Raw genomic sequence first — 57,671 nt, 5'->3', positions numbered from 1 at the left:
ACCGGGCAATACGGTGGCATATTTTTTCATCAGGGCTTTGTGTGTCCTTTGCAGTTCTTCGATATTTTCCAGGAGCCCGGGAATGAGTGCATAGCGTTCCGGATGGGCTTCAATGGCATCCTTCAGTAATTCCGGGGTAAGCTGGTGTTTGCTTATGAACTCCCGGAGTCCGGGTGTGGCCCGGTCAAAATACATCGTTTGTAAAACTTCCAGGGTATCATTGGCAGATTGAAGGGCGTGGTAGGCCTCCGTGAAATGTTCCAGGTCGGTATAGTGGAGTTCCGCCAGGTCCGGGTCGGTGGGGTAGGAAGGCTGAGCATAGGTTGCGGTAAAAAAGAGAAGGAAAAAAACACAGGTCAGTGGGGCCGACTGCAAACGGTATACTCGTGACTTCATAGTGTAACTGGATTGATGGTTGTATATGATTGAAGACGAGTGAATTGGTGTTTTGTTACAGTAGTAAAGACCAGGCTGAGGTTCGGGGTTGTTCAGGGAATAACCCCGAACCGATACCCCTGTCTGGTGGTTCACTTGCCTGCCTGTATGTCCTTTTGCATGTAGATTTGGCAGCATTTTTTCCGGATGACTTTATTTTACCTTGATTATCCGATAAGCAAGTACTTCTTTGTTATGGCTGTAAATGGAGAGCGCCTTTGGGGAAATGACAGATTCCATGTTACACCAAGGTTTCATCAAGTTCCGGGCTAATCCAGCTTTAATTTTTTCGCATCCTCCATTTTTAGCGTTTTATCCCATATAATATCAATCCCCGTGCTGTCTTTAGCTATTGCCAGATATTTCTCCATGTTGGGCAGACCTACAGAATCTCTTCTATGAGGTAATTGTTCGGGGTTGGAGATGGGCCAGATATAATTTTTTTTGTCTGTTCCCTGAAAGGTCTGGGAGCCAAACAATTGTGCTTCTCCCTGGTACATCAGGCGTCTGTCTAACATAATAGCATAATCATCCTTATCCAATAATCCCAGCTCCGATTTTTTTCGGACCTCTTCAATATAGGTGTTCATGAATTCCAGGTCTGCGTGCTGGATGATCATGAAAATGGCGTTATGTGCTTGCCGACTTAAATTATCTTGCCAGCCACAAGAGGTGAATAATTTTTCGAGATATTCCTGGTTGTCGGAATCGATGCGTTCCATCCTGTTGGCTAATTTTAATAGTTTGAAGGCACCCTTACCGCTTTTCTGATATTCCATGGCTACCGGAATCAGCTCATTCCTGATTTCCTGATCTTTGTTATAGCGGGTAAGCAGCTCATTTTCCATTACTGAAAGTTCGCAGTCAAAACGTTGTGAATGACATGATAACAAGCTGATTAATCCGATGCATCCTGTTAAAATTCCTTTTAAGGTTTTTGTTTTCATGATTTTACTTTTTATTATATTCTAAAATATCTCCAGGTTGACAATTCAGGATATCACATATGCTTTCCAGGGTTGAAAACCTGATCGCCTTTGCTTTTCCGGTCTTTAATATCGATAAGTTAGCTTCGGTTATTCCTAAGGCTTCGGCAAGGTCTTTTGACCTCATTTTACGCTTGGCCATTATCACGTCAAGGTTAACTACTATTGGCATGGCTTAAATGGTTAATTGATTTTCTTCCCATAAATTATTTCCTTCCTTAAAGACTTCTGCCAGCATGAGTGCTACACAAGCAAAAAGCAGGTATTGAAATTCGAAGGATATTTTAAGGGAGAAGACCTGTTCAACATATTGTGGTTTTACCAGGGTGATAAGAAAACATAGGAAGGTATACACTCCGATTCTTCTGAACTTTATAATCGAATCTGACTTAAACGCAGTTAAGCTTCTTATGGAGTATATGATCTGAATCAGGGCCTCTAACGATAACAGAATTAAGGTGGCCAGGACAGTGCCCTGAACGGCATAATAAACCTGGTTAAATGAACTTTGGAAGATCTCGTTTTCTCCGAAATCTATGGTAAACCAGTGAGGAAGATGATTAAAAACCATTTCCGGGTAGGTCCAGTTAAAATAAGTAGCAAGGAGAAGATAAAGCATTAGAATGACCATCAGCAGGTATCCGAGCTGTAATAAACGGATGACGTAAATGGCTGTTTTTAAAGTCCTGTTATTCATAAGTAATGATATATAATTATTGTAAAAGTATAAATAATTATCGAAAAACAATAATTTTATGATTTTTAAGCGGTACGATCCTGTCTACAGGCATACGGGTAATTTTAAAAGCAAGTTTGCCTCTGTGCTTCTTTACTCTTTCGAAGTTTGGATTTGAAAATTGGAATTTGTTTTAGCAGGATTATAAAATTCGCTTCGCTCTTCCATTATCCCGTGGAGTTGATTTGTGAGGAAGCTGAATAGCTTCGCCTTTCTCGGCGGACCAAGGGTTATAGCTTTACTCTATAAACCGGTTACGCTTTTTTGTTAATTGAAATTCCCGAACTAGTCCTTAAGCTCCAACCTACCGTGCTTCGCACAGGCAGGATTTCCTCCCGTGAGGGATGGCAAGCTCAAACTCAACCTCAAACTCAAACTGATCCCCCCTGGATTGCCTCGCTTTGCTCGGCGCATCCTGAGGAGGGGTCGGGCGGGGCGCTGCCACTCCCAACCCTGATATATCAGTCGCCGACTTTTTTATGTCCCTTATTGGTGCTAAGGTAGATTTTGAGATGTCATGGATTCACAATTCCAATGCTTAAAGTAAAACCATAAAGGTTCAAGAGCAATAAATAAGAAAATAGAAAAAGAAGGGTCTGTTATCCTTGAATCCTGTTGGGAAATCAGCCCAACCTCGATGAAACCTTAGTTGACTGTTTAGCCCTGGTTTTATTCGGCTTTTAAGTAAGAATAAAACCGCCATATAGCACTAAGAGAATAAATGATAAAAATGATTTAAATTGTAATTGAATTCCGGCATTAAAAGGAAAATCACTGGATTTATGGTGTCCTTTTAAAGTTGATCTCCAATTATTACAATATGTATACAAAAAGAAATTATGGGTTCTGGATGACCTTTCTCTGGTCAAAAAAAGCCTTTTTTACCGGATTTATTTATTCCATTTCCGTTTATATTTTACAGTACCTTTTGGATATTAAATTCTCCATACCATGGCAGCCTATAAGTGTGGTTGGTGTTGCGGTGGCCTTTTATCTGGGCTTTAAGAACAACAGTTCTTACGACCGAACATGGGAAGCTCGTAAAATATGGGGTGCGATCGTGAACAGCAGTCGTTCCTTCGGAGCGGGGGTTGTGGCATTTGTAAAGGGAGAGAATGATCATCAGATTAAAAAGGAACTGCTTTACCGGCATATTGGCTGGTTGACAGCCCTCCGACATCAACTCAGGGTGGGAAAACCGTGGGAGCATAGGAATGAACGGGTTAAGAGTAATTCGCTGCCTGTCGCACCGGAACAGGTTGCCGAATCTATTTTGACGGAATTAAAAGGCTATCTGCCCGACGCAGAAATAGAACAGCTGGCTTCTAAGACCAATATAGCGACCCAGATCCTGTTAAATCAGTCTGTGAGACTTCAAATATTAAGAGACCAGGGGTATTTTGAAGACTTTCGGCACATGGAGTTTCATCATCATATTACAAGTTTTTATACCGATCAGGGAAAGTCGGAGAGAATAAAGAACTTTCCACTTCCACGACAATATGCTTCAACTGCCCTGTGGTTAACTTTTGTTTTTTGTGCCATGGTTCCTCTTGGAATGAACGATATTTTTGAATCCTACGAAAATTGGGTACGGTGGCTCGCGCCCCTGCTCTCCGCTTTGCTGATCTGGGTATTTTTCCTGATGGAGAAAATTGGAGATTATTCCGAGAATCCTTTTGAAGGCTCTTATAACGACGTGCCCATCACCACTATTGCCAGAGGTATTGAGATCGATCTTCGGGAAATGATCGACGACTCCGACATTCCCGGACCTGTGGTGGATGAGAATGGGTTTTTAATGTGATCGTGTTACGAATGTAGACGGCGTATTTGAGCTTGCCGAGACGAAATTAAGACTTCAAGAGCATAACTTCTCCTATCTGTACAATAAGAATCAGGGGGAAGGTACCAACGCCATTGGCGTTGACGGAAGGGGTTGCGGGCAGGATGAACTCCTTCACTGCGTTCAGTCGTTGGACCGGAAAGGGGGGCTTTACTCCCAAAATCAGTTATGCTTTTTTGCCAATTGAATTTCCGGACCTAGTACTCAAACTCCAACCTACCGTGCTTCGCACAGGCAGACAAGCTCAAACTCCAACTCCAACTCAAACTGATTCCCCGGCACCCCGCACCTGTCTGTCATATCGCCTGTAAGCAGGGAGGGATGTGGCGAACTGTCTGGGCCAAAAACCGGGTATTGCTTTACGCATAGGCGGCAATCCATATGAAAATCTGAAAGTTAAATTTTACTAATTAACAAGTTTTAACCTTTTTAAAATAGAAAATATTCTACTTTAGGCGCATCAATCTAAACCAATGTTCTGATGAAAAAGTCTATACATTTTGCTTCTATTCTGTTAGCAGCAACTTTGTTTACTTCCTGTTCTAATGATGATGAGAATTATCCCGAGCAACATAAATTACTAAACACCGTAATCGAAAATGATGGGGAAAGTCTGCTTTCTTTCGGTTATAGTAGGGGTCTTAGTGTATTTGCCGATAACAATAGTTTTTATGAATTCATTTATGAGGAAGATAGTTACAATATCATAGGGGCTATTGATACAGAAAGAGGGGTGGAAATAAGTTATAATACCCCTTTTGAGAACGTAACAAGTATGGTTATAAATGATGGACTCAAAGAAATAACGAAAGACTATGACTTTAACCAGTATACTTCTGAAAAGGAAGCCCGCTTAAGGATAATGGAAAACGGGGAGGATAAGGGAGCTATCTTTTATCATTGGTCTGTTGAAGATCAGTTGACAATTCAGTATTTGTTTAATGACGGAACTAGAACCATGTATTATGTAAGACTCGATAATAAAAAAAATCCATTCTGGGCTTTTTGGGATTCCTACAAGATAGATTTCAATGTTGACCTTACATCCTACACCGATATGCCCTTTTTTCTTAAGCATAATCCTGTTTTGATTATAAAGGATGATGTTCTGATCATGCAGGCGAATTACATTTATGATGAAGATGGTTATCCCATTGAGTGTAATTACCGAACCCAAGCGGGAACTGGGACAATAAACTATTTTTATAACTAAACCATTTCTTGTCTAAGCAAAAGAATCTGTTGTAGCTAATGTCGTGGGTCTGATATGGGGGCTTGCTGACTGCGTGGACTGGCTTAGGTCCATACACCCGTATTCCCAATACTGGCGCGGTCTTTATTTACTGCATTTATTTAAGATTTAGAAATGGCTCCTTCTCTGACCAGGGGAAGGTGGCACCGCCATTGGCGTTGACGGAAGGGGTTGCTTGCTGGATTAACTCCCTCGTTTCCCTCGGTCGTTGGACCAGAGTGGAGGTGGCCTTACTCCCAAAACTGGGGCTTGCTGCGCAAGGCCTGGTTTTTTTATGCCCTACCGTTTCGCTCAAGCAGGTAATGATCAGGATAATCAGAATGGGGTTCCTTCCCCTGGTCAGGGGAAGGTGGCAACGCCATTGGCGTTGACGGAAGGGGTTGCTGGCTGGATTAACTCCCTCGTTGCACTCGGTCGTTGGACCTTTGGGGGGAGCTTTACTCCCAAAACCGGGGCTTGCTGCGCACGGCCTGGTTTTTTTATGCCCTGCCGTTTCGCTCAAGCAAGTATTGATCAGGATAATCAGAATGGGTTCCTTCCCCAGGTCAGGGGAAGGTGGCACCGCCATTGGCGTTGACGGAAGGGGTTGCTTGCTGGATTAACTCCCTCGTTTCCCTCGGTCGTTGGACCAAAGTGGGGTGGCTTTACTCCCAAAACCGGGGCTTGCTGCGCAAGACCTGGTTTTTTTATGCCCGCCATCCGGCTGAAACAAGTTTCGCCGTCTTTCGGGCATAAAAAAACCGGTTTCTTTCGAAACCGGTTTTGGTAGTAGCGGGAGCTGGACTCGAACCAGCGACCTTCGGGTTATGAGCCCGACGAGCTACCTACTGCTCTATCCCGCGATCTTGGACTGCAAATATACAACCATTTTTAGAACGTGCAAGTGCTCCTGTAATTTTTTTTTGGGGGGCCTTATTTTCTCTTAAATTGACTATTTTAACCCACCGTAACCCGGTTTTTTACCTCAAAACTTTGAATGAATTATGATCGAATTTCTGGAAGGCCTTACCAGCCAGCTTATTGGAGTTGCCGAATGGCTGATGCTTATTTTTGTAATTGGAGGTGGAATCTTCCTGATGTTCTATTCCCGCTTTACTCCTTACCGGTATTTTAAGCATGCCTTGCAGATTACCGCAGGGAAATATGACCATAAAGGCGATCCGGGAGATGTGAGTCATTACCAGGCCCTGGCTGCTGCTGTGGCTGCCACTGTGGGGTTGGGAAATATCTCCGGGGTGGCTATTGCCATTCACCACGGAGGACCCGGGGTGGTATTCTGGATGTGGATGACGGCTTTGATCGGGATGTGTATTAAATTTTATTCCTGCGGACTTGCGGTCATGTTCCGCTCCACCGATCCCGATGGAGGGGTGTTAGGAGGACCTATGTATTATATGGTCAATGGAATGGGAAAGTATGGAAAGCCACTGGCGGTAGTCTTCTCGGTGGCCGGACTTATCGGAGTGTTACCGGCCTTTACCACCAACCAGCTTACAGAAACCCTGATCGCCGTAGTACAGCCCGACCAGAATATTGCGGCTATAGGAGAATTCGGATGGAGAGCCATCATCGGGGTAACCCTGGTGGTGATCACTTCCCTGGTGATCTTTGGCGGACTAAAAAATATCGCCAAGGCATCAGCATCCCTGGTGCCGTGGATGGTGGCCCTGTACCTTTTGGCGGCCGTGCTCATTATTGTGACTAACTTTGACCAGATCCTCCCGTCGCTTAAACTGATCTTTACCGAGGCCTTTAACCTGAACACCATGGTACAAGGCGGACTCTGGGGGATGATCCTCCTGGGGATTCGTAGAGCCGTGTTTTCCAGTGAGTCCGGGGTGGGTAATGCTCCCATGTATCACGGGCAATCGAAAACCAATGAACCCACACAGGAAGGCCTGGTAGCCATGCTGGGTCCATTTATAGATACCATTATTATCTGTACCATAACGGCCCTGATCATTATTGTAAGCGGGGTATATTTGGAGACGGAAAGCAATGGTATCGCCTTAACCCTGATGGCCTTTGAAAAATCGTTGTTTGGCTGGGGGGCAGAATTCCTTATGGTACTGGTGGTGGTATTCGCCATTTCCACGCTATTTACCTATTCTTATTATGGTACCAAATGTCTTGCCTTTCTGAGTAACAGTAAAAAGATAGGAGGGTACTACAACTATATTTATATAATTAGTATTATTTTTGCTGCAATAGCCTCCCTGGACCTGGTGATCAATATGATCGACCTGGCCTTTGCGGTGATGAGTATTCCGAATATGATCGCCGTTCTTTATCTCGCGCCCCATTTGAATGCCAGTATGAAGGCCTATTTCACAAAAACAACACATGAGCAAGCAGCATAGAGCAGGATTTGTAAACATCATTGGTAATCCAAACGTTGGAAAGTCTACCCTGATGAATGCCTTCGTAGGAGAGAAACTTTCCATCATCACTTCCAAAGCACAAACCACCCGGCACCGGATCTTCGGGATCGTTAACGGGGACGATTTTCAGATGATCATCTCCGATACCCCCGGGGTGATCAAACCGGCCTATGAACTTCAGAAATCCATGATGGAGTTTGTAAGGTCTGCCTTTGATGATGCCGATGTGCTGCTCTATATGGTTGAAGTAGGAGAGAAGGCATTAAAAGATGAATCGTTCTTTAAAAAGCTGGAGTCTACAAAAGTACCGGTGCTTTTGTTGCTGAATAAGATCGATAAATCAGACCAGGAAACCCTGGAGGAACAGGTGGGGTACTGGAAGGAGCAATTGCCCGGAGTGGAGATCTATCCTATTTCGGCCCTGGAGAACTTTAATGTTCAGGAGGTTTTTTCAAGGATACTGGAATTATTACCGGAATCGCCACCGTTCTATCCAAAGGATCAGTTAACGGATAAACCGGAACGGTTTTTTGTGAATGAGACCATTCGCGAAAAGATCCTGATGAATTATAAAAAGGAAATTCCTTATGCGGTGGAAGTGGAGACCGAGGAATTCCTGGAAGACGAAAAGATCATCCGGATCCGGTCGGTCATCATGGTGGAAAGAGACACCCAGAAGGGGATAATCATTGGTCATAAAGGCGCTGCCTTAAAAAAGGTGGGGATTCAGGCCCGGGAAGACCTTGAGAAATTCTTTGGAAAACAGGTTCACCTGGAAATGTATGTCAAGGTAAATAAGAACTGGAGATCAGATCAAAGGCAGTTGCGAAGGTTTGGTTACGACCAGAAATGATAAACCCGGCCGGAGCCGGGAATCATCGCTTTTCTCTTTCATAAATAAATTCCTGAATGCTTTATTGCTCAAAGGGGGTGTATTTAAACTTTTGCCCTCCAACAGAAACGTCGGCCATCAATCCACCTTTGGAATGGGTTACTACGGCAACCCCTTCAGAATAGGCGGGAGAATAGGATTCTCCGTCCTGGATGGCCACCGCCGAGGCGCCGGCATCAAACTTGAATTTCCCCTTTTTAAATTCTTCCAATTCGTTCGGTGTCTCGAAAAAGATGACCTCGATAAGGGCCTGGGCACCTGCCTGCAACCCAATATTCACCTTGGTTAACTGGGCAGACCCTATAGGTTTATTGCCTTCGTAAACCACCCCGTGGCCGGAGGCTCCTCCAACGACCAGGCCGCCTTTCCCGACGTTCGGGAAAATGACATAACCCACAGAATTTTTAAACATATCTTCTATGCCCGGATCTTCGGCAATCAGCGTGTTCTTAGCATCTTCTGCATCCAGCATGATCTTTTTGTCCTTGGTGGTTTGTCCCATTGCGGTGAGGGTAAAAACTCCCATAAAAAGAACCAGCAACATCTTCTTTGAATTGTACATAATGATTTTAATTTTAGATAAGTCGATTTCTTATTGAATCCAAATTTAATAAATCATAAGTAATTGGTAATCAGATTAATACATTATTTTTGATGTGTATTCATAAAATTCGCATTAAAGTCATCTTTTTGGGAAGGGATTGTTTTTGGGTATTTCGTGTAGAATCGGAATGCTTTTTAACAGTAGAAGTATTATTTGTTTCAACTTAAAGTCTTTGTGTGTACCTTTGCCAACCAAATAAATAGATATGAGCGGAATCGTTGCCATAGTAGGACGTCCCAATGTGGGTAAATCCACGCTGTTTAACCGAATGATCAAGCGCAGGGATGCCATTGTGGATGAAATCAGCGGGGTGACCCGGGATCGCCATTATGGACGAAGCGACTGGAATGGAAGGGAGTTTTCCCTGATCGATACAGGAGGATATGTGGTTGGAAGTGATGACATCTTTGAACAGGAGATCGATAAGCAGGTAGAGCTGGCTATAGATGAAGCCGATGTTATAATATTCGTGGTGGATGTAGCCACCGGGGTTACCGGGATGGATGAAGAGGTTGCCCGATTGTTGCGACAGGTGAATAAACCTGTTTTGCTTGCTGTAAATAAGGTAGACAGCGCCTTGAGGGAATCTGATGCTGTGGAATTCTACTCCCTCGGCCTGGGAGAGTACTATACTATCTCCAGTATCAATGGAAGCGGAACCGGCGAGCTCATGGATGCCCTGGTGGAAAAACTACCGGAGGATGTGGAGGAAGTGCAGGATGATCTGCCGAGGTTCGCCGTGGTAGGAAGACCTAATGCGGGTAAATCTTCATTTATCAATGCGCTATTGGGAGAAGACCGCTATATCGTTACCGATATTGCCGGAACCACCCGCGACAGCGTAGACACGAGGTACAAACGATTCGGATTTGAATTTAACCTGGTGGATACTGCCGGGATACGCCGCAAGGCCAAAGTAAAGGAAGATCTCGAGTTCTATACGGTAATGCGATCGGTACGAGCCATTGAGCACAGCGATGTGATTTTGCTGATGGTAGATGCTACGAGAGGTTTTGAAAAACAGGATCTGAATATCTTCTGGCTTGCAGAGCGCAATCGCAAAGGGGTGGTTATTCTCATCAATAAATGGGACCTGGTAGATAAGGAAACCAATACCATGCGCGATTTTGAGAATCATATCCGCAAACAGATAGAGCCTTTTACCGACGTGCCTGTCATCTTTATATCTGCCTTAACCAAGCAACGGATCTTTAAAGCCATAGAAACTGCGGTAGAGGTTTATAACAATAAGACCAAAAGGGTCCCCACATCCAAACTTAACGATGTGATGCTTCCCATCATTGATCACCAGCCACCGCCGGCATACAAAGGGAAATACGTTAAGATCAAATTCTGTACGCAATTGCCTACTCCCACCCCGCAGTTTGCTTTCTTTGCCAATCTGCCGCAGTATGTCCGGGAGCCGTACAGACGATTCCTGGAAAACAAACTTCGCCAGAATTTTGATTTTCACGGGGTTCCTGTACAGGTATACCTTCGAAAGAAATAGGAGAATCTTTATAAAGTATTGCGAATAATTTAACATTACCCAAAGGGGCAGGTGTTTATCTTCGGGGCCTTTATCCGGAGAGGAGAACGAGCGCAGGGGAGATGAATTTTCATTTAGGATGAATTTAACATTTCCCATTTAAACTTCCTTTTGCTCTCCCGGTCTAAACCAAACTAATACCCGACTGATGAACAAACTTTACCTGCTGATCTTTTTGCTGGGACTTCAACCTGTGCTTGCCCAGGACTTTCATATTACCGGAAAGGTAATGGACGCCAATACCCGTGAAGGCCTGGAAGCTTCGACCATTTATGCTGAACGCCTTCAGGATTCTACCATGATATCCTATAGTATTACCGACAAGTCGGGTGCTTTTGACCTGGCTTTTAATACAAAAGAAAAGGAGGTGAATCTTTATGTATCCTATACCGGATACCAGACCCAAAAAAGAACGATTACCCTGGATAAGCGAACTTTGGCCCTGGGCGAGATCCGGTTGGAGGTTCAGGCCGAGGAGCTGGAAGGCGTTGATGTGGTAGCCGACCGTATCCCTGTGCAGATCAAGAAAGATACCCTGGAGTTTAATACCTCCTCCTTTAAGACCAGGCCCGATGCCTCGGTGGAGGATGTCCTTAAAAAGCTTCCCGGCGTAGAGGTGGATCTCAATGGAAATATTACTGTTAATGGTAAGCCCGTAAACCGCGTTTTGGTCAATGGGCAGGTATTTTTTGACAGTGATCCCAAAGTAGCCACCCGTAGTCTCCCGAAGGACGTGGTAGATAAGATCCAGATCACCGATACCAAATCACGAACCGAGGAATTTACAGGAGATCAGGCCGATGGGGAAAATAAGACCATCAACCTTACCATAAGAAAAGACCGTAACAAAGGCGTGTTCGGAAGGCTGGCAGCGGGATACGGTACAGACGACAGGTACCAAGCCAGCGGATTGCTGAATTATTTCAATAATACAGAACGTATCAGCGTGCTGGCGGCGTCAAATAATATCAATAGTCCCGGTTTCTCCACCGATGAGGTTTTTGAGGCCGTTGGCGGAAATGTAAGGAATGTTTCTGTTTCCGGAGGTCGTTCCGGCCGTGGAAATGGAGGTTTCAGTATCAATGGGATCAATTTCGGAGGCAATAACCAGGGGATCACCACTTCTACCAATGCAGGGGGGAGTTACGCCAACGCCAAAAAAGGAGAATACGAACTGGCTGCCAATTATTTTTATGGGAATAGTGAGAGCTTTAATGATCAGCGTACCCTGAGAGAAAATATTTTACCCGATGCGCGCTTCTTCACCGAGAATACATCGTCGTCAAATAACAGTTCCAATTCACATAGGGTGAACGGCAATTTGGAATACGATCTTTCTGAAACCCTGCAGATCTCAGTTCAGCCGGTGGTGAACGTGAACGCTACCAAGGCGTTTGGAGAAAATACCACCCGATCCTTTGATGAATTTGAAAATGTGGTGAATGCGAATGAAAACAGTAATTATACTGAAGGGGAAAGCAGGAATTTTAACAACAGGGTAGACGTATTAAAGCGTCTGGATACCCTTGGGCAATTCGCAAGAATCTCCTTTTCAAACAATAACAGTACTTCGATAAGCCAAAACCGGCAGCGCAGCCGCCGGGAGGTTTTTGGTGCAAATCCCGGGGTGGAAACCCTCGATCAGGAAACAAACGCTGATAATTCCCTGGATCAGTACAGTATCGAGTTAACCTATCGATACCCTGTTCTGAATAATCTGTTGCTGGAATTCGAATATGAATACGAGGCCACGGAGGAGAAAAATGAACGCCGGGTTTTTGATTTTGATCCTGACACCGGAACTTATAGCAATTTTAACACGGTACAAAGCTCCGATTTTGAATTCCGTAATATCAGGCAAAGTCCGAGTCTGGGGCTTTCTTACAGAAACAAGAGAAATTTTGTGAGTGTCGACGGGGTGTTTCAGCAAAATGACCTGCGAAACCTGGATTTCCTTCAGGGGACCTCCTTTTCCAGACGTTACGAAAACTTCCTACTGCAATTCAGAGGGCGGTTGTCCTTAGGAAAGAACGCATCGATCTTTGCCGGGTATTTTCCAAATGTCAATGTGCCTTCAGTAACTCAGTTGCAGCCGGTTCCTAATGTGAGTGATCCGTTGAATATTGTGATCGGTAATCCGAATCTGGATCCTGAAATTGCACACCGGTATGCCATGAGCTTTAGTAATTACGACTGGAAAAGCGGACAAGGCTTCTTTGTTTATGTTAACGGTTCTTACAGTGAAGACCAGGTGGTGGCCAGAACCACCACTGATGAGAATTTTTTAAGAACCACGGAATTTACCAATGTGACCGGATCGTATAATTTTAATGTAGGTGTCGGGTATAATAAGCAATTAAAAAAGAACGATAAGTATACCTTAAGCCTGCGGTTTGACCCAAACTATAACCTTAGCCGAAATATTAACTTTTCCAATGGAGTGCAGCTGGAAACCGAGACCTCTGCTCCCGGGCTAAGGGCTTCGACCACCTTTGTCAGAAACGAGTTGTTTGAGATCGAGCCGCAGTATACCATCAGTTATAATGATATTCGTTACAGTCTTGATAATTTTGAAGATGTCAATTTTATCAGCCAGAGTGCCGGATTAAGAACGACCACGTACTGGCCAGAGAATATCATCTGGGGTAATGATATTACCTATACCTACAACGGAAATGTAAGTGAATCCTTTGATAAGGATGCGCTTTTCTGGAATATGACCCTGGGGGTGGAACTGTTTAAGAAGCAGGCAAGTCTTAAGGTAATGGCCTACGACCTGCTCAACCAGAATATCAATACCCAGAGAACCGCAGGGGTCGACTTCGTGCAGGATTCCCAGGGGACGGTGCTTACGCAGTACTTTATGGTTACACTTACCTGGAAGTTTGATCAGTTTGGCGGAAAGCGTCCGGCTTCGGGAGGCGGCAGAATGCGGTATTACAGAAGGTAATTTGGTAAGCCGGCAGGCCGGTAATCCGTTAAGTGGGTGCGGGCATATTCTGGGGTAAACAGTGCAGGGGTTGCAGCACCTTCGCAACCCTGTCTGGCGAGTAGGGTTTTCGCCCTGCCTGGCGGCAGGTCTGCTTACTTATTTGCCTAATTTCAAGATCCTTATCGCTCCCTGAATAACCAGAACGAACACTACTGCGCCTATGATCAGGTCAGGAGTATTTGTATCCGTGATATGCACCAGGGTACCGGCCAGGATCACACCTAGATTAATGATCACATCATTCGATGTGAAGATCATGCTTGCTTTCATATGAGCCTCTTCCTTGCTTTTGGATTTCTGCAGCAGGTACAGGCAAATGGCGTTGGCGATCAGGGCGAGCACTGAAACAATGATCATGGTTTTAAAATCAGCGATCTTTTCTGTTTCGAAAAATCTTCTCAGCACTTCTGTAAATCCAATTACAGCCAGTGCGATCTGGAAGTACCCTGCCAGTTTTGCAATTTTTTTCTTTTTGATCAGGGATCCCCCGACCGCAAAAAGACTCAGGCCGTAAACGAAAGAATCGGCAAGCATATCAAGGCTGTCTGCCACCAATCCCATGGATCTCGACAGCAGGCCGGAGGTCATCTCAATGATAAAAAAGAGGAAGTTGATCCCGAGAACTGCCCACAACAGTTTCCGTTGATCTGTGGCATCCTTTGATGCAATAGCTCCGGTTTCCTCTGTATTTATCTTATGGCCGCTAAGATTCAATTCCATCACCGATCGCTCGATAAGAGCGGTATTTCCATCGTGAAAAACAGTGAGCATCCGGTTCGGTAAGTCAAATTTAAGCTGGGCTATTTCATCAATTTCTCCCAGTTTTATTCGTATCAGATTTTCCTCTGATGGGCAATCCATCTTTGATATTTTAAAAGTGGATTTCAACATAAATTTCGTCAGATTTTTTGGTGATAGCTCTTATGTCGTAGTTATTCATTGCTCTGTAACAGGGGTGGAGGTATGTCGGTAAATCCCAAAACCGGCAATGGTAAATTGGTAAAACAGGAGGCGAAAGATCATCGATACCGGAATATAGGTGAAATGGAAAGATGAGGGAACACGACTTGGTTTGCACCTACCCGCCCTTGACTGTCTGCAGGTTCGCATTTTCTTCATCTTTATGTGCTGTGCCGTAAGAAGTACAGATCACTAAGCCGATTGTCCTACCAACCCCCGGAAGCACCGCCACCGCCAAAGCCACCCCCTCCGAAGCCACCGCCAAAACCACCTCCGCCAAAGCCTCCGCCTCCGCCGAATCCACCTCCGAATCCTCCGGAACTGCGTCGCCCCATATTGCTGAGGATGATTATGTCCAGCGGACTTAAGCCTCCGCGACGACCACCGGGCCCTTTGCCTCCTCGCCCCCCTTTATTCCGGGATAGTACAATGAGTATCATGAAAATGATAAAGGCCAGGAAAATGAAATTTGAAAAGTCAAATGACGGGCCTTCAGAAGGTCTGCTGCCCTGGTATTCTCCCTGTAAAACCTGGAATATCACATCGGCACCCCTGTCAAGGCCCCCGTAATAATCGCCATTTCGGAACTCCGGAATGATCACGTTCTCTATGATCCGCTTTGAAAGGGCATCGGTTAGCAGGTGCTCTACTCCGTAACCGGTGTTAATAGCGATTCTTCGATCGTCCCTCGCCAGCAGGATAAGTACCCCGTTATCTTCTTTGGCTTGTCCAATACCCCATTCCTGACCCCATTGTGCACCCAGGTAGTTGATGTTTTCCCCTTCGGTGGTGCCGATGATCGCCACCACGATCTGGGTGGAGGTGGTGTCGGAATAGCGAATCAGTTTCTGTTCTAAACTGCTTTTCTGAGCGGAAGAAAGCAGGTTGATATAATCGTAAACACTGGTTTGAAAATCCGGCTTTGGAGGAATCTTGAACTGGGCCCATAGAGCATGTCCTGCAAACAGCAAGAGCAGGAGGGTGATGGTCTTTATTGGTTTTATGAGGGTGCTTAAATTCATCCTTTAGAAACTTCATCGGGGAGTTCGTTAATATCGTCACGCTGCCATGGGAAATATTTCTGCAGCTGTTCCCCTGCACTTAATACTCCGGCAATGATCCCTTGTTTGAACCGGCCCTCTTTAAAGTATCGCTGCATTTCATCCCGGGTAATTTCCCAGAAATCATGGGGTACCTTTTCGTAGATGCCTTTATCGCCGTAGATCACAAATTTATGCGCCACCACGGCGATATAGATCAATACCCCGTTTCGCGCTTCGGTGCGGTCCATGCCCAGGTGGTGGAAAATGTCTGCGGCGTGCTTTAACGGGTCTTCTTCTGTTGCGGGCTCCAGGTGAACCCTGATCTCGCCGGAGGTAAATTTTTCCGCGATACGGATGGCTTCTACGATCTCCTTTTCATCATCGGCAGACAGGAAAGACTCTACTTTAGATCTGGACATAACTAGTTTTGAAAATCAAATTCCACTTCAGGCGCATTTTCCGCTCCCGGATCGGCCTCGAAGGGTGTTCTCTTATCAAATCCAAGCATACCGGCCACCAGGCTGTTCGGGAAGATCCGGATGTGTCGGTTATAAATGTTTACCGATTCGTTATAGCGGTCCCTGGCTACATTGATCCTGTTTTCCGTCCCCTCCAGTTGCGACTGCAATTCCAGGAAGTTCTGGTTGGCCTTGAGTTCCGGGTAGCGCTCTACGGTAACCAGTAACCGGGAAAGGGCAGAGGATACCCCTGTTTGTGCCTGTTGAAATTCTGCGAGTTTCTCCGGGGTAAGGTTGTCCGGGTCTACCTGTACCTGGGTCGCTTTGGAACGGGCCTCGATAACATCGGTTAGGGTTCCCCTTTCAAAGTCGGCAGCTCCCTGAACGGTTTTTACCAGGTTCCCGATAAGGTCGTTTCGCCTTTGATAGGAACTCTCCACGTTTGCCCATGCCTGTTTCACGTTTTCGTCATATTCAACAGCGGTATTGTTAATTCCGGCGATCCAGCTACCTATTGCAAATACCAGAACCCCGATAATGATCAGGGGAATTAGCCATTTTTTCATAAGATGTTTTTTAAAGTTGGTTTTTGATCTTTAAAAGCTCAGCTTTTATAGACTCCAATTTACGAATAATCTCGTAATTGTTGAGGGTTTGCTGGCGGTGTTCGCGGAGGTGGATCTTAGCACCCTCCAGGGTGAAGCCACGCTCTTTGACCAGGTGGTAGATGAGCTGGAGGGTTTCGATGTCTTCTTTGCTGAATCTGCGGTCGCCCTTGGCATTTTTCCTGGGGTTTATTTCCTTAAATTCCTTTTCCCAAAAGCGGATCAGGGAGGTATTTACCTCAAAGGCGGCAGCAACTTCTCCGATGCTGTAGTAGAGTTTGTCAGGAAGGTTAAGGTGCATTAATCCAGCGATTGGTTTTCCTGTGAAGCAGCTTTCAACAAGGCCTCAAACTCGGCAGCAGATAAACTTCCGTAATAGAAATTGATCGGGTTGATTCGTTTCTCGTCCTTCCAAACCTCGTAATGTAGGTGAGGTGCCTGTGAGCGCCCTGTACTGCCAACGTATCCGATAATGTCTCCGCGTTTTACCTGTTGTCCCTTGCGAACCTTGTATTTACTCAGGTGAGCGTAAATGGTGATATAGCCAAATCCATGGTCTATTCTGATGTGTTCTCCGTAACCTGTGGCCCGGTTGTCGGCCCGGATCACTTTCCCGTCTCCGGTGGCGTAGATCGGGGTACCCCTGGGCGCTGTAAAGTCCATTCCGTAATGAAACTTCCTCACCTTGGTAAAAGGGTCTGATCGCCATCCGTAACCCGAGGCCATCCGCTTCAGATCTTTATTTCTTACAGGTTGTATAGCCGGAATAGAAGTGAGCAGTTTTGCCTTTTCTTCGGCCAGCTCGGTGATCTCATCCAGAGACTTGGATTGAATCACTAAGCGTTTTTGAAGTTTTTCAAGCCTTTTGGTAGCCCCGATGATCAGGTCAGAGTTGTTGTAGCCCTCCAGGTCCTTGTATCGGTTTACCCCACCAAAACCTGCAGTTCGTTGCTCATTGGGTATAGGGTCGGCCTCAAAATACAAACGGTAAATATTGTTGTCCCGGTCTTCCACATTGGCCAGTACCTCTTCGATCTGGGCCATTTTCTTATTCAGTAACTGAAACTGGAGCTCGTAATTCTTAAGCTCCCTGGCCTGGGATAATTCCTTAGGAGTATTCACCAGACTGGTGTTGAGTAAAACGATAAGCCCAAGGGTGCCAAAAAGGAAAGAGGCAAACATGAAAAGAAAGACATTCAGTACTTTTTTGCCTTTTTTGGGCTCGATGCGCCTGTAGGATAAAGTGTCTGAATCGTAATAATATTTTACCTTCGCCATTCGCTTAAATGTTCTATTTTTGCCCTTTGAAAAGGAAGCAAAAAGTGTTGCAAAGCAAACAAATATAAAAATTGTTTTGCAGTTGGATGCAATTTGGCAAAAAGTTAAGACTTTATGATGACATCAAAGGAGATACGACAGGAATTTCTGAAGTTTTTTGAAAACCGCAAACACCAGGTGGTCCCATCGGCTCCTATGGTGATTAAGGATGACCCGACCCTGATGTTCACCAATGCCGGGATGAACCAGTTTAAGGAATACTTTCTCGGGAATAAAAAACCGCAGTTTCCAAGGGTGTGTGATACGCAGAAATGTCTCCGTGTAAGCGGAAAGCATAATGACCTGGAGGAAGTAGGGAAAGACACCTATCACCATACCATGTTTGAAATGCTGGGCAACTGGAGTTTTGGGGATTACTTTAAGAAGGAAGCCATCTCCTGGGCCTGGGAATTGCTTACCGAAGTTTATAAGATCGATAAGGATAAACTGTATGTGACCGTTTTTGAGGGAGCAGATTCGGACGGACTGGAAATGGATAAGGAGGCTTTTGACCTCTGGAAGGAGATCGTTCCTGAAGAACGCATCCTGATGGGGAATAAAAAGGATAATTTCTGGGAAATGGGAGACCAGGGTCCCTGTGGTCCGTGTTCTGAGATCCATGTGGATATCCGTTCTGAGTCAGAACGCAAAAAAGTTTCCGGGGCTTCCCTGGTCAACCAGGATCACCCCCAGGTGGTGGAGATCTGGAACCTCGTGTTTATGGAGTTCAACCGTAAGGCAGATGGCAGCCTGGAGAAACTTCCTGCACAGCATGTGGATACCGGAATGGGGTTTGAGCGTCTGTGCATGGTCCTGCAGGGGGTTCAAAGTAACTATGACACCGATGTCTTTACTCCGTTGATCGCACAAATTGAAAAGGCATGTGGGGTGCAGTACGGGAAAAATGAGGAGACCGATATTGCGGTAAGGGTAATTGCCGATCACGTACGCGCCGTGGCTTTTGCTATTGCCGATGGCCAGTTGCCTTCAAATACGGGGGCCGGATATGTGATCAGAAGGATCTTAAGAAGAGCGATCCGTTATGGATTCACCTTTTTGGATAAGAAGGAGCCCTTTATATATGATTTGGTACGTATTCTTAGTGAACAGATGAAGGATTTCTTTCCTGAGATCGGAGCCCAGGCTGAGCTCGTGGGAAAGGTGATTCGCGAAGAGGAAGCCGGATTCCTGAGAACCCTGGAGCAGGGGCTGCAATTACTCGATCAGATCATTGCAAATACCAAAGGCGATACCGTTGAAGGTGCCAAAGCCTTTGAACTATATGATACCTACGGATTTCCGATAGACCTTACCGCCCTGATTCTCGGGGAGCGTCAGATGAAACTTGACGAGGCCGGATTTCACAAGGAATTGAAAAAACAAAAGGACCGCTCCAGAGCGGCAACCAAGATAGAAACCGGAGATTGGACCATGCTTGACGGTATGGCGGGAGAGGAGTTCGTAGGATACGACACCCTGGAAGCAAAAGCCAGGATCACCCGTTACCGCAAAGTGGAACGCAAAAAAGGCGGGGCCATGTACCAGATGGTGCTTGACCGTACTCCTTTCTATCCGGAAGGTGGCGGACAGGTAGGAGACCAGGGATACCTGGAAGATCAGGACGGAAATAAGATCTCCATAACCAATACGAAAAGGGAAAATAACCTTATTATCCATTTTTCAAAGTCACTGCCCAAGAACCCGGAGTCGGAAATGAATGCGGTGGTAAGCCGTGAAAAACGTCTGATGACCCAGTCCAATCACTCAGCCACCCATTTGCTGCACCAGGCCCTAAGGGAAGTTCTGGGAACGCATGTGGAGCAAAAGGGAAGTATGGTGAACAGTGAGGGACTTCGTTTTGATTTCTCTCACTTCAGTAAACTTACAAAAGAGGAATTGCAGGCCGTTGAAGACCGGGTGAATCAACGTATTCTCAAGCAGCTTCCCAAAGTGGAAAAAAGAGCTGTGGCCTATGAACAGGCCATTGCCGATGGTGCCATCGCACTTTTTGGAGAAAAGTATGGCGATGAAGTACGGACCATAACCTTTGGGGAGAGCACCGAACTGTGCGGGGGTACCCACGTTCAGAATACAGGCGATATCTGGTATTTTATCATAACCTCAGAAAGTGCCGTTGCTGCCGGTATAAGGCGAATTGAAGCCATCACCGGTAAAAAGGCCATGGAGTATTTTAAATCCCGTTCCAGTGCCCTGGAACAAGTGCAGCAAACCCTGAAGAATCCTGCCGATACCCTTAAAGCCATCTCAGGCCTGCAGGAGGAAAATGCTGAACTCCGAAAACAACTGGAGGTATTACTAAAGGAAAAGGCGGGCCACCTGAAACAGGATCTCAAGGCACGGGTAACCGAAGTAAATGGGATCAAATTCCTCGCAGAAAAGGTAGATCTCAACCAGGGAGGTATTAAAGATCTTTGTTTTGAGCTTGGTGGAGAATTGGATAACCTCTTTCTTTTATTTGGTTCAGAAGAAAAAGGCAAGGCCATGCTTACCTGCTATATCTCCAAAGATCTCGCTACCGGTCGAAATCTTAATGCCGGGCAGATCGTCAGAGAGCTGGGTAAATATATCCAGGGCGGCGGGGGAGGACAACCCTTCTTTGCAACAGCCGGAGGGAAGAATCCTTCCGGAATACCGGAAGCCCTCGAAAAGGTAAAGACCTATTTACAATCGTAATAAAAGATCCCGCATTCGTGCGGGATTTTTATTTTTAAGGTAAATTAGATGTCATGAAATTCCAGACCCCTGTACCTGTAAACAAGCAATATCCGGAAATAGGGTATGATTCCAGCGTGGTGCTTTTAGGTTCCTGTTTTGTCGAGCATATGGGGGATAAGCTGGGGTACTACAATTTTCGATCCTGTACCAATCCCTTTGGGGTGCTGTTCAACCCGTATGCCATCGCTAATCTTGTGGAAAGAGCGGTTGCTCAAAGGGGGTTTATCCCGGACGATACTTTTTATGCTGATGAACGCTGGAATTCGTTTGAGGTGCATTCGCAATGCAGCAGGGCTCAGCAGGAGGTATTTCTCGATATCCTCAATACAGGCCTTTCTCAATTACACGAAGCGCTTCATGCAGCCAGCCACCTTGTAATTACCCTGGGTACAGCCTGGGTGTACAGGCATGTGGAAACTAATAGGGTAGTGGCCAATTGCCATAAGGTACCCCAGAAGGCGTTTGTAAAGGAATTGCTGGATGTTCAGGAGATTCGCCTGCAACTGGAGCGAATAGAGCACCTGGTGAGAGGTATCAATACGGGTTGCCGGGTAATTGTTACGGTGTCTCCGGTTCGGCATATCAAAGATGGCGTTACAGAAAATCAGCGCAGTAAGGCCCACCTCATAGCAGCCCTGCACGATTTTCTTGAGGATACCTCCGATTGGGTTTACTTTCCCTCTTATGAGATTCTGATGGATGAGTTAAGGGATTACCGTTTTTACGCAGACGACATGCTGCATCCTTCCGAAATGGCGGTAGAGGTGGTCTGGGACAGGTTTGTCGGTTCGTGGATGTCTTCCGAAACCCTGGAGGTTATGAAAAGGGTAGGGGGTATTCGCAAAGGACTGGCACACCGGCCTTTTAATCCGGAAGGTAAGGCGCATCTCGCTTTTCGGGAAAAGCTCCGGCTTGAAATTCAGGATCTTACTTCACGCTATCCTCACATGCAATTTCCGGATTTCCCCTAAATTTTTATATCCCTTTTACTGAGCATTTTCCCGGGTCAGAATCCATTGAATCAGGGTGTTCTTAAGGTTTGATTCTACCACAGGGAGGCTGTCCGGGAGAGGCGATTGCTTTTCGATGACCGCATTGTTCAGCATTTTTTGATAATGCAATCTCGGGGCCTTTTCATCACCTGTGGTCCAATAGATCTCCTTGCTGCCTTTCCCTTTTTCTCCGGGATGAACAATGCTCACACTTAAGTGGCCACTGCCGATATATCCAGGGTATAAGAGCCTTTGGTTGGTGGGATCTGTGATGATCTTTCCGTCTGCAGATACCCCGTCCAGTTCCGGGGTTCGTTTAAACCTTCCTGATGTTTTGTCATACAGGTAAACCACGAGGGTCGGATTTCCGTTGTTATCTGTGCCCTTGGTGAAGCTCAGGTCTGTTGCCCCGTCAAAATTAAGGTCCTCTGTCGGGAAGATCGCTTCGGGATAGAGCAGGTTGCGCAGGGTACTCTTTGAAGGGGTTCCAAACTGGGGTAACCTGAAAATGAGTCGACTGTTGTCTTCGTCCATCAGGTCCTTGTAGTACACCTTTACTCCCACCCTGCTGGTGGGGTTTGAAGCCTTATCATAAGCTATTGTATATCTCCAGAAAGCCTTTCTGCCATTCATTTCGAAGACAGCAGAGGTTATTTCAAAGATGGAATCTGCCAGGGCAGGATATCGCTGGGGGTAATCGTGTAGTGTGCGAACGGTGTCTGAGCTTAATCGGTTAAAGGTGAAAGCCCTGTCGTAGGCAAAGGTGTTTGTTACGGAGTCTTTTTGATATACCACCAGGTGTGGATCATCCAGGACAAGGCTGTCTGTTACCTTGTATTGCTTAAATACAGAGTCGTTAACGAACCGGGAGTGGGTCCAGGTAAGTGCACCTTTACTGTGGGATTTACCACTCAGGGTAATTGCACTGACAGCACTGTCGCCCGATTCGGAAAACAAAATGTTTCGGGTACCCTGATCGGAGCGGATCCAGAAAAGTCTGAAAGGAGAACGAAGGTCTGCTGGCAGTATTTGGTTCGGGTCGTTGTACACTTCAGCTTTTTGGAAAATGGAGTCAATTACACTGTCTTTCGTAACCTGGTGAGCTTTCAGGGTTCTGAAAAACCGGTCTTCCTCCTCGATGTCGAATTTAAAGGTGTTTTGTTTGAGCAGGTTGAAGTAATAGTTGATCTCAGGAGCCATGGGGCGCAGAGATAGCTTTTTCTCAGCGGTATTCAGTGTATAGGCATTTACTTTTCCGGCCGTAGTGTCCAGACTGTATATGTTAAAGAGATCAGGGGCAGGGTTATCCATACGGAAATACCGTCCTTTCATTTCTCCTTCAGCCAGGTTGCCGTCGTAGGTAACCATAGTTTTTGTAAAGGACAGGATCTTACCATTTTGATTGACCTTTCCAAAGAGATTTATGGCGTACATAAGAGAGTCCGGAAGCTGCAGTACCCGAGCATTGTAAAAAACAGAATCGGTAGACTTCATGTTCCTGTTCATCATACGCCGGATGCGCTCTGCGAGCTCTTCTTCGGTTTCCAGTCTTTTCTGGTTCTCCATGGATGCCCGCATCAGGGAATCTACCCTTTGTCTTTGTTTTTCTACAGCTTCAGAATGTACGTCTTTCTTACATCCTGTGAGCAGGGAAAAAAGGGTTAGGAGGAGAATCTTGAAAACAGGCGATACGACAGGAAATGGCCTGTGAGGTGTTTTGTCCATGAGCGCAGGTCTTAAGAATCGACTTCAGATAGTTTTACCAGGGCGATCCCGTCATCGATTAGATGCCCCACTTCAGGTTTTTCCAGCTTAATAGATTCCAGGTGAGCCAGGATCTCTTCTGCAAAATCCTGGTCGCCCTGCTTTACAGCCAGTTCATAGAGCTCTACCGGCAGCAACCAGTCTTTAGGATAATGATCCCGTACTTCGTCAAAAACCTTGTGTCTTGAGATGGTGCGATTGGTGCCTTCCCTGTATTCCCTGATCTGCTGGTAAAGCTGTTCCAGCCTGAGAGTTGCATCCGATCGCTTTTGTTTTATAGTTTCCTCAGATGGGGTGTGGGTGATCAGGTCAAAACTGTTGACATCTGCCGGGCCACTGAATGCTGAAATGACTTCCTTACCTACAGCCATGTCATAGATGCCCCATTCCGGATGGAAAAGCACTTCATCCTGGTAGGTAACAGTGCAGTCTTCAAAGCTTATCAGGATTATTTTACCCTGAAGGTTTCGTTTTCCGGTGATGATCTTGCCTTCCACAGTAATGCCTCCTTCGAATTCCAGTCGGATCGATTCTCCTTCGTAGATGTTATACGCCTTGAGGTCTCTCGGGCTCATATCTTCTATGGCCAGATTTATTCCTTTGAGCTTCCCGACCGGGCTGCCAAAACCATCCGGGTGATTCAGAATGCCGTGGCCTACTAATTCTTTCTCGCGATGCGCAAGGGCTGTTTTGCCCTCGGTCTGGAAGTAAATCGGCTTTCCTTCGTGCTGTATAGCCCTGGTAAAAACTCCGGATACCTGAAGACCGGTACTGAGCTCCAGTGTTCCCAGAGCATTTGAATGGATCAGTTTGTTAAGACCTTCCAGTCCGCCTTTTCTCAGCGCCATTTTATTGGCAAATTCCTCAAGCACCAGGCTCAGGTGAGCAAAGTCTGGTGTAACAAACAATTGAGGCTGTGGCTTGGTAATGTCAAAATCCTGGTAAGCGGCCTCTATGGTATAGGGGAGTTTCTTTACTTTATCGGTCATGCACCAGGCACTTTCCCCGATGGATGATAAGAGTCCGGCTCCGTAGATTCTCGGGTTGTCAAGAGAACCTATAAGTCCGTATTCCACTGTCCACCAATGCAGGTTTCGAATCAGGGCCATTTCACTGGGTTCCCCGGCCTGCTGCTGTAATTCATCCACCCGTTTTTCGGCCGCTTCGATCTCTGCTAAAGGAGTGCCTTCGGCTTCCTTAATAATGCTGAGGTGCCTTATGGCCTCATAGATCTCATAATCATGGGCGCTCGAGATGGCCTTACAACCGATTTCCCCAAACCTCCTGAGGTATTCGGCGTATTCCGGGTTGGCGATAATGGGGGCATGACCTGCGCCTTCATGAATGATATCGGGGGCAGGGGTATATTCTATATTTTCAAGTTGCCGGATGTCTGATGCGATTACCAGTACATTGTAGGCCTGAAATTCCATAAAAGCATTCGGAGGAATAAAACCATCGACAGCCACTGCAGCCCAGCCGATCTCCTTCAGGATGCGGTTCATGCCATACATACTCGGGATGTGGTCGATGGAGATCCCGGTTTTTTTAAGACCGGCACTGTATGATTCATGGGCCATCTTGCTGAGGTAATCAACATTCTTGCGCATCACATACCGCCATACCGCCTGGTTGATTGGTGTGTAATCTTCATAGTTCTGAGGCTTAATGAATTGCTTCAGATGCTCCGGTAAACGTTCAATTAGTGGATTGGTCTCAAACTGTTGTTCCATAACAAGTTTTGGTTTACGCCTAAAATTACAAAACCCTGATGAATTAGTTCTTAAAAAGATGGTAAGAAAGGGAGTTGCGGGGTTACGAGCCTGCCATCCCTCACGGGAGGAAATCCTGCCGCAGGCAGGGGTACGAAGTTATGCGATTACAAAGTGATACGCGTAAGACATCCTTTTTTAATGAAATTATCCCTCCTTACCCGGGAGGGGTTGGTCAAGTTGAAGCTATAAGACGCGGTGGTTCTTTTCTCTTTTTTCTTTCGTCTATCTTCTTTCCTCCAAAAAAAAAGCCCCCTTCCGGAGGCTCTTCTTTATTTTTCTGCAGTCTGTATTTTTTCCGGTGGTGGGAATTCCCCCAGGATCTCATTTACGAAAAGAGCGATACGCTCCTCTTTCTTGGTGATATCTCCATTGGTAATCAGGTCTCCGGTTCCTTTACCCTGCCAAACAAGTTCTTTTCGATCGGTGTCGATCAGGTCAATGTAGAGTGAACCTTCAGTATTGGTGCTTACGCTAGGTCCCCAGGCTCCGGCCCATCCCGGACCCCAACCGGGACCCCAGCCCCAGCCCCAACCCCAGCCCCAGCCGGCGTTGTTGTATACAGTAACCCGGTCACGCTCACTGGTAAAAATGCTGATGAGCATGTCAGGATCGTTGGATTTCTGAAATCCTCTGGAGACCAGTTCATTTTGAATGGATCTGAGGATTCGTTTTTTGTCCAGGTCAGAGATGTTGGCCTGATCGATCCCCGGCTTGTAAAATGCAAAGGTTTTGTATTTATCGAAATCGGCCATGCGGTCGTAATCGGCTGCAACACGAATACTCGTGCAACTGGCGGTAAAGGCGGCCAGTAAGAGCAAAGAGAACGTCAGTTTTAGTGTCTTCATAGTGATGTTTTTAAGTGTTCAGACCCCGGACCCTCTCTTCTGCTCTCGGCAAAACGATCCGCGGTTATCGCTGCTGCTTCAATAACGCTTCATCTACGGTGTTGGGCAGGGTAACCTTTAGCCTTGGCTCGGCCTTCATGGCGCGTTTAATGGCAAAGATGGCCTCCTCATTTCGGGCCCAGCTTCTTCGGGCAATTCCATTGTTTACATCCCAGAACAACATGGATTTAAGGTTCGCATCAGCTTCTTTACTACCATCAAGAACCATACCAAATCCGCCGTTTATCACTTCTCCCCAGCCAACACCACCTCCGTTGTGAATACTCACCCAGGTGGCGCCGCGAAAGCTGTCTCCGATCACATTTTGTATGGCCATGTCGGCCGTAAAACTCGAGCCATCGTAGATGTTAGAGGTTTCCCTGAAAGGAGAATCGGTGCCGCTCACATCGTGATGATCTCTTCCTAAAATTACAAAACCAATTTCATTTTTAGAAATGGCTTTATTAAAGGCTTCGGCAATTTTCATACGGCCCTCGGCATCGGCATAGAGTATCCGGGCCTGGGAACCTACCACGAGCTTGTTCTCCTGTGCGCCTTTGATCCATTGGATGTTATCCGCCATTTGCTGCTGTATTTCCCCGGGTGCAACCTTCATGATTTCCTCGAGTACGTCGCAGGCGATCTGGTCGGTTTTTCTAAGGTCTTCCGGATCCCCGCTGGCACAAACCCACCGGAAGGGTCCGAATCCGTAGTCAAAACACATAGGCCCCATGATATCCTGAACATAGCTGGGGTATCGGAACCTGGATGTAGGATTGCCTTTTTCGTCCCGGGCCATAATATCAGCTCCGGCGCGGGAAGCCTCCAGTAGGAAAGCATTCCCGTAATCAAAAAAGTACGTGCCTTTGGCCGTATGCCGGTTGATGGCTTCCACTTGCCTTCTCAGGGATTTTCTGACATATTATTTAAATTGTTCGGGATCTTCGGCCATCATGGTGTTGGCTTCTTCAAAGGTCAGGCCAACGGGATAATACCCTCCGGCCCATGGATTGTGTAAAGAGGTTTGATCCGACCCCAGGTCGATGTGAATGCCCTCCTGGTCAAATTTTTCCCATACTTCCACCACATTACCGGAGTAGGCGATGGAGACGGTCTCGTTATTCCTTTTTGCTTCCCTGACCCTGTCTGCAAGGACGTCTGCATCTTCAATAACTTCATCTACCCAGTTCTGGGAATGCCGTGTTGTGATGGCCTTGGGATTTACTTCGGCACAAACAGTGATGCAACCGGCAATATTTCCAGCCTTGGGTTGCGCTCCGCTCATCCCTCCCAGTCCGGAGGTTACAAATAAATTGCCTTGTGGCTGCTTTCCGATCTTGCGAAACCCGTTAAGAACGGTGATGGTAGTTCCGTGAACAATGCCTTGCGGTCCGATATACATATAACTACCCGCTGTCATTTGTCCGTATTGTGTAACGCCAAGGGCATTGAATTTTTCCCAGTCATCCGGTTTGGAGTAATTCGGAATCATCATTCCGTTGGTCACCACAACCCGGGGTGCCTTCCTGTGACTGGGGAAAAGCCCAAGGGGATGGCCGCTGTACATCACCAGGGTTTGCTCGTCGGTCATTTCTGCCAGGTACTTCATTACCAGGCGGTATTGTGCCCAGTTCTGAAAAACGGCGCCGTTCCCCCCGTAGGTGATCAATTCGTGCGGGTGCTGGGCTACTGCGTGATCGAGATTGTTCTGGATCATAAGCATAATGGCCCTGGCCTGACTGGAATTCCCGGGATACTCATCTATGGAACGGGCGTATATTTCGTAATCCGGGCGAAGTCGGTACATGTATATGCGACCATAGGCCTCCAGTTCGGCGCGGAATTCAGGGAGCAACACCTCGTGATGTCTTTTATCGAAATAGCGGAGTGCATTGCGTAGTGCCAGGATCTTTTCATCCTCGCTGAGAATATCCTTGCGTTTGGGTGCGTGGTTTACATCAGGATCATAGGGTTTTGGCTGGGGTAATATTTCAGGGATTCCTTCCAGAATCTGTTCTTTAAATGTCATTTTCCGTGATTTTTTAAATGTAATTAGACCGGCATTCCATAAAGGCAAAGCCATCAGGAATGGGGTTCATGTATAGTAGACGAATAATAGTTTGATCTCCCTTAGGGAAATATACGTTTTCTGAAGATCCTAGGGGTATCGGATATCGGCCCGGTGATGGGTGTGAGCGATCATTTTTTTGTATGACATAACTCCGATATCCATGATGCTATTTAGAAGAATTCGTTTTCGAATTATAACCATAGGGGCAATGCCGGCAGCCGCTTTGGCAACAATAGCCGCGTCTCAGGTGGTATTGTTCCGTAAAGACCTTGTATCCCTCTGGGCTCAGGTAGTAGTCGCCTTCTTCAAGCGGAATTACTTTTCTGATCATTGTAAGCAGGTTATAATCCGGGGTTTGTTTTGCAAATATATAAGAAAAGTGTATCTATACAGAATCATCGGTACTATGATTTTAGTTTTTAAATATTTCTTCAGAGGTAAATATGTAGGCCTGGCTTTATGGCCTTTTATCTTTCTGAAAAGCAGGGACCTGAAAGAGGATCAGGTGTTGATGAATCACGAGCGCATTCACCTGAGACAGCAACTGGAGTTGCTGGTGCTGCTCTTTTACCTGTGGTATGTTCTGGAGTGGTTTTACCATTTGCTTGCTACGGGAGATGCCTACAGGGCGTACAAAATGGTGAGTTTTGAAAAGGAAGCCTACAGGTACGAGGGCGATGCCGGATACCTGGCTTCGAGAAAACCGTGGGCATTTTTAAGGTTTCTGCACGAGTGAAATTTCCCTAACTTTTTAAATTTGCATCAAAATCACTGGCGCTTGCAAAACGATAGGATCCATCTGGAGGTATTTACAAAGGCGGGTATAGAGGTGTTCCTTAAGCGGGAAGACCTGATACATCCGGAAGTCTCCGGGAATAAATACCGAAAGCTGAAATACAACCTTAAAGCCGTACAGGAAGGAAATTACAGTGGTTTACTCACCTTCGGCGGTGCTTATTCCAATCATATTGCTGCTGCTGCATTTGCGTGTTATGAGGCCGGAATCCCTTGTGCAGGCGTGATCAGAGGGGAGGAGTTAAAAAGCAAGCCTTTGAACGAAACGCTTTCCAGGGCAAAAGATTTGGGAATGCAATTGGTGTTTGCCGACCGGGAAACCTACCGCCTTAAGGCTACTGAAAAAATGCAGTTGCGTTGGAAGGAGGCCTGGCCTGGCTACTTTATCCTTCCTGAGGGTGGCTGCAACGACCTGGCGGTTGCGGGGTGCGCAGAAATTCTTGAGGCTGATGATGCAAAATTTCATGTGATCTGCACCCCGGCAGGAACAGGAGGAACGATGGCCGGATTAATTTGCGGCAGTGACCCCGGGCAGAGGGTTTTGGGGTTCCCTGCGCTGAAGGGTGATTTTTTAAAGTCTGAAATTGCTAAATTTGTCGAGAAAAGCAATTGGGACCTGGTGACCCGTTTTCACTTTGGAGGATACGCTAAGGTGAATGAAGAGCTGATTACCTTTATCAATTTCTTTAAACAGGAAACCGGGATTGCCCTTGACCCGGTCTACACCGGAAAGATGATGTTTGGAATTGTGCGCCTGGCCGGGGAAGGTTTTTTTGAGCCGGGTACCAGGGTTCTGGCTATCCATACCGGAGGCCTTCAGGGGATTAAGGGGATGAATACATTTCTTAGACAAAAAAATATACCACCAATACAATGAAATACAAACACCTGATCTTAACCTTATGTGCAACCCTTGTTGTGGGTTGTGGAACGCATAAAAGGACCTACACTAAAAAGCGCAGCTACCCTGACAGAAAAACTACTGTAAAGGAGACCCCGCCCCGGGATCAGGATACCTTTGAGTCTACTTCGAAGACAACGGTGTACACGGATGTTGTAAGGGGGTATATTGATCAGTTTGATGAGATCGCCATGAGGCAGATGCAGGATTTTGGAGTGCCGGCGAGTATCACCCTGGCACAGGGAATACTGGAAAGCGGAGCCGGAAGGGGCGACCTTGTTCAACGGGCTAATAACCATTTCGGGATCAAATGTCATAAAGGGTGGACAGGACCTTCGGTGAGTCATGATGACGATGAGAAGGGGGAGTGCTTCCGGAAATATGATCACCCGGAGGGTTCCTATGCAGACCATTCGCGGTTCCTGACCGGCAGACAGCGGTATGCCTTCCTTTTTGACCTGGATAAGGACGATTACAGGTCGTGGGCCAGGGGATTAAAGAAAGCGGGATACGCCACAGATCCTCGTTACCCGGATAAATTGATCAGTATTATTGAAAAATACGGCCTTTATAAATACGATGCCCTGGTGTTGGGAAAAAGGGTGGTGGAACGCAGGGATTTCCCGGAAAGTGAACGCCAGGAAGTACATCGGGTTCAAAAAGGAGATACCCTCTATTCCCTTTCAAAAAAGTACGGGGTAACCGTTGAGGTCATCAGATCGCTTAACGGACTTTCCGACAATAATATTCAGGTAGGGCAGGAGCTCTACATCAAATAATAACACAGAAAACCATTTATATGATCTACAAAAGAAGCAGCGCCTTATTTGCAGAAGCACAGAAAGTGATTCCCGGAGGGGTGAACTCTCCAGTACGGGCATTCAAGGCTGTTGGAGGAGACCCGATTTTTGTAAAGAAAGCAAAAGGTGCCTACCTCTATGATGAAGATGGAAATAAACTGATAGATTATATCGCTTCCTGGGGTCCGCTGATCCTGGGGCATGCTTTTGACCCTGTAGTAAAGGCAGTTAAGGAAAGGGCAGAGCTGGGAACCTCCTACGGGATGCCTACCGAATTGGAAACCAGGATCGCCGAACTGGCCATTTCCATGGTGCCCAATATCGAGAAGATCCGTTTTGTGAACAGTGGTACCGAAGCCTGTATGAGTGCCGTGCGCCTGGCAAGGGGGTATACAGGCAGGGATAAGATCATAAAATTTTCTGGGTGTTATCACGGGCATTCCGATTCTTTCCTGATACAGGCCGGAAGTGGGGCTGTTACCTTTGGAAGTCCGAATAGTCCGGGGGTAACCCAGGGTACTGCAAAAGATACTTTGCTGGCCCCTTACAATAACCTGGAGCAGGTTAAAGCCTTGTTTGAGGCGAACAAGGGAGAAGTGGCCGCCATCATCCTGGAGCCCGTTGCCGGTAATATGGGGTGTGTGCTGCCGCAGGAAGACTTTCTACATAGACTCAGAACCCTTTGTGATGCACACGGGGCCCTGTTGATCTTTGATGAGGTAATGACCGGTTTCAGACTCGCTCCGGGAGGTGTTCAGGAGCTGATGGGTGTTAAGGCTGACCTGGTAACCTTTGGAAAGGTGATCGGGGGAGGATTGCCCGTAGGGGCCTTTGCAGGAAGTAATGAGATAATGAGTAAGCTTGCGCCGGAGGGGCCTGTATACCAGGCCGGTACCCTGAGCGGGAATCCGCTGGCTATGGCAGCCGGGTATACCATGCTGAAATACCTTAACGACCACAGAGAGGTGTTCGAAAGCCTGGATAAGAAAACAGAATACCTGCACAAGGGATTGGACGAAGTGATGAAATCCTCAGAGATGCCCTGGTGTATTAACAGGCTGGGCTCCATGATCAGTCTGCATTTTACCGATAAGGTGGTTGATTTTGACACGGCTGCCAAAGGAAATAACGATACGTTTAAAAAGTATTATCACCATATGCTGGATAATGGCATCTACCTTCCGCCCAGTGCGTTTGAGAGCTGGTTCCTAAACGATGCCTTAAGTTATGAGGATCTGGATAAGACCATTGAAGCCACTCGGAGCTTCGTGAATTCATAAACAAAAAGGCGGGTCAAACCCGCCTTTTTTTGTTACCGCTCATAACCCTGTTTGTCTTTGGTGGGATGTACTCAAAAAGCCAATAGATCACCCAATGGAATTCCCCACCTCCCTGCCTCCCTACCTCCCTGCCTCCCTCCCCACCTCCCCACATCCCCATCTCCCACCTTACACCCCCTAATGTTAAAAATCACGTAAAAGAATGCTCCTATTGTTAAAATCTTCAAAATAACCGTAACAAATTGATTTATAGGTAGTCTTAATAGTGAAGTCAATCATCACAACGAACCATTTAAATAATCAAAAAATGAACAGTTTAATTTTAGTAGGTAGTTTAATTCTGGGATGGAACGGAACTACCCATACGGTAACCGATACAACAGAGCAACAGGCTGTATGCGATAAGACCAATTATGAAGTAGTACATGTTGCACCAGATCTCGATCATCTGGGATTTGTAGAGAATATTTACGGAGAAGAAACGGTGGAATTAGGATTTGATACTGCCGAGTACCTTCCTGAAGGTTTTGATCCTTATGTAGAAAATCTTGATGCCATCGTTTATATGGAAGAGGAAGTGCAGGTAGTACTCGGGTTCGATACCGCAGCATATCTGCCTGAAGGGTTCGATGCCCATGCGGGTAACCTGGACGCCATTGCTTACGCTGAAGAAGAGGTCGAAGTAGATCTCGGTTTCGATACCGCAGCATTTCTGCCTGAAGGGTTCGATGCCCATGCGGGTAACCTTAATGCCATTGCTTACGCTGAAGAAGAGGTGGAGGTAGACCTTGGTTTTGATACCGCCGCCTGGCTGCCTGAGGGGTTTGATCCTCACCTTGGAAATCTTAATGACCTGGCCTATGCCGAGGAGCTGGAAGAGGTAGTGTTGGGGTATGATACCACAGCTTATCTTCCCGAGCATTTTGATCCTCATGTAGGCGACCTGGATAAGATCATCTATAAGGAAATGGATTATCATATTCTCGAAAGGTTTCACGCCAAGGAGGCCATGGCCGATACTCGGGTGAATAAAGAATTGATTAAGTAGTTAGTTAAAGTGTAAAGTTTGTTAGTAGTTAAAGCGCAGAAAGCCAGGTCTAATCAGCCTGGCTTTCTGTTTTTATACCTGGGGCTGTTATGAGACGATTCTCTATGATTCCTTTCACCAAAGAAAATGGATTTTTCACAACTTTTTTTTAGTGCTTCACAACAATCGGCTTTTTGAAGTTTGCAGGAAGATCAAAAAAATGTAGTTTTCGGTAATTAAACCCCAAGAATCATGAAGTCTAAAGAGCAGTATTTCAATCCTGTACCGATAATCGTACTCGGAATGGCTTTTACGCTGGCTAGTCTGGCATTGACAATTTCTCTACTTGTTAAGATCTTGTAAGTAAAATAATTGTTGATCATAAAAGAAAAAGGGAGCTCTTCGTTGAAGAGGCTCCCTTTTTATCTTTACTGGAAACGAGGTTCCTTATTCCTGTACCTCGCAAAGCAGGCTGTCGTCTGTCTTTGTGACCTTAACCAGGCCGTGTTTGGTTAAGCCTTTCATCCCTTTATCCCAGGCTTTGTTACTGAGGTTGGCCATCGTTTTAAGTTCTGCAAGTTCCATGGACTTACGTGCTTTCAGGATGTCGAAAATAGCTTTTTCATGTTCTTTTAGGTCTACTGCTTTTTTCTCCGGTCTCATCTGTGGGAAGAACAGTACCTCCTGTATGGAAGAATTATTGGTTAAAAGCATGACAAGGCGGTCAATACCGATCCCAATTCCGGAGGTTGGTGGCATTCCGTATTCCAATGCCCGCAAGAAGTCCTGGTCGATAAACATGGCTTCATCATCTCCCTTTTCAGATAGCTTAAGCTGTTCTTCAAAGCGTTCTCTCTGGTCGATAGGGTCGTTGAGCTCGGAATAGGCATTTGCCAATTCCTTCCCGTTCACCATGAGTTCGAAGCGTTCGGTGAGGTCTTTATTCTCGCGGTGTTCCTTGGTGAGCGGACTCATTTCTTTAGGGTAGTCGGTGATAAAGGTAGGTTGAATGTAATGGTGTTCACATTTCTCCCCGAAGATCTCATCGATCAGTTTCCCGATCCCCATGGTCTCATCCGCGGGGATATTCAGTTTCTGGCATACCTCGCGCAGTTCCTGTTCGTTCATCCCGGCAACATCAAAACCAGTATGATCCTTTATGGCCTGGAGTATGGGTACCCTCGGGTATGGCGCCTTAAAGCTGATGGTATTGTCTCCCACCTGAACTTCGGTAGATCCTGTGGCATCCCCGGCCACCTTCTCGAGGAGCTGTTCGGTCATATCCATCATCCAGTTGTAGTCCTTATAAGCAACATAGAGCTCCATTACAGTGAACTCCGGGTTATGGGTGCGGTCCATTCCTTCATTACGGAAGTCTTTTGCGAACTCGTATACCCCGTCAAAACCTCCCACGATGAGTCTTTTCAGGTAGAGCTCATTGGCGATGCGGAGATAAAGCGGGATGTTTAATGCGTTGTGGTGGGTAACAAAAGGCCTGGCTGCAGCACCTCCCGGTATGGCCTGTAAAATAGGGGTCTCTACTTCCAGGTATCCTCTTTCGTTAAAGAATTCACGCATACTGTTGGTGATCTTTGTACGCTTGATGAAAGTGTCTTTAACATGTGGATTCACAATAAGGTCCACGTAGCGCATACGGTAGCGAAGTTCAGGGTCGTTGAACTCGTCGTATACTTTTCCTTCACTGTCTGATTTTGGCAGGGGGAGGGGGCGCAGGGATTTGTTGAGGATCTTAAAATCCTTCACCATTACGGTCTTTTCCCCCACGTTGGTCGTGAATAGTTCTCCCTCGATACCGATGATGTCCCCGATATCCAACAGTTTCTTATAGACTTCGTTATAAAGGGTTTTATCATCTCCGGGGCAAACCTCGTCCCGGTTAAAATAGATCTGTATGCGACCTTCACTGTCCTGTAGTTCGGCAAAAGAAGCCTTTCCCTGGATCCTCCTTGACATCAGTCGTCCTGCCAGGGTCACCTTTTTTCCCTCTTCATAGTGTTCCTTGGCTTGCCTGGAAGTATGGTCTACCGGAAATAAATCGGCCGGGTACGGATTAATACCCAGGGCTCTTAACTTGGAAAGTTTTTCTCTACGGATCAGTTCCTGTTCAGAAAGTTGCATAGTTTCTTTTTACATTTAAGCCTGCAAAGATAGTGAGTATTTGATAATCAGTCAAAGGAGGTTGTCTTTTTACAAAGGCGCCCGGAATTCCTTTTGTTACAGGTGTAACATCGGGAAGGTTTTGCAGACCAATAAGGGGAATAATGATATGAATGCCCCGGATTTTCAGGGGTCTTGAATCCATTTTTAAACTATGAGTATCTGGAGAGTCTTACTTTCAATTATTTGTCCGCCCTTTGCCGTCCTTGATAAGGGGTGTGGATCTGTATTCATCGTGTTTTTGCTATGGCTCTGTGGGTGGGTGCCCGGGGTGATCGCAGCGTTGGTTATCCTCAATAACCCAAACAGGTAACCTGGAAGAGCGGCAGGCAGGAAATTTAGTATACTCCCTTCTCCCGACCTCCCGTGAGGGATGGCAAGCTCCCGACCTACCGTGCTTCGCGCAGGCAGGATTTCCTCCCGTGAGGGATGGCAAGCTCCCGACCTACCGTGCTTCGCACAGGCAGGCAAGCTCCCGACTCCCGACTCCCGACTCCCGACTAACTACTAACTAATTCCCTATCTTTGCTCCATGAATAAAAAGGTAGTTGTAAAGGATCTAGGGTTTAAGGATTATAAGGAGACCTGGGATTATCAGGAAGATTTGTTTCAGCAGACTTTCGATATGAAAGTTAGGAACCGAAGAGAAGGGCTGGAGGAACCCACTCCGAATCATTTTTTGTTCGTGGAACATCCGCATGTGTATACATTGGGAAAGAGTGGGGATCTTTCTAATCTGCTGCTTAATGAGGAGCAACTCGAAGCCCGTGGGGCTACTTTTTACAAGATAAACCGGGGAGGGGATATTACCTACCACGGGCCGGGACAGGTAGTGGGGTACCCCATCCTTGACCTGGAAAATTTTTTCACCGATATCCACAAATACCTGCGCTTACTGGAAGAGACCATTATCAGTACCATGGCCGAGTACGGATTGAAGGGAGAGCGATCTGAAGGCGAGACCGGCGTCTGGCTGGATGTGGGAACACCTTTTGCCCGGAAGATCTGTGCCATGGGGGTACGTGCTTCCAGGTGGATCACCATGCATGGGTTTGCTTTTAACGTCAATGCAGACCTGGGGTATTTTGATAATATTATTCCATGTGGTATTCGGGATAAGTCCGTAACCTCGCTGAATGTCGAATTAGGGAAGGATAAGATCGATATGGAAGAAGTTAAAGCCCGTATTATCCATCATTTTGCCCGACACTTCGAAGCGGAGATGGTAAAGGAGCAACAGCTCACCTGAACCTGATCCTTGGCCTTTAATTCAGGCTATACACTACAACACTGTTCTTGTCTCCCTTGGTAACGATTTCAATGGCTCTGTCGTTATCGATGTCGTCAATATCTACAACCGAAGTGCCGTACACGGGAAAGTTCTCCATGAGGTTTGCTTCGCTGTCAAAGAGGTAGATCTTGTGACTTTGTTTGTCGGTAACCGCAATGTAGATCTTATCGTAAATATAGAAGATCCTGGGTTCGGTATAGATGCCGTAATCCAGTTCTACCCTTTTATCCTTGATGTAAAGAATGTTATTGGATACGGCTGCAATGGTATGCAGGGTCGCATCAATTTTATGGGTGGCCTCAAAGGGCTTTTTCGTCCTGGTGATCTTTCCTTTGGTGTCTATGGAAACCAGGTCCCCCTCTGCAGAGGTCATGATAAATGCATTGTTGTGCTGATATACCTCGTTATCAGACAGCCCCAGGTTTTGGTCGATCCTGATCCTGGGTTCCCCGGTTCTGAATAACAGGTGGAGTTTCCCGTTGGTTTCCTGAACCGCGATATAATCTTTCTTGTCGATGCGTATATGCTTGGGCGGATTACTGATCTGGCTTTCGGTTGGTTTCATTTTGAATCCGGTAACCCTCGATGCTTCCCTGTTGAACATTTGCACCTGGTTGTTCATGGTAACACAAAACCTGTAATTCTTGGTATTGTCATAATCAAAAACACTCAGCGGCTGGGTGATCGCCGCTTCTGGAGTAAGGGGGAAGGGTGCGACATCATTCCCGTTTCGGTCTACCACATAGACCTTACCCGGGGTGGCAAAGGCGAGCTGGAACCGGCCGTTTCTGTAAATATCGATCTGGGAGATCTTTCCGAGGATGGGGCCATTGAGCTGTTTCTTCCATAGTACCTTCCCGCTGGTGGAGATCAGGTATAGTCCGTTTTCTTCATCCTGCACCACCACTTCTTTTTGCTTCGACCTGTGGTTGTACACGAATTGCGGTTTTCCGAGAACCGGCGCGTCGATAGTCGTGTTGAACAATTGGGTGATCAGGTGATCTTCCTTTTTGGGATGGTCCTTTTTCTTGGTAAGCAGGTTTAAATGGGCAAATTCCCCTTCCATAACGTATTGCACGGCCAGCATTTTGTGGTTTTCCAGGAGTTTCACCGATTGAATGAGGTCTGATTGGAGCAGGTCGTCGTTGGCATTTATCGCCTCCAGGTTCACATAGAGTTCAATGGAGGAAGCGTCCGCCAGTTCTTTTCGAAGATCGCTGTAGGCGTCCAGGCGACTTATTACCGAGTTGTTCTGCAGGTTGGCAATAAGGTCCTTAAGCACTTCCACATTGTTGGATACAAACACATACGGAGCCTTAACCGCGGCATACTCAGAAGAAGTTTCTGCCTTAAGAAAACCAAAGCGGTCTTTGATTAAATTTTTGTTGTTAAGGCTAAGAAGCCTGAAGTCTCTGAATGTTTCCGTTGCCTGGGTGTAGGGTAGCAGGTGGGCTTCCACTGGAAAGTCTTCCTCAAATTCCAGGGTCCATACCTCCTGTTTTCCCAGCTTGATAAACCCGGTCTCTGTGGCCATGATGAATAAGCTGTCTTTAGCGTTTTTAGGGTCTTTAATGAGTCCTTTAGCGTTGGGAATCCCAATAAAATAACTGGCATTGGCCGGAGCCAGATCCGCGATACCTGAACGGCCGGGAGGGCGGTTTTTAAAACGGTTAAGAATATTGGGAAGGCTGTCGTCTGCTATGGCGATCCCGTTGCCCTTTAAAATGTCCTTGTCTATTTGCAGGTCCAGGGAGCTCCATTCAGACATCGCCCTGAACACATCGGCTGTTTTACTATTGATACCCCTGGAGAGGAGTTGCATGCTTTTTTTATTGTTGAGAAACAGGGTGGCCGAGGCCTGGCGTTGAGCGACCCCGTAGAGCGTGATCAATTCCTTAACTCCTTTGATATGATCCCTGTTTCTGATAAGATCTTCCACAGGCAACTGGGAGGAGGAGGCGATGAAGAACTTGCCAAGGGTAGTCGTATAGATGTGCTTGTTTTCGATCTGCAGTTTGTTGATGGTCTGGTTGTCGTAGGAGATACGCTCAAGGGTACGACTCAGTGTGGAATCTATAGAAAAAAGTTCGTTATGGTTTTCGGTAACCAGGGTGTATTCAAAATTGTCCTTTCCGATTTCTGAGAAATAGAGCAGGGCCTCCCCCTTGGGTCGTATGTACTGAAGGGAACTTACCAGGTCTTCTCCCTCTTTAAAGGTGGCGCTCTGCCCGAGGGTGTTCAGCAAATCGTTGTTCCTGAGTTCACTTCTGAAGCCTTCAAAGTTATTGATCCTCACCACTGCAGATGCCTTTTCGGGAACCATGGCGATAAGGTCACTGGGGGTATTCTCTTCTTTTTTACATGAAAAAGTAAGAACAAGGCTCAGGGCGAGCAGAGTAAGTTGGCGATTCATAGGTGTTCAGGTTTGCGACAAAAATAGGTTTTTAAAGATCAAGAGACAATTGCTCCGGGATTAACCGGAAAGATTTTCGGTGATGTGGCGTTGGACCATATTTTACAATGGCGTCCCGGTGTGCCCTGGTCGGGTAGCCTTTATTTTTTCTCCAGTGATATTCAGGGTATTCTGCGTCCAGTTGCTCCATGAGTTCATCCCTGTAGGTTTTAGCGAGGATGGAGGCTGCAGCAATGTTGAGATATTTTCCATCTCCTTTTACAATGCACTCGTGGGGGATGGTTTCCAGGGGTTTGAAACGGTTACCGTCTACCGCAATGAATTCCGGGGTTATTTGGAGGTTTTTAATAGCCCTGTGCATGCTCAGGATGGAGGCATTCAGGATATTGATGGCATCAATTTCTTCCGGACAGGTGTGAATTACTGCAAAGCTCAGGGCTTCCTGTTCTATAATAATACGTAACTCATCCCTTCTCTTTTTACTAAGCATCTTGGAATCAGTGAGGTATTTATTTTTAAAATGTTTGGGCAGGATCACCGCAGCAGCAGTTACAGGTCCTGCCAGGCAGCCCCTGCCGGCTTCATCGGTGCCGGCTTCCGGGTATATCTTGCTGAATTGTGGTTTCACGGTGCGCTTCAGGTTATGGGTGCAAGGTAATAATTTCGTAAAAAACGGGGGGTAATTCTTGTAAATGCATAGTAAACAGGAGGTTTGTAGGAAAATATATTTTGAAATATTGTTAAAATTCATCAAATTTGGGAATCGCTAATTCAAATTAATTTAAATATGAGATCAAAAGTGACTTGGATGTGCACACTTTTTATAGTGTTCACACTTCAGCTTTCGCTTGCTCAGGAAAAGACCATAACCGGTATAATTACCGATCAGGGTGGTCTTCCTTTGCCGGGAGCTAATGTGTTGGTTAAGGGAACCACGAATGGGACCCAGACCGATTTTGATGGTAACTACGCTATCACGGCCTCGGAAGGGGCCACTCTGGTATTTACTTATATCGGTATGAGGACGGAGGAAAGGGTAGTAGGAGCTTCCAGTGTAATTAATGTACAGCTGGCTGAGGATGCCCAGGCTCTGGAAGAGGTGGTTGTGGTTGGTTTCGGGGAAAAGACCCGGAAACAATTAACCACGTCGATTTCTTCTGTAGAGGTTGACGATGTAAAATCTATTGCAACTCCAACAGTTTCGGGAGCCCTTCAGGGGAGTGTTACCGGATTACAGGTAAGCCAGAACTCGGGTACTCCCGGTGCCGGATTCTCTGTTCGTGTAAGGGGAGCCAGTACGATTAACGGATCTAACGAACCGCTATATGTGGTAGATGGTGTTCCGCTGTTAACCGGAGACCTCGGTGGAGGTGGATTTGGAGGGCAAACCAATGACGCGCTTGCTACTTTAAACTTTGCCGATGTGGAAAGTATCGAGGTATTAAAAGATGCTTCGGCTACCGCGATCTACGGTTCTCAGGCTGCCAACGGGGTGGTGTTGATCACCACAAAAAGAGGTAAGGCCGGAAAATTAAACGTAGAGATCAATTCTTATGTAGGTAGCCAGGACGCGATCAAGCGTTGGGATGTGGCCCCTCTCGGGGAGGCGCTGCAATACGCTGATATCGCCTGGGATGCTGCCATCGGTGCACCGGAAGGATTCGGTGCCTTTTCCCAGGGATTTATTCTTGGGTATAACTACCTGGAAAATACCGGGCTCGGTTCACTGGAAGAGCTCTACCAATACGATGTAGAGGAGACCTATGTGGATGCGATCTACAGAAACTCAGCCATCGTTAAATCTACCGATGTGAGTTTATCGGGAGGTACAGATAAAGCCAGGTTCTTCCTTCAGGTTGCAGATTATCAACAGGAAGGAGCTATTAAGAACCAGTATTTCGGAAGAAAATCAGCCCGTTTGAATGCCGATTTCCAGGCCAGTGAATCTGTTCGCCTTGACGCAGGATTTACTGTTACTGAATCGCGGGTTTCCAGGGTGAACGGGGATAACAATATTTATTCGGGGCTTACCACTTCCCTTTTGGAGTGGCAGGGCTACCCGCTGAGAGATGAATTTGGAAACCTGACAAGAGATAATTTCCTGTTCTCGAATCCGCTTCAAAACGTTCTGGAAGAAAATTCAGATGAGATCACCCTTCGTATCCTGGCAAATACCGGGTTGAATATTGATATCACCGATAACCTGAGTTTCAATACCAAGTTCAGTTTAGAGCGTCTGGATTTCAGACAGGACCGTTTCTTCCCGGCTACTACAGCACAAGGTGCTGCCGCTAATGGAGATGCGTTCGCGTATATAAATCTGTATACCAACTATGTGAACAACACCACTTTTAATTACAATACTAATTTTGGTGATTGGGAACTTAACGCTCTTGCCGGTTTCTCATTTCAGGGAACAGATACCAACCAGTCTACCCTGAATACGCAGAATTTCCCATCCGGATTTGATCAGACCGCCAACGGTTCTGATGTGATCCAGGCTGATAATTTCAATACCGAGCGTAAGATCTTCTCTTACCTTTCCCGTGTAGGACTTTCCTGGAAAGATAAATTCTTCCTTGAAGGGTCTATCAGGGCAGATGCCTCTTCAGTATTTGGTAAAGGAAACCAGATCGGATACTTCCCTGCAGCTTCTGCAGCCTATATCATTTCTGATGATAGTTGGTTCGAAAACCCTGTATTCACAAACCTGAAGGTACGTGCATCATGGGGTCAGACCGGTAACCAGACCGGACTTGGGAACTTTGCTTCCAGAGGATTGATAGGCGCAGTAAACGTAGCAGGTATTCCGGGTACTTCCATTACCCAGCTGGAAAATCCGAACCTGAAATGGGAGGTGACCACCCAGACGAACTTCGGTACCGATATCCAGTTGTTCAAATTCCTGGATCTTTCTTATGACTTCTATATCAAGGAAACAGATGACCTGCTCCTTGCGCGATCTTTGAGGAATTCATCCGGATTCCTGACAGTAACCGATAATGTAGGTGCTATTGAAAATATCGGTCATGAGATCGGTATCACTGCGCGAATTTTAAGTAGTGATGCGTTTAGCTGGACGTCTCAGTTGAACCTTTCTTTTAATGAGAACGAGGTGACCAGGCTGGTTCGGGATGCGAACGGAGAATTTCTTCCGCTGGATACCGGATTTGCTTCGAGAACTGCAGTAGGACAGCCCTTAGGGTCGTTCTTCGGGTTGGTTTATGACGGGATATACCTGGAAGGAGACGAGATTCCTGCGCCACTTCAGGCCAGGGGGGTTTCTGTTGGGGATGTTCGTTATATAGACACTAACGGAGATGGAAACATTACCCCGGATGACCGTCAGTTTATCGGAAATCCGAATCCCGGGTTGATCGGTAACTTCAGGAACAGTTTTCGCTTCGCAGGTTTTGACCTTTCAGGGAATTTCCAGTTTGAATTTGACAGGCAGATCTATAACAACTCTTTAGGTTTTGCAGGGCCTGGTAGTAACACCGTATTCGGATTCTTATCCTACGGTATTGATGACTACTGGACACCGGATAACCCGGACGCCACCCAGCCAAGACCTCGTACAGGAGGGTTGCAGGCATATAACTCAGAGGATTCCAGTCAGTACATAGAAGATGCAGATTATGTACGATTAAAAGAAGTTGTTTTAGGGTACACCTTTACCCCGACACTTTGGGATACACAAACCTCTATCCGGGTATATGCAGGTGGAGATAACCTGATCACCATTACAGATTACTCAGGCCTGGATCCTGAAGTGAACACCTTTGGTGCGAGTAACGTATCCAGGGGTACCGACTTCTTTACCCAGGGTCTGAATAAAGTGTATAAATTTGGTGTAAACATTAAATTCTAAAGCGAAACAATTATGAAAAAAATATATTCAATAGGTTTCATGTTTCTTTTTCTTCTGGGGGTTACTTCCTGTGCAGAAGACTTTATAGAGACAGAACCTGAAAACAGTATCGGAGGGATCGAGAATCAGCTCACCGATCTAAACAGCGCCCAGGATGCCCTTATCGGGATGTATAACGATCTCCAGGATAATGACATCTATGACGGTACCATGGTGTACTTCGCAGGGATGTGGACTGATGAAATGCGACATACCGGGTCTTTTCCGACCTTTGCCCAGATGTCAGGTAATGACCCGAACACAGAGAATGTGACCCTGAACAATATGTGGAATGGTGTCTATAACACCATTTTTGCGGCCAATAACCTGGTTGATAATCTCGTAGACATCGAAGGTGGTTCGCAGGAAGATATCGATGTGTTAAGAGGTCAGGCCTACGGAGTTCGTGCCCTGATGTATTTTAACCTGGTACGCTTTTTCGGTCCTGTGCCTTTGGAACTTGTGCCCAGGGCAGATGTTACCGAACTCGATGCGGCCTCTTCCCTTCCAAGAGCTTCAGAATCGGAAGTATATACCCAGATCCTGAATGACCTCGGTCAGGCTATTGCCTTACTTGAAGGAAAGCAGGATGTAAGAGCGAACCGATGGAGTACCGGTGCATCCTATGCACTACGAGCCCAGGTACACCTTCAAATGGATAATCTTACTGCTGCCCAGGCAGATCTTGAAACACTTTTAGGGTTCGGGTATGCGTTGGAGTCTGATTATTCCACCCTGTTTGGAAATCCGCTTCAGGGGTCTACCTTGTCGCCTAATGAAACTATTTTCGGGATAGAATTCTCCTCTGTAGATGGGGGGAACCTGGCGTTCTTTTATTCCGATCAGCAATTTGGTGGTCGTGATGAGCTCCGCCCGAGGAATGAGCTTATTAACGCCTTTGAGGCAGGGGATGCCCGGGTAAGTGGATTCAGGCTGAACTCTTCCGGACAGATCAATGTTGGAAAATACACCCAGGCCGGTAATGGAGATGACGATATTCACGTGATTCGTTATGCCGATGTGTTGCTGATGCTGGCTGAGGTATATGCCAAACAGGGAAATGCCACAGCTTCCGATTACCTTAATGAGGTAAGAGAAAGAGCCGGACTGGCACCTGTAACCCTCGATGCCGGAAATGTGGATACGCTGATCCCTCAGGAACGTTTTGTGGAATTCTTCGCGGAGACGGGAGATCGCTATCATACCTTAAAACGCTTTGGACAGCTGGATGCGGTTGTACAGGCGAAGGGAGGCGCTTTTGTTGCCGAGCGGGATAACCTCTGGCCGATTCCTCAAAATGAGATCGACAATAATACGGCGCTTTCTGCTGCCGATCAGAATGCCGGATATTAATATCAGGCAAGTATAGGATTAAAAACCACCCAATTGGGTGGTTTTTTTGTTTTACAGGGATGGAGAACAAGGGAGGTATTGGTTGGGAAATGGTGAGGCATGAGGGGGGGGCTCAACTACGATTATTTACTATAAAATATAGGTGTTTCAGGGGGTTTAAGGAGGTGTGCGGATAATTTACTGCCTGGCGAATATGTTAAAGTTTAAAATAAATTTAGCGTGAAAAAAGGGCTCATTGAATCTTCTTGACAAAGTCCTTCTTTCACTTAGCTATTTCTAAGGAATTGGTTTCCAGTATTTTGGTGTATGCTTTGAGATTGGATTGCTTTTTTGATGAATTCGCAATCAACAATTCGTGTTGATGAACAGTGTTCAAAATTGTTTCTCTCCAGTTGCATTTTCAATATATAATTATGAGATTCGCGACTCGCTAAATCAAATTAATTTAATTATGAGATCAAAGTTTACATGGATGTTGACGCTTTTCATGGCGTTCGCACTTCAGCTCTCTTTTGCTCAGGAGAAGACCATCACTGGTACGGTTACCGACCAGAGTGGACTTCCTTTGCCGGGGGCTAACGTGTTAGTTAAGGGGACCACAAACGGTACCCAAACCGATTTTGACGGTAACTATTCGATAGTTGCCAGTGTAGGGGAGACCCTTGTTTATACCTTTATAGGTCAAAAAACAGAAGAGCGTACCGTGGGTGGCTCGAATGTGATCAATGTGCAACTGGCAGAAGATGCCCAGGCACTTGAAGAAGTTGTGGTTTGGGTTATGCCACCGCAACTAAGGAAGAAGTTACCGGTTCTACGGTACAATTGAAGGCAGAGGCTATCGAGCAGGTGCCTGTTGCATCTGTAGACCAGGTGCTTCAGGGGCAGGTTGCAGGTCTTGTATTTAACAATACCTCAGGTACTCCTGGTTCTGCTACAGATATCCGTATTCGTGGTATCTCCTCGATCACCGCCGGAAACGAGCCATTATATGTAATTGATGGGGTGCCGGTTGTGAACAGTGACGTGAACTCTACCACTTCAGGATCTTCACTTTCTCCGCTTGCGAGTATTAACAGTGCTAACATCGAAAGTATTACCGTACTTAAGGATGCATCTGCTACTGCCGCTTACGGTGCGAGAGGTTCTAACGGGGTTATCGTTATTACCACTAAATCAGGTAGATCCGGAAAGACTACCTTTAACTTCTCATCATCTTATGGTTTTGCAAATGATGCAACCTCAGGGCCGGATCCTTTGACCGCTGCAGAAAGAGAAGAGTTGTTTTATGAGTCGCTTTTCAACACCTTTGGTGCATCCAACGGATTTTCACGTGAGCAGGCTCAGGCCTTCTATGAGGCGAATGTTGGAAGTTTTGGTTCTGACTACCTGAACTGGAATGCTGCCGGACGTCCGGAAGCTAACTGGGAAGAGGTGATAACTAATAAGAACGCTCCTGTACAGGAAGTTAACTTTTCTGCCAGTGGTGGAACAGAAGATTACAACTTCTTTACTTCGTTGGGGTATTTTGGACAGGAAGCTACTGTAATTGGTTCTGATTTCGAAAGAATTACAGGACAGTTAAACTTCAGTAAGAAGTTCAGCGATCGTCTGAAATTTACAACCAACAACTCAGGGTCGTATTCTTACCAGGATGGACTTTTGGAAACGAGTGCATATTTCTCTTCTCCACGTTCTGTAAAATACTTTATGCCTGGTCTTGATCAGCCTTATAACGATGATGGAACCATCAACCTTCAGACGACCCTTCCAAACCCGCTTTGGATCGCTCAGGAAGATATCGATGATTCCAAGTTTACAAGAATCCTTTCTAACAATGCTTTAGAGTGGGATATTCCTGTAGAAGGACTTCGATTTACTTCAAGAGTTAACATCGACTGGCAAGTATACAACTATAAGCGTTACAGAAACCGTATCAGTGGAGACGGAGCTAGTGATAACGGATATGGTTGGCAGGCACACAGTAACCGTGTGAACTATGTATTCCAGAACGCTCTGGATTACCGTCTTAACCTTACCGATGATCACCTGATCGACTTTAAGTTACTTCAGGAATACCAGGAGAACAAGTACTACTACCTGGAGGCTGATGCTATTGCCTTTGGAGATGACGGACTTACTAACCTGAGTTCTGCCGGTACTCCGACAACTGCGAGTTCATTCTTTAACGACTGGAAAGTAGGTTCTTATCTTGCGCTTGCTCACTACAGTGGTTTTGACGGAAGATACGTATTGGATGCTACCTACAGAAGAGAAGGAAACTCAAGATTCTCTGATGAGAACAGATGGGGTGATTTCTGGTCTGTTGGTGGGGCATGGAACCTGCACAAAATGAATTTCCTTTATGGTAATGATGCTATCACAAACCTGAAGCTTAGAGGTTCTTACGGGGTTACCGGTAACGCTAACATCGGGTTAAACCAGTACCAGGCGCTTCTTGGATACGATTCAGACTATGCCGGTTCAGGAGCTTCTTATCCTCAGACTTTCGGTAACTCTGATCTTACCTGGGAAACTGCAAAAAGCTTTGACGTAGGTTTAGAGCTTGGTTTGTTCAGAAACAGAATTACTGCCAACGTAGGATACTATAGAAGAGAGTCTCAGGACCTGTTACTTGATGTACCATTATCTTTGACTACAGGATTTACAAGCCAGACTCAGAACATCGGTAGAATGGAGAACAAAGGTTTCGAAGTTGAAGCCAACTTCCAGATCGTAAATTCTGAGAAATTCAACCTTTCTATTGGAGGGAACATGGCCACTAACGAGAACGAAGTGCTGGAACTGGCACTGGATCCTAACGGAGTGGAAAGAACTATTACCACTACTACCACCAGAATCGAATCAGGACAGCCTGTACGTGCATGGTATATGCCAACCTGGGCCGGAGTTGATCCTGCAACAGGAGATGAGCTTTGGTATGTAGACGGAGAAGGTAGTGCAACAACTTCAAACTTCAACGATGCTAACCAGGTGTACCAGGGAGGAAGTGCGCTTCCAACCATCACTGCGGGAATGAACTTCCACGTAGACTTCGCCGGATTCTTCCTTGATGCGAATGGATACTACGCAGGTGGACACAAGGTATACGAAGAGTGGCACCGTTACACCAACGCGACAGACCGTTTCTCAACTCAGTTCTATCAGGGTATTGATGCGGTTCTTGACAGATGGCAGGAGCCTGGAGATACTGGAACTCGTTTTGGTAAGTTCGAATATACAGCCAGACCATGGCAAAGACATTCGAAGTTCCTTTATGACGGAGACTTCCTGAGACTTAAAAACCTTACTTTCGGGTATAATTTTAACCCATCATTCCTCGAGGCTACTGGAATTACCGGAGCACGTGTTTTCGTTAGAGGAACAAATGTATTAACTTGGGTTAAGGATGATAATCTTCAGTATGACCCTGAAACTCCTGCGGATGGTTTCACAGCTTTGACTACTCCGCCAGTGAAGTCTTGGATTTTCGGAATTAACGTTAAATTTTAAGCACGATGATGAAAATGAATAATATATACAAAATCGCTTTGGTAGGTCTGCTAACGATCTCCGGAGCGTGTACAACAGGAGATCTTGAGCCTTCAACAGAGCAAAACAAGCCAGTTGAAGGAGGGATCGCTACCGTAGGTAACCTTGAAGGGGTACTGAAAGGAGCTTATAGCCGTATGACCGGTAGTGGTTATTACGGAAGAGACTATATCGTTACCAACGAGGTACGTACAGATAACTGTTTCTCGAATGGTAATTCTGGTCGTTTTACTACCCAGGCATCTTTTACCTATGATGCCAACACCGGGTATTTCTGGGATGATGCCTATCGTGTAATTGCTTCTGCCAACATTATTATCGGGCAGGACATTTCGGTACTTACCGGAGACCTCGATTATGCTGCACATCTTCAGGGACAAGCCTATGCTATGAGAGCGCTGGCTCACTTTGACCTTGTAAAGCAATACGGTCAGCAACATGCAGGTGGTACCCTTGGTGTGCCTTATGTTACTGAGTTTAAGGGAGACGATCTCTTTCCAGCTCGAAATACAGTGGAAGAGAACAAGGCGAACATCTATGCCGACCTTGAAATGGCTTTCCAATTAATGCAGGACGCTTATTTTGATGATTCAAGAGAATTCATGTCAAAATATTCTGCTAAGGCGTTGGAGTCAAGAGTAGCTGTGTATTTTGAAGACTGGAACAGAGCAGTTTCTGCTTCTGAAGCGGTAATCAACTCAGGTCTTTATTCTATTCTTCCGGCTAACAGTTATGTATCAAGCTGGAGCTCTACCGGTAATGCAAACTCAATTTTCGAATTGGCTTTCAATCCTGCAGATAACCTGGGAAGTAACTCTTTAGGATTTATCTACAAAACCGGTATCGATGCTAATGGAGATCCAATCGGTTCTTATGGTGACGTTCAGGTTATCGATGAGGTGATCGACATCTTTGACGATGCCGATGTACGTAAGGACATTCTTGGATATGAAGGAACACTTCTGAGAAACCTTGGAAAGTATCCTAACCTTCAAGGATTCGATAACGTGGTACTTATCCGTTATGAAGAGGTGATCCTTAACTATGCTGAAGCTCTGTTTGAAACTGGAGGAGATGCACTTACTGAGATCAATAAGATCGCTACTAACCGTGGACTTCCTGCTTACGCTTCTGTAACTAAGGATATCATCCTTGACGAGAGAAGAAAAGAGCTGATGTTTGAAGGATTCCGTTTTGATGATCTTATGAGAACCGGAATGGATATTGAGAAATACTCGCTGCAACAAAACTTTGCTGCGACCATTCCTTACGGAGATTTCAGACTGGCATTCCCTGTACCAACTGCTGAGTTGAACGCCAACTCTAATATGGTTCAGAACGACGGATATTAATCATCCCGTTTTATATATAGAGAAAGCTGCTCCATTTGGAGCAGCTTTTTTTTTACCCCTGCCTTGATATCCGTTGTATGGCATCCTGTTATGCTCGATTTTAAAGGAATGCCTGCAGTGGCAGTGATAGCTGCTTAATCCTTTCCTCAGAGTTATATTTTTTTATTCAGTTTGTGATATTTATAACCAGTATTTAGATTTCTAGATTTTTCGTTATTAAGTAACTTCTGATATAATGTTTTATGATGTGTGGTCTGCTGTAAGATAACATGGCTATATGTTAACAAAAGAGTAATTTTTTTTAAATATCCATTTACTATGCATGCATAGTAAATAACTGCTTAATACTTTATGTTAAAGCTTTAGAAACTTCATAGATATTGCTTTTAAAAGCAGGGAAGCTTTCAATTTTTTAAGCCTTTTCCGGAGGGCAAACGCCTTGATTTGAAGCGTATAATTGAGTTTATTCGCGGTTCGCTAAATCAAATTAATTGTAATATGAGGTTAAAGTTAACTAGTTTATTAACGCTTTTATCAGCGTTTATGATGCAGTTTACGTTTGCCCAGGAGAAGACCATCACCGGTGTGATCACCGACCAGATGGATATGCCTTTGCCGGGAGCCAACGTAATGATTAAGGGAACCACTACGGGTACCCAAACAGATTTTGACGGGAACTACTCCATTAATGCCAGTGAAGGTGACGTGCTGGTGTATTCTTATATCGGTCAGAAGACCGAGGAGCGTACCGTAGGTGCTCAGACTGTAATGGATGTAAAGCTTGTTGAAGATGCCCAGGCCCTGGAAGAGGTGATCGTTGTAGGGTATGGTACTTCCACCAAGCAATCCTTTACCGGAACCGCCAAACAGATCGATGCAGCGTCACTTGAAAAGAAAAGTGTTTCCAATGTTTCCCAGGCCCTGGCCGGGGAAGCTGCAGGGGTTCGTGTTATCAATACTTCCGGACAACCGGGTACGGCTGCCACCATTCGTATTCGAGGGTTTGGATCGGTTAATGGTAACCGGGATCCGCTTTATATCGTAGACGGGGTTCCGTATACGGGAAACATCAATGCCCTGAACCCTTCCGATATCGAATCGACCACCATCCTTAAGGATGCTTCGGCTACCGCTATTTACGGAGCACGGGGTGCCAATGGGGTAGTGGTGATCAAAACCAAGAGTGGGGTGCGCCAGGATTCTTATGTGGAAGTAGAGGCCAGAACCGGTTTCAACTTGAGCCTGCTGCCGCGTTACAGTACTCTTGATTCTCCGGAAGAATATATCGGGTTAACATGGGAGTCCATATACAATCGTGGAGTGGCTACCGGGGCTGCAGACCCTGTGGCATTTGCCAACAACCGACTCTTCAGTTCATCGGGAATCGATCCTGACTACAATATGTGGAATGTAGCCAACGGAGCAGAACTTATTGATCCTGTTACCGGAATGGTTCGCGATGGTGTTAGCAGAAAATACAATCCTGAAGATTGGGAAGATTATGCATTCCAGAGTTCAGACCGTACCGAAGCCAACCTTCGGATAGGAGGAGGAAATGAAAATACCCAGTACTATACATCTTTTGGATACCTGAAGGATGTGGGATATATCATCAATTCGGATTTCGAGCGGTTAACCGCAAGATTAAATGTGAACCACCAGGCCAAGGACTGGCTACACGGTTCTATGAATATTGGATATACCCTTTCGGAAACCAATAACAACGGACAGTCTTCAGATTCAGGTAGTGTATTCTGGTTTGTAGACAATATTCCTTCCATTTATCCCTTATTTGTAAGAGATGAAAATGGAGAGATCGTGCAGGATCCGATTTACGGGGGCGGACTCTATGATTACGGGGAGGCCGGAAGAGGGTTTGGTGCCCTGACCAACTCTATCGCAGATGCGACCAACAGCCTTAGCCGTTCCAATAAGCATGAGATCAATACGAATGCTTCCCTGGATATTATCTTCAGTGATCATCTGAAACTGGAAAACCGTATCGGTGCTCAGTATTATAACGACAGCTATGACGGTCTTGACAATCCTTTCTACGGGCCCAGTGCTTCTCAGGGTGGATCGATCTTTAAGCGTAAACTGGAGTTTTTCTCCTATAATATCCTAAACCTGTTGCGTTACAATAACCGTTGGGGAGAGCACAGTTTTGATGCCCTGATCGCGCATGAGGCGAATTCATGGGAGCAAAAGTATCTTTCAGGGTATAAATTCAATCTTGTGGATCCCGACGGGGAAGAGTTTAACAATGCGGTAGGTTCCAATCCGCCTGAATCCTTCACTTCAGACTTCACCCTGGAATCTTTCTTCGGGCAGGCAAATTATAATTTCAGGAATACCTACTTCCTTTCTACGACCATACGAAGAGATGGTTCCTCGAGGTTCCTCAATAACAAATGGGGTACGTTTGGTTCTGTTGGTGCCGCATGGGTAGCGTCTAATGAAGACTTTATAGCGGATATCGATTGGATCACCAATTTAAAACTGAAAACTTCCTATGGTCTTATCGGAGAGCAGGGAGGAGTAGGGTATTATCCCGGATACGATCTTTTTGCCCTGGGAAGTCTTGATGGTAATCCTGCTTTGATCTTTGATACCAAAGGTAACCCCGATTTGACCTGGGAAACCTCAAAGATGTTCCAGACCGGGGTGGAGATGAGCATTTCGAACAGGGTGGATGTAAATCTGGATTACTATCGTAAAAATACAGACGATTTGATCTTTGAGCGAAGAGTTGGTCCTTCTCTGGGATATGCCCTGATCCAGGTAAACGACGGATCACTACTTAACCAGGGGCTCGAGTTTGATGTATCGTCTACGCTCCTGAAAGGAGATGATTATTTTGTTACGCTTGGTGTCAATGGAGAGGTCCTGAAAAATGAGATCACCGAGATGCCTATCGATCCTGCTACAGGAGAACCAAAGGTGATCGATGTTCAGGGGCGTTTTGGACTTGCTGAAGGAAAATCGATCTATGATTTCTATATGAGAGAGTGGGCCGGTGTAGATACGCAAACCGGTGTAGGTATGTGGAATCTGTATTATTACGATGCAGATGGCAGTGGTGATCTTACGGCCGGAGAGCAGATCCCTTCCCTGTTTGAATACACCAACCGGTTCCCTGAAAGAGCCGGGGATATCCAAAAGACTACAACAACGCGATATACAGAGGCCACACAAAAGTATGTGAACAAATCAGCCATTCCCGATGTGAGAGGAGCCTTTACTTTGTCTGCCGGATGGAAAGGATTTGAATTGAGTACACAATTCCTTTACAGTCTTGGAGGATATTCTTATGATTTTGTTTATGCCTCTCTTATGGATAACCACAGTGCCGGCGGGAACAACTGGCATACGGATATCAGAGACAGATGGCAACAGCCCGGAGATGTGACCGATGTACCGAGAATCTCCGATAATTACGATATCAATGTGGGGTCTACCTCTACAAGGTTCCTGACCAAGGCCGATTACCTGGCGCTGAATAACATCCGCCTGGGGTATACTCTGCCTTCAAGCGTAATTGAGAACTTAGGAGTGAGCAGCCTGAACCTTTACATGACCGGGGACAACCTGTGGTTGTCTACCAAACGAAAGGGATTTAACCCGACCACTTCTCAGGCTGGTACCTCAGACTGGTATACCTATAACCCATTGTCGACCTTCACTTTTGGGTTAAGAGCTAAATTTTAATGAAAAACAGAATGAAGATGAAAAATAAAATAATAGTAAGCCTGATCGCCGGAGCAGTTTCTTTGGTGGGATGTAGCAAGGATTTCCTTGAAACAGAACCCACGGAATTTATCTCTTCCGACCAGGTAAATGAAGCGGTAGAACTAAACCCTGAACTGGGGGTGAGTTACCTGAATGGTTTGTATGTAACCATGTTTACCCCGGGGACGGGAGGTACAACCCGACATGACGACTTCGGGCAAAAGGGATACGATATCTTTTCTGATATGCTGTCTTCAGACATGGTATTGGGTGGACTTAATTATGGGTGGTATACCTATATTTCTGAAATGCAGTCTACCGTAGACTTTACCTCGAGTGCCAATGCCCAGGTGTGGAGGTATTATTACACCATAATCAGGGGAGCCAATACCGTTATTGAAGGCTTGGGAGGTAACGATATAACGTTGACCGATGCCGGATCCAGACACGTAATGGGGCAGGCAAAAGCCATGAGGGCTTATGCGTATTTCTATCTTGCGCAGTACTTTGCAGAAGGGTATAACCCTTCCCAGCCCATCCTGCCTATCTATACTGATACCGATGCTCCGAATCAGCCACTGAGCACCACCCAGGAGGTGTACAGCCTTATGGTGGATGACCTGACGGAAGCTGCGGAATATTTAGCAGACTTTAACCGCGATTCTAAAAGTCAGATCGATCAGTATGTAGCCAAAGGACTTCTGGTCTATGTTTATGCAGCTATGGGAGACGATGCAATGGCTAAACCACTGGCAAAAGATATTGTGGATAACGGTGGATTTGCATTGATGAGTGCAGAGGAGGTTACCGGAGTATTTAATGATATTAATACGCCCGGTTGGATGTGGGGTATTGACATTACCCTGGATAACAACCTTGATCTTATTTCCTGGTGGGGTCAAATGGATGTATTTACCTATAGTTATGCCTGGGTTGGGGATGTGAAATCGATCGATGATGATCTGTTTGCTTCGATTGCCCCTGAAGATATTAGAAAGACCCAGTTTGAGGATGTATACGGAATCGACCAGCGTGCCCCTGTAAACAAGTTTTATGCTCCGGGTCGCACGATCGGAGGACAGCGAAGCGTGACCACCGATTATATATACATGAGGGTGGCCGAATTCTACCTGCTCCATGCCGAGACTGCTGCGAAGACAGGAGACGAAGCAGCTGCAAAAGCAACGCTGAAGGCTTTGCTGGAACAGCGTGTTCCTGACGCATCGTACATAGATGCACTATCCGGACAAGCGCTTCTCGATGAGATCTACCTGCAGACCCGAATCGAGCTTTGGGGAGAAGGAAAGAGTTACCTGGCTATGAAGAGAAACAGGGCTACTATTACAAGAGGGCCGAATCATCTTTCGTTTCCCGGAGAATCCTTTACCTATGACGATGACCGTTTGACCTTTGAGATCCCACAGAGTGAGATCCAGAACAACCCGAACATTAATTAATGCGAGGAGAACAGGATATAAAAAGGCTGCCATTTGGCAGCCTTTTTTGTGTTGTCGTTTCACGAAGTTCCGGCAGTTATTCCCCGGCCAATGCCAACTGTAAACTTCAATTAATTATTCTACCTTTGCCTGACAAAACTTATTGAATGAGATCCGTATTTACTTTACTGATTTTTCTTTTTGGGGGCACGTTGCTGTTAAGTGCTCAGGACAGGCGCTCAGGGACTACTCAGGTTAATGATACCACACTCAATTTTAATGACCGCAGCAAACAAGGCCGTCAAAGTGAATTGCCGGAGCCTCCCATCACCGACTATAAGATTATAACCATTGCCCGGGATACGGCCACCTTCGATACAACACTTACCATAAAAAAGGAATACAGGCATAATTACCTCAGAAAAGATAATTTTGAGTTACTTCCATTTTCTAATGTGGGGCATCCTTATAATACGCTTGGGATGCCGCTATCCGGTCAGGGGCTGTACCCGAGAATGGGGGCCAGGGCCAAACATTATCAATACATGGAGGTAGAGGATGTGAATTATTATCACGTGCCTACCCCAACTACGGAGTTTTATTTCAAGACCGTAATGGAGCAGGGGCAAACCCTGGATGCGCTTTTTACCCTGAATACTTCGAAGCGGTTAAACTTTTTTGTAGCCTATAAAGGGCTGCGATCACTTGGGAAATACCGGCATTACCTGGCCAGTAACGGGAATTTCAGGGCCGGGATGTCTTACCAGACGGAAAACGGAAGGTATCGTGCGCGATTTCACATGACCTCCCAGGATTTTCTCAATGAGGAGAATGGCGGGATTCTCATCCCGGACCAATTCACCTCCGGTGACTCCGAGTTTACAGATCGGGCCAGGGTGGATATGTTGTTTGAAAACGCCGAGAATTTCCTGATCGGCAAACGCTATTTCCTCGATCACGATTACCTGTTGATTCGCCCGGCCGATAGTCTTAGCGACAGGGGGATCCGGTTGGGACATACCTTTAATTACGAAACAAAGACGTATTCCTTCAGGCAGGACCGGGCAGATGCTTATTTTGGAGACTCCTTTCTCAATGAAGGAGTAGAAGATAATGCCAAGCTGCGGGTCATGCAAAACCGGCTTAATCTGGCATGGGAGTCCAGGGCTCTTGGGACACTCGCAGCAGAGGTGAACTGGTTTAATTATAATTATTTCTTTAACAGTGTAGTGATCACCCCTGAGCAGTTTATTGACAATCAGCTTCGGGAAGATGAAGTTTCTGTAGGCGGAAGCTGGAAGAAAACCTGGGGGCCTCTTGCCCTTCGGGCCAGGGTGCTGCAGAATATAGTGGGCGATCTCGGCGGAAATCTGCTCGATGCTGCAGCCACATTTACCCTGACCCCGGATCTCGACCTAGAAGCCTCTCTATACAGATCCAGTCGCTTGCCCGATTTTAATTTTCTGTTGTACCAAAGCGATTATACCAATTACAACTGGCAGAATTCCAGCACCTTTGACAAGGAACAATACAATACCCTGACGGCTGCTTTGAACTCAAAGAAGTGGGGCCGACTGGAAGCGAGTTATTCGGTGATCGATAATAAGGCCTATTTCGCTACCAATGCTACCGATTCCCTGAACTTGCTTTCTGCAGACGGGCAGATGCTGGTGAAACCCTATCAGTTTGACGGAAGTATCGGATACCTGAAGGTGAAGTTTGAAAATGACCTCAGGCTGGGGCACTTTGGACTGTACAATACGGTAATGTATCAGCAGGTATCCCAGGATCAGCCTATAATGAACGTGCCGGAGATCGTAACCAGGAATACCCTGTATTACGAGAACCATATCTTTAAGAAGGCACTTTACCTGCAAACCGGGATTACCCTGAATTATTTCACCTCTTATTATATGAATGGATATAACCCGGTATTGGGAGAGTTCTATTCGCAGAACGAGGAGGAGTTTGGCGACTTTCCAATGCTCGACTTCTTTATTAATGCCAAGGTGAAAAGAACCCGGATCTATTTAAAGGCAGAACACCTTAATTCTTCCTTTACAGGCTACAACTATTATGCTGCCCCCGGGTACCCTTATCGGGACTTCATTATCCGGTTCGGTTTCGTCTGGAATTTCTTTAGCTAGGCGGATAGGCGGATAAGTAAATAGGTAAATAGGTAAAGGGGTGAAGTCGTAAAGCCGTAAAGGAGCGAAGTAGCAAAGGAGCAAATTTAACTGCCGGCAGGCATGGGAGCAAAGTCGTGAACTATACTATAGGGAGTAAACTCCCTTCTCCCGACTCCCGACTCCCGCGTCTCACGTCTCGCATCCTGTGCCTGTGGATCCATTGGCGAATAGGCAAATAGGTAAATGGGTAAATAGGTAAAGGTGTAAAGTCGTGAAGTGCTGGGAATACTATAATGAGTAAACTCCCGCTTTCCGCTTTCCGCTTTCCGCTTTCCGCTTCCCGCATCACTCATCTCGCATCACTCATCTCGCATCACTCATCTCGCCTCCCTGTCTCCCTGCCTCCCTGCCTCCCTGCCTCCCTGCCTCCCTGCCTCCCTGCCTCCCTGCCTCCCTGCCTCCCTGTCTCCCTGTCTCCCGACTCCCGACTCCCACATCACTCATCCCGCATCACTCATCTCGCATCACTTATCTGTGGATCCATTGGTGAATAGGCGAATAGGCGAATAGGCAAATAGGCAAATAGGTAAATGGGTAAATAGGTAAAGGTGTAAAGTAGTGAAGTGCTGGGAATACTATAATGAGTAAACTCCCGCTTTCCGCTTTCCGCTTCCCGCATCACTCATCTCGCATCACTCATCTCGCCTCCCTGTCTCCCTGTCTCCCTGTCTCCCTGTCTCCCTGTCTCCCGACTCCCGACTCCCACATCACTCATCCCGCATCACTCATCTCGCATCACTTATCTGTGGATCCATTGGTGAATAGGCGAATAGGCGAATAGGCGAATAGGCAAATAGGTAAATGGGTAAATAGGTAAAGGTGTAAAGTAGTGAAGTTGTAAAGTGCTGGGAATACTATAATGAGTAAACTCCCGCTTTCCGCTTTCCGCTTCCCGCTTCCCGCATCACTCATCTCGCATCACTCATCTCGCCTCCCTGTCTCCCTGCCTCCCTGCCTCCGTACCCCGTACCCCTGCCTGCGGCAGGCAGGCTCGTAACCTTGTAACCTCCAACCGCTTACCAAAAACTTTCAAAAATTAACATTCAAAAGCTTGGAGGGAAACAAAAACCCGTCTTATATTTGCACCCGCTTTGAACAACAAGGCACCTTGTAAGAGGGGCAGTTTGGAGCGAAAAAGTTCTTTTACACGGCATTGAAAACGCGAAGGGCAACTTGGAAAAAATATTTTC

General features: G+C 46.2%; 42 protein-coding genes, 1 tRNA gene and 1 pseudogene (1 of these 44 running past the window's edge). 23 read left to right on the top strand and 21 right to left on the bottom strand.

Going from position 1 to position 57,671, the window contains the following annotated elements; all coding sequences use genetic code 11:
* The 4 genes from K7R11_RS14390 to K7R11_RS14375 all read right to left on the bottom strand — a co-directional run.
* Window positions 1–396: the beginning of a DUF2268 domain-containing putative Zn-dependent protease gene (locus K7R11_RS14390; RefSeq protein WP_224491538.1), read on the bottom strand. The gene continues 543 nt to the left of window position 1, outside the view; 396 of the gene's 939 nt are visible here — the first part of the coding sequence; the start codon lies at window positions 394–396; its stop codon lies off the left edge, out of view.
* A 308-nt stretch (window positions 397–704) separates the two neighbouring features.
* Window positions 705–1,382, bottom strand: coding sequence for a DUF6624 domain-containing protein (locus K7R11_RS14385; RefSeq protein ID WP_224491537.1), 678 nt, complete (start codon window positions 1,380–1,382; stop codon window positions 705–707).
* A gap of 4 nt (window positions 1,383–1,386) precedes the next feature.
* A complete protein-coding gene (locus K7R11_RS14380; protein WP_224491536.1) occupies window positions 1,387–1,593 on the bottom strand; it encodes a helix-turn-helix domain-containing protein in 207 nt (68 codons plus the stop codon).
* Between the two features lie 3 nt (window positions 1,594–1,596).
* Window positions 1,597–2,118, bottom strand: coding sequence for a DUF2975 domain-containing protein (locus K7R11_RS14375; protein ID WP_224491535.1), 522 nt, complete (start codon window positions 2,116–2,118; stop codon window positions 1,597–1,599).
* A gap of 859 nt (window positions 2,119–2,977) precedes the next feature.
* Here K7R11_RS14375 and K7R11_RS14370 point away from each other — a divergent pair.
* A complete protein-coding gene (locus K7R11_RS14370; protein WP_224491534.1) occupies window positions 2,978–3,964 on the top strand; it encodes a bestrophin family protein in 987 nt (328 codons plus the stop codon).
* A gap of 520 nt (window positions 3,965–4,484) precedes the next feature.
* Complete coding sequence (locus K7R11_RS14365; protein WP_224491533.1) at window positions 4,485–5,216, top strand: hypothetical protein; 732 nt, start codon at window positions 4,485–4,487, stop codon at window positions 5,214–5,216.
* 808 nt (window positions 5,217–6,024) lie between these two features.
* On the opposite strand, the gene K7R11_RS14360 is transcribed toward K7R11_RS14365, so the two are convergent.
* Window positions 6,025–6,097 (bottom strand) — tRNA-Met (locus tag K7R11_RS14360).
* A gap of 141 nt (window positions 6,098–6,238) precedes the next feature.
* Here K7R11_RS14360 and K7R11_RS14355 point away from each other — a divergent pair.
* Together K7R11_RS14355 and era are read left to right on the top strand one after the other, a co-directional pair.
* Window positions 6,239–7,615, top strand: coding sequence for an alanine/glycine:cation symporter family protein (locus K7R11_RS14355; RefSeq protein ID WP_224491532.1), 1,377 nt, complete (start codon window positions 6,239–6,241; stop codon window positions 7,613–7,615).
* Window positions 7,599–8,489, top strand: a complete 891-nt coding sequence (gene era / locus K7R11_RS14350; protein WP_224491531.1) for a GTPase Era — start codon at window positions 7,599–7,601, stop codon at window positions 8,487–8,489. Before K7R11_RS14355 ends, era begins: the two co-directional genes overlap by 17 nt.
* 61 nt (window positions 8,490–8,550) lie before the next feature.
* Here era and K7R11_RS14345 read toward each other — a convergent pair whose 3' ends face one another.
* Window positions 8,551–9,090 carry a lipid-binding SYLF domain-containing protein gene (locus tag K7R11_RS14345; protein WP_224491530.1) on the bottom strand — a complete coding sequence of 180 codons (540 nt, stop codon included), beginning with the start codon at window positions 9,088–9,090 and terminating at the stop codon, window positions 8,551–8,553.
* A gap of 247 nt (window positions 9,091–9,337) precedes the next feature.
* On the opposite strand from K7R11_RS14345, the gene der reads away from it, so the two are divergent.
* Window positions 9,338–10,642, top strand: coding sequence for a ribosome biogenesis GTPase Der (der, locus tag K7R11_RS14340; RefSeq protein ID WP_224491529.1), 1,305 nt, complete (start codon window positions 9,338–9,340; stop codon window positions 10,640–10,642).
* A gap of 187 nt (window positions 10,643–10,829) precedes the next feature.
* On the top strand, window positions 10,830–13,631 hold the full coding sequence (locus K7R11_RS14335; RefSeq protein ID WP_224491521.1) for an outer membrane beta-barrel protein: 2,802 nt from the start codon (window positions 10,830–10,832) through the stop codon (window positions 13,629–13,631).
* A 138-nt stretch (window positions 13,632–13,769) separates the two neighbouring features.
* Here K7R11_RS14335 and K7R11_RS14330 read toward each other — a convergent pair whose 3' ends face one another.
* The 6 genes from K7R11_RS14330 to K7R11_RS14305 all read right to left on the bottom strand — a co-directional run bounded on the left by K7R11_RS14330 (window position 13,770) and on the right by K7R11_RS14305 (window position 18,017).
* Window positions 13,770–14,564, bottom strand: coding sequence for a cation transporter (locus K7R11_RS14330; RefSeq protein ID WP_224491520.1), 795 nt, complete (start codon window positions 14,562–14,564; stop codon window positions 13,770–13,772).
* Between the two features lie 275 nt (window positions 14,565–14,839).
* Window positions 14,840–15,655: a TPM domain-containing protein gene (locus tag K7R11_RS14325; protein WP_224491515.1), complete on the bottom strand. Its 816-nt coding sequence runs from the start codon at window positions 15,653–15,655 to the stop codon at window positions 14,840–14,842.
* Entirely contained in the window at window positions 15,652–16,095 is a 444-nt protein-coding gene (locus tag K7R11_RS14320) for a TPM domain-containing protein (RefSeq protein ID WP_224491512.1), read from the bottom strand. The genes K7R11_RS14325 and K7R11_RS14320 overlap by 4 nt, the downstream gene beginning before the upstream one ends.
* A gap of 2 nt (window positions 16,096–16,097) precedes the next feature.
* Window positions 16,098–16,700, bottom strand: coding sequence for a LemA family protein (locus tag K7R11_RS14315; protein ID WP_224491510.1), 603 nt, complete (start codon window positions 16,698–16,700; stop codon window positions 16,098–16,100).
* Between the two features lie 10 nt (window positions 16,701–16,710).
* Window positions 16,711–17,040 carry a MerR family transcriptional regulator gene (locus K7R11_RS14310; RefSeq protein ID WP_224491509.1) on the bottom strand — a complete coding sequence of 110 codons (330 nt, stop codon included), beginning with the start codon at window positions 17,038–17,040 and terminating at the stop codon, window positions 16,711–16,713.
* The gene (locus tag K7R11_RS14305; protein ID WP_224491508.1) at window positions 17,040–18,017 is read right to left on the bottom strand and encodes a M23 family metallopeptidase; all 978 of its coding nucleotides are present in this window, start codon (window positions 18,015–18,017) and stop codon (window positions 17,040–17,042) included. The genes K7R11_RS14310 and K7R11_RS14305 overlap by 1 nt, the downstream gene beginning before the upstream one ends.
* 117 nt (window positions 18,018–18,134) lie before the next feature.
* Here K7R11_RS14305 and alaS point away from each other — a divergent pair, with 117 nt between their 5' ends.
* Together alaS and K7R11_RS14295 are read left to right on the top strand one after the other, a co-directional pair.
* Entirely contained in the window at window positions 18,135–20,750 is a 2,616-nt protein-coding gene (gene alaS, locus K7R11_RS14300; protein ID WP_224491632.1) for an alanine--tRNA ligase, read from the top strand.
* A 53-nt stretch (window positions 20,751–20,803) separates the two neighbouring features.
* Window positions 20,804–21,763: a GSCFA domain-containing protein gene (locus K7R11_RS14295; RefSeq protein WP_224491507.1), complete on the top strand. Its 960-nt coding sequence runs from the start codon at window positions 20,804–20,806 to the stop codon at window positions 21,761–21,763.
* Between the two features lie 15 nt (window positions 21,764–21,778).
* Here the strand turns inward: K7R11_RS14295 and K7R11_RS14290 are convergent, their stop codons facing one another.
* From K7R11_RS14290 to K7R11_RS14270, 5 genes and pseudogenes are all read right to left on the bottom strand, one after another.
* Window positions 21,779–23,509 carry an XAC2610-related protein gene (locus tag K7R11_RS14290; RefSeq protein WP_224491506.1) on the bottom strand — a complete coding sequence of 577 codons (1,731 nt, stop codon included), beginning with the start codon at window positions 23,507–23,509 and terminating at the stop codon, window positions 21,779–21,781.
* An 11-nt stretch (window positions 23,510–23,520) separates the two neighbouring features.
* Window positions 23,521–25,281 (bottom strand): aromatic amino acid hydroxylase, encoded by a 1,761-nt coding sequence (locus K7R11_RS14285; protein WP_224491504.1) that lies wholly within the window; start codon window positions 25,279–25,281, stop codon window positions 23,521–23,523.
* 311 nt (window positions 25,282–25,592) lie between these two features.
* A complete protein-coding gene (locus K7R11_RS14280; RefSeq protein WP_224491502.1) occupies window positions 25,593–26,168 on the bottom strand; it encodes a DUF4136 domain-containing protein in 576 nt (191 codons plus the stop codon).
* A 64-nt stretch (window positions 26,169–26,232) separates the two neighbouring features.
* A pseudogene (locus K7R11_RS14275) lies at window positions 26,233–28,236 on the bottom strand (urocanate hydratase).
* A gap of 208 nt (window positions 28,237–28,444) precedes the next feature.
* Window positions 28,445–28,609, bottom strand: coding sequence for a DUF5522 domain-containing protein (locus K7R11_RS14270; RefSeq protein ID WP_262899832.1), 165 nt, complete (start codon window positions 28,607–28,609; stop codon window positions 28,445–28,447).
* Between the two features lie 75 nt (window positions 28,610–28,684).
* Between K7R11_RS14270 and K7R11_RS14265 the strand changes: the two genes are divergently transcribed.
* The 5 genes from K7R11_RS14265 to K7R11_RS14245 all read left to right on the top strand — a co-directional run bounded on the left by K7R11_RS14265 (window position 28,685) and on the right by K7R11_RS14245 (window position 33,102).
* A complete protein-coding gene (locus K7R11_RS14265; protein ID WP_224491500.1) occupies window positions 28,685–29,014 on the top strand; it encodes a hypothetical protein in 330 nt (109 codons plus the stop codon).
* Between the two features lie 42 nt (window positions 29,015–29,056).
* Window positions 29,057–29,950, top strand: a complete 894-nt coding sequence (locus tag K7R11_RS14260) for a 1-aminocyclopropane-1-carboxylate deaminase/D-cysteine desulfhydrase (protein WP_224491498.1) — start codon at window positions 29,057–29,059, stop codon at window positions 29,948–29,950.
* Complete coding sequence (locus K7R11_RS14255; protein ID WP_224491497.1) at window positions 29,947–30,753, top strand: glucosaminidase domain-containing protein; 807 nt, start codon at window positions 29,947–29,949, stop codon at window positions 30,751–30,753. The genes K7R11_RS14260 and K7R11_RS14255 overlap by 4 nt, the downstream gene beginning before the upstream one ends.
* A 20-nt stretch (window positions 30,754–30,773) precedes the next feature.
* Window positions 30,774–32,054 (top strand): glutamate-1-semialdehyde 2,1-aminomutase, encoded by a 1,281-nt coding sequence (gene hemL / locus K7R11_RS14250; protein ID WP_224491496.1) that lies wholly within the window; start codon window positions 30,774–30,776, stop codon window positions 32,052–32,054.
* A gap of 307 nt (window positions 32,055–32,361) precedes the next feature.
* Window positions 32,362–33,102: a hypothetical protein gene (locus K7R11_RS14245; protein ID WP_224491495.1), complete on the top strand. Its 741-nt coding sequence runs from the start codon at window positions 32,362–32,364 to the stop codon at window positions 33,100–33,102.
* A gap of 426 nt (window positions 33,103–33,528) precedes the next feature.
* On the opposite strand, the gene lysS is transcribed toward K7R11_RS14245, so the two are convergent.
* Window positions 33,529–35,220 (bottom strand): lysine--tRNA ligase, encoded by a 1,692-nt coding sequence (gene lysS / locus K7R11_RS14240; RefSeq protein ID WP_224491493.1) that lies wholly within the window; start codon window positions 35,218–35,220, stop codon window positions 33,529–33,531.
* A 193-nt stretch (window positions 35,221–35,413) separates the two neighbouring features.
* Between lysS and K7R11_RS14235 the strand changes: the two genes are divergently transcribed.
* Entirely contained in the window at window positions 35,414–35,572 is a 159-nt protein-coding gene (locus tag K7R11_RS14235; protein WP_224491491.1) for a YqaE/Pmp3 family membrane protein, read from the top strand.
* A 219-nt stretch (window positions 35,573–35,791) separates the two neighbouring features.
* Window positions 35,792–36,508: a lipoyl(octanoyl) transferase LipB gene (gene lipB / locus K7R11_RS14230; protein WP_224491489.1), complete on the top strand. Its 717-nt coding sequence runs from the start codon at window positions 35,792–35,794 to the stop codon at window positions 36,506–36,508.
* A 16-nt stretch (window positions 36,509–36,524) separates the two neighbouring features.
* Here the strand turns inward: lipB and K7R11_RS14225 are convergent, their stop codons facing one another.
* Entirely contained in the window at window positions 36,525–38,963 is a 2,439-nt protein-coding gene (locus tag K7R11_RS14225) for a ribonuclease HII (protein WP_224491487.1), read from the bottom strand.
* Between the two features lie 31 nt (window positions 38,964–38,994).
* Window positions 38,995–39,591, bottom strand: a complete 597-nt coding sequence (locus K7R11_RS14220) for a ribonuclease HII (protein WP_224491485.1) — start codon at window positions 39,589–39,591, stop codon at window positions 38,995–38,997.
* A gap of 180 nt (window positions 39,592–39,771) precedes the next feature.
* Between K7R11_RS14220 and K7R11_RS14215 the strand changes: the two genes are divergently transcribed.
* From K7R11_RS14215 to K7R11_RS14180, 8 genes are all read left to right on the top strand, one after another.
* Window positions 39,772–42,834 carry a SusC/RagA family TonB-linked outer membrane protein gene (locus tag K7R11_RS14215; protein ID WP_224491483.1) on the top strand — a complete coding sequence of 1,021 codons (3,063 nt, stop codon included), beginning with the start codon at window positions 39,772–39,774 and terminating at the stop codon, window positions 42,832–42,834.
* 12 nt (window positions 42,835–42,846) lie between these two features.
* Window positions 42,847–44,226 carry a RagB/SusD family nutrient uptake outer membrane protein gene (locus tag K7R11_RS14210; protein ID WP_224491482.1) on the top strand — a complete coding sequence of 460 codons (1,380 nt, stop codon included), beginning with the start codon at window positions 42,847–42,849 and terminating at the stop codon, window positions 44,224–44,226.
* A gap of 451 nt (window positions 44,227–44,677) precedes the next feature.
* Window positions 44,678–45,052, top strand: coding sequence for a carboxypeptidase-like regulatory domain-containing protein (locus K7R11_RS14205; RefSeq protein ID WP_224491478.1), 375 nt, complete (start codon window positions 44,678–44,680; stop codon window positions 45,050–45,052).
* Window positions 44,998–47,736, top strand: coding sequence for a SusC/RagA family TonB-linked outer membrane protein (locus K7R11_RS14200; RefSeq protein ID WP_224491477.1), 2,739 nt, complete (start codon window positions 44,998–45,000; stop codon window positions 47,734–47,736). The genes K7R11_RS14205 and K7R11_RS14200 overlap by 55 nt, the downstream gene beginning before the upstream one ends.
* Window positions 47,737–47,750: 14 nt before the next feature.
* Window positions 47,751–49,127 carry a RagB/SusD family nutrient uptake outer membrane protein gene (locus tag K7R11_RS14195; RefSeq protein ID WP_224491476.1) on the top strand — a complete coding sequence of 459 codons (1,377 nt, stop codon included), beginning with the start codon at window positions 47,751–47,753 and terminating at the stop codon, window positions 49,125–49,127.
* A gap of 543 nt (window positions 49,128–49,670) precedes the next feature.
* Window positions 49,671–52,835, top strand: a complete 3,165-nt coding sequence (locus tag K7R11_RS14190; protein ID WP_224491475.1) for a SusC/RagA family TonB-linked outer membrane protein — start codon at window positions 49,671–49,673, stop codon at window positions 52,833–52,835.
* Window positions 52,836–52,852: 17 nt separating this feature from the next.
* Complete coding sequence (locus K7R11_RS14185) at window positions 52,853–54,313, top strand: RagB/SusD family nutrient uptake outer membrane protein (RefSeq protein ID WP_224491469.1); 1,461 nt, start codon at window positions 52,853–52,855, stop codon at window positions 54,311–54,313.
* Between the two features lie 146 nt (window positions 54,314–54,459).
* Entirely contained in the window at window positions 54,460–56,439 is a 1,980-nt protein-coding gene (locus K7R11_RS14180; protein WP_224491464.1) for a putative porin, read from the top strand.
* Between the two features lie 86 nt (window positions 56,440–56,525).
* Here the strand turns inward: K7R11_RS14180 and K7R11_RS14175 are convergent, their stop codons facing one another.
* Window positions 56,526–56,774: a hypothetical protein gene (locus K7R11_RS14175; protein ID WP_224491462.1), complete on the bottom strand. Its 249-nt coding sequence runs from the start codon at window positions 56,772–56,774 to the stop codon at window positions 56,526–56,528.
* Window positions 56,775–57,671 lie beyond the last annotated feature (897 nt).

Origin of the sequence: Robertkochia flava, assembly GCF_020166515.1 — a bacterium.
Classification (GTDB): domain Bacteria; phylum Bacteroidota; class Bacteroidia; order Flavobacteriales; family Flavobacteriaceae; genus Robertkochia; species Robertkochia flava.
Note: the sequence above shows the minus strand (reverse complement) of the source record. Positions and strands in the feature narration are given on the sequence as shown.

What these genes read in the sequence shown, in the direction of transcription:
- K7R11_RS14385 (WP_224491537.1), bottom strand. Translation starts at nt 1,382, where the DNA reads ATGAAAACAAAAACCTTAAAAGGAATTTTAACAGGATGCATCGGATTA.
- K7R11_RS14380 (WP_224491536.1), bottom strand. Translation starts at nt 1,593, where the DNA reads ATGCCAATAGTAGTTAACCTTGACGTGATAATGGCCAAGCGTAAAATG.
- K7R11_RS14375 (WP_224491535.1), bottom strand. Translation starts at nt 2,118, where the DNA reads ATGAATAACAGGACTTTAAAAACAGCCATTTACGTCATCCGTTTATTA.
- K7R11_RS14370 (WP_224491534.1), top strand. Translation starts at nt 2,978, where the DNA reads ATGTATACAAAAAGAAATTATGGGTTCTGGATGACCTTTCTCTGGTCA.
- K7R11_RS14365 (WP_224491533.1), top strand. Translation starts at nt 4,485, where the DNA reads ATGAAAAAGTCTATACATTTTGCTTCTATTCTGTTAGCAGCAACTTTG.
- K7R11_RS14355 (WP_224491532.1), top strand. Translation starts at nt 6,239, where the DNA reads ATGATCGAATTTCTGGAAGGCCTTACCAGCCAGCTTATTGGAGTTGCC.
- era (WP_224491531.1), top strand. Translation starts at nt 7,599, where the DNA reads ATGAGCAAGCAGCATAGAGCAGGATTTGTAAACATCATTGGTAATCCA.
- K7R11_RS14345 (WP_224491530.1), bottom strand. Translation starts at nt 9,090, where the DNA reads ATGTACAATTCAAAGAAGATGTTGCTGGTTCTTTTTATGGGAGTTTTT.
- der (WP_224491529.1), top strand. Translation starts at nt 9,338, where the DNA reads ATGAGCGGAATCGTTGCCATAGTAGGACGTCCCAATGTGGGTAAATCC.
- K7R11_RS14335 (WP_224491521.1), top strand. Translation starts at nt 10,830, where the DNA reads ATGAACAAACTTTACCTGCTGATCTTTTTGCTGGGACTTCAACCTGTG.
- K7R11_RS14330 (WP_224491520.1), bottom strand. Translation starts at nt 14,564, where the DNA reads ATGTTGAAATCCACTTTTAAAATATCAAAGATGGATTGCCCATCAGAG.
- K7R11_RS14325 (WP_224491515.1), bottom strand. Translation starts at nt 15,655, where the DNA reads ATGAATTTAAGCACCCTCATAAAACCAATAAAGACCATCACCCTCCTG.
- K7R11_RS14320 (WP_224491512.1), bottom strand. Translation starts at nt 16,095, where the DNA reads ATGTCCAGATCTAAAGTAGAGTCTTTCCTGTCTGCCGATGATGAAAAG.
- K7R11_RS14315 (WP_224491510.1), bottom strand. Translation starts at nt 16,700, where the DNA reads ATGAAAAAATGGCTAATTCCCCTGATCATTATCGGGGTTCTGGTATTT.
- K7R11_RS14310 (WP_224491509.1), bottom strand. Translation starts at nt 17,040, where the DNA reads ATGCACCTTAACCTTCCTGACAAACTCTACTACAGCATCGGAGAAGTT.
- K7R11_RS14305 (WP_224491508.1), bottom strand. Translation starts at nt 18,017, where the DNA reads ATGGCGAAGGTAAAATATTATTACGATTCAGACACTTTATCCTACAGG.
- alaS (WP_224491632.1), top strand. Translation starts at nt 18,135, where the DNA reads ATGACATCAAAGGAGATACGACAGGAATTTCTGAAGTTTTTTGAAAAC.
- K7R11_RS14295 (WP_224491507.1), top strand. Translation starts at nt 20,804, where the DNA reads ATGAAATTCCAGACCCCTGTACCTGTAAACAAGCAATATCCGGAAATA.
- K7R11_RS14290 (WP_224491506.1), bottom strand. Translation starts at nt 23,509, where the DNA reads ATGGACAAAACACCTCACAGGCCATTTCCTGTCGTATCGCCTGTTTTC.
- K7R11_RS14285 (WP_224491504.1), bottom strand. Translation starts at nt 25,281, where the DNA reads ATGGAACAACAGTTTGAGACCAATCCACTAATTGAACGTTTACCGGAG.
- K7R11_RS14280 (WP_224491502.1), bottom strand. Translation starts at nt 26,168, where the DNA reads ATGAAGACACTAAAACTGACGTTCTCTTTGCTCTTACTGGCCGCCTTT.
- K7R11_RS14270 (WP_262899832.1), bottom strand. Translation starts at nt 28,609, where the DNA reads ATGATCAGAAAAGTAATTCCGCTTGAAGAAGGCGACTACTACCTGAGC.
- K7R11_RS14265 (WP_224491500.1), top strand. Translation starts at nt 28,685, where the DNA reads ATGATTTTAGTTTTTAAATATTTCTTCAGAGGTAAATATGTAGGCCTG.
- K7R11_RS14255 (WP_224491497.1), top strand. Translation starts at nt 29,947, where the DNA reads ATGAAATACAAACACCTGATCTTAACCTTATGTGCAACCCTTGTTGTG.
- hemL (WP_224491496.1), top strand. Translation starts at nt 30,774, where the DNA reads ATGATCTACAAAAGAAGCAGCGCCTTATTTGCAGAAGCACAGAAAGTG.
- K7R11_RS14245 (WP_224491495.1), top strand. Translation starts at nt 32,362, where the DNA reads ATGAACAGTTTAATTTTAGTAGGTAGTTTAATTCTGGGATGGAACGGA.
- lysS (WP_224491493.1), bottom strand. Translation starts at nt 35,220, where the DNA reads ATGCAACTTTCTGAACAGGAACTGATCCGTAGAGAAAAACTTTCCAAG.
- K7R11_RS14235 (WP_224491491.1), top strand. Translation starts at nt 35,414, where the DNA reads ATGAGTATCTGGAGAGTCTTACTTTCAATTATTTGTCCGCCCTTTGCC.
- lipB (WP_224491489.1), top strand. Translation starts at nt 35,792, where the DNA reads ATGAATAAAAAGGTAGTTGTAAAGGATCTAGGGTTTAAGGATTATAAG.
- K7R11_RS14225 (WP_224491487.1), bottom strand. Translation starts at nt 38,963, where the DNA reads ATGAATCGCCAACTTACTCTGCTCGCCCTGAGCCTTGTTCTTACTTTT.
- K7R11_RS14215 (WP_224491483.1), top strand. Translation starts at nt 39,772, where the DNA reads ATGTGCACACTTTTTATAGTGTTCACACTTCAGCTTTCGCTTGCTCAG.
- K7R11_RS14210 (WP_224491482.1), top strand. Translation starts at nt 42,847, where the DNA reads ATGAAAAAAATATATTCAATAGGTTTCATGTTTCTTTTTCTTCTGGGG.
- K7R11_RS14205 (WP_224491478.1), top strand. Translation starts at nt 44,678, where the DNA reads ATGAGATCAAAGTTTACATGGATGTTGACGCTTTTCATGGCGTTCGCA.
- K7R11_RS14195 (WP_224491476.1), top strand. Translation starts at nt 47,751, where the DNA reads ATGAATAATATATACAAAATCGCTTTGGTAGGTCTGCTAACGATCTCC.
- K7R11_RS14190 (WP_224491475.1), top strand. Translation starts at nt 49,671, where the DNA reads ATGATGCAGTTTACGTTTGCCCAGGAGAAGACCATCACCGGTGTGATC.
- K7R11_RS14185 (WP_224491469.1), top strand. Translation starts at nt 52,853, where the DNA reads ATGAAAAATAAAATAATAGTAAGCCTGATCGCCGGAGCAGTTTCTTTG.
- K7R11_RS14180 (WP_224491464.1), top strand. Translation starts at nt 54,460, where the DNA reads ATGAGATCCGTATTTACTTTACTGATTTTTCTTTTTGGGGGCACGTTG.
- K7R11_RS14175 (WP_224491462.1), bottom strand. Translation starts at nt 56,774, where the DNA reads ATGAGTGATGCGGGAAGCGGAAAGCGGAAAGCGGAAAGCGGAAAGCGG.